Consider the following 53,531-nt stretch of genomic DNA (forward strand, 5'->3'; position numbering starts at 1 on the left):
GCGCCGCTGGTCGAGCGGGTCACGGACCGGGCCGAGCTCAATGACGTGCTGGGCATGATGGTGGCCGAAGTGGGCGCCCTGCATTCGCAGATCCGTCCCGGCGAATTGCGCCGCACGGAACAGGAAGGCACGCCGGCGGGCCTGGGCGCCGTGCTGACGCGTACCAGCGACGGCTATCAGGTCGAGCATGTCTACCGCAGCGAAGCGGAGCTGCCTTCGGCGCGCGCGCCCCTGTCGCGGCCCGACGTGGATGTGAAGGCGGGCGACGTGATCACGTCCGTCAATGGCAAGGATGTGCTGGCCGCGCGCGACATCAGCGACCTGCTGCTGAACCAGGCCGACAAGCAGGTGCTGTTGCAGGTCAAACGGAATAATGGCAAGGGGGGCGCGCCGCGCGCCGTCATCGTCACGCCCGTCAACATGGCGAAACAGACGGCGCTGCGCTATGGCGACTGGGAGCTGAGCCGCGCCGAGCAGGTCGCTGCTGCCTCGCAGGGGCGCATCGGCTACCTGCATCTGCGCGCCATGGGGGCGAACGATATCGCCTCGTTCGCGCGCGATTTTTATGCCAATATCAACCGCGAAGGCCTGATCATCGATGTGCGGCGCAACAACGGCGGCAACATCGACAGCTGGATCATCGAAAAACTGCTGCGCAAGGCCTGGGCTTACTGGGCGCCGCCGGGCGTGCAGCCGTCGTCGAACATGCAGAATACCTTCCGCGGCCACCTGGTGGTGCTGGTTGATGAACTGACCTACTCGGATGGCGAGACCTTCGCCGCCGGCATCAAGGCCCTGGGCCTGGCGCCGCTGGTGGGCAAGCGCACGGCCGGCGCGGGCGTCTGGCTCAGCGACAATACGCGCCTGCTGGATAACGGCATGGCGCGCGTGGCGGAAAATGGCCAGTTCGGCATCGATGGCCAGTGGCTGATCGAAGGCGTGGGCGTGGTGCCGGATGTGGAGGTGGAGAACCCGCCGCACGCCACCTTTCATGGTGCCGACCGCCAGCTGGAAGTGGCGCTCGACATGCTTGCGAAAAAGCTCAAGGAACAGCCGCGTCCCGCCTTCCAGGCGCAGCCGATACCCGCGCTGAAGTAAGGGGTTACAGGCCGGTGACGGCCTTGAACTGCTGCGCGCGGCGGCGCGACACTTCGATCAGGCTGCCGTCCAGCAGGCGCAGCTCGAGACCATCGGCCGCATTCTGCGCGAGTTGTGCGACCTGCGCCAGGTTGACGATCTGGCGCCGGTTGGCGCGCAAGAACAGGGTGGAATCGAGCTTCTCTTCCAGCTGGTTCAGGGAGCGCAGCATCAGCGGCTGCTGCGTGCCGAAATGCACGCGCGTGTAGTTACCTTCCGATTCCAGCAGGCGGATATCGTCAAACGCCACAAACCAGCAGCGTTCCCCATCCTTGATGAATACCTTGCGCGGCGCGGGCGACGGTGCCGCCCGCACCCTCGCGCCGACCTTCGCCAGCGCCGTCGCCAGGCGCGCCGCCTGCACGGGTTTTTGCAGGTAGTCGAGGGCGCTCACGTCAAACGCCTGCAGCGCGTACTGGTCGAAGGCCGTGCAAAAGATGACGTCGGGAGCATCATCCAACGCGGCCAGCAGGTCGAAACCGGAGCCGCCCGGCATTTGCACGTCGAGCAGCAGCAGGTCGGGCCGCAGCTTGTCGATCTGCGCGACGGCGTCGGCCGCGCTGGCCGCCTCGCCGACGATCTCCACAGCACTTTGCTGAACATGCGGCGCGAGCAGGCGACGCAGTTCGGCGCGCGCCAGGCGCTCGTCATCGACCAGCAGTACCTTGAGCGGTTGACCGTTCATGCTTGCTCCGGCAGAAGAATGGTGGCGTATACCCAGCCCGCCTGTTCGCGCAGTTCCAGGCTGGAGCGCTCGCCGCAGGCCAGCTGCAAGCGTTGTCGCGCATTGCGCAAGCCGATGCAGGTGGAGTTGCCTGGCTCGCGCAAGGCGCCCGTGTTGGCCACATCGATCTGCAGCATGGTGGTGCCGTCGGCAGGACTGGAATGCCGCGCTGCAATGCGGATGTCGCCGCCATCGGCGCTTGTTTCGACGCCATACTTGACGGCGTTTTCCACCAGTGTTTGCAGGGCCATGGGCGGCACGCGCACGTGATCGATGCCGGGGGCGATGTCGAAGCTGACGCGCAGGCGTTCCTCGAAGCGACTCTGTTCGATCGCCAGGTAGGCGCGCACGGCGTCCAGTTCGGCCGCCAGCGGCACGGTCGCGTGCTGGCTGGACTGCAGCGCGTGGCGCATCAGGTTGGCCAACTGGTCGATCATGCGCGCGGCTGCCTCGCGGTCTTCGAACATCAGCGCGCGCACGCTATTGAGGCTGTTGAAGAAAAAATGCGGATTGATTTGCGCCTGCAGGGCGCGCAACTGGGCATCCTTGGCCAGTACTTCCAGGCGCAGCGCCTCGGCCTCGAAGCGGCTGGCGCGGCGCAGCGACAGCGCGGTGAAGTAAAACACCGTCCAGGTCAGGAATACCCCGAACCAGAACAGCAACGCGCCGGGCAGCCAGGCGATGCCGCGGATGGTGTCCGGCGGATACATGACGTGGAAGGCGGCCGTCACGCTGGCCGTCTGGATGGCGGCCAGCACGATCAGCGACGGCACGATGCGTTTCCAGCGCAAGCCGTTCGCCGCCCAGCCGTGCCGGCGCAGCACGCCATGCCACAGGTGCGACAGCAGCAACCCGCCCAGGGAACCCCAGCTGGCAATCGTCACGACGATGCGCAGCTGCGTGGAGCCGCCATACACGCTATTGAACAAGGTGAGTGCGCCCCAGCCGGCCAGCTGGAAGGTCCAGTACCAGTTGATCCTGGCCAGCAGTGGCGGCCGGTGCAAGGGCGCGTTCACGGCCTAGTCCAGGAACTGTTCGATGCGCGCATACATCCAGTCCGGCTGGTCGTACATGATGAAGTGGCGCGCAGTGTCGGCGAGCGTGACTTTTACGCCAGGCAGTTGAGCATACTGTTGCTGGAAGGTCGCTTCGATGGCGGCGCGCGGCGCATAGTCCTTGTAGGCGATCCAGGTGCCCAGCACCAGCGTGGGCGAGGAAATACGCGCCACGTCCTGGCGCAGGTCGCTGGCCAGCAGGGTGCCCATGGCCTTGATCACCGTTTCGCGGTCCGAACGCTGGCCCCAGCCGAAGATGCGTTCCACGTCGACCGGCGCGCTGGCCATGCCTGTGACGGTGCGGCGCTGGCTGGCGCTGGAACTGGCCGCATCCTGCGCGCGCATGGCCGCTTGCATCTGTGTTGACATGGCTTGCAATTGCTGCGGCGTGATGGACGGCAGTTGCGTCGCTCCCAGCGCCGGCAGCGAGTCGACGATCACCAGCTTGCCTGTTTGTGCCGGATGGTCGATAGCCATTTTCAGGGCCAGGAAGCCGCCCAGGCTATGCCCGATGATGGCTGGCTGGCCCAGTTTTTGGGTGCCGATGTAGTCGGCCAGCTCTTGCTCGGCCTGCGCCAGCAAGTCGCCCGCGATGGGTGCCACGCCGGCAAAGCCGGCCAGTGTCAGCACGTGGCATTGGCGTGCGGCTTGCGGGCCGCACAGGCGCGCCACCGTGCCTTGCCAGACTTCGCCCGAGGACGCCAGGCCGGGAATCAGGATGAGGGGGCGGCCTTGTCCGGTGACGTCGACCGTGAAGGCCTTGGGTGCGGCGGCCTGGCTGGCACCCGCCAGCAGCACGGTGGTGAGCAAGATGCATGTTTGCAGTGTTCGTTTCATGGGGTACTCCTCCTTGACGGCCATGCTAGCGGCGCAGGCAAGCGGCCGCCAGTGCCGCGGGATGAGCGGCAGCAGGGAGGGATGAGTGGTTCAGAGCCACACATCCTGATCCTGGCGGTGATCCGGAAAATAGGTCAGGTACTGAACCATGCGCGGCGCCGGGCCGCGGTTGGGCGTGGCGCAATGGGGCAGGGCCTGGTGCCAGATGATGAAATCACCGGCCATGCCTTCGACGGGCACGGGCCGCAAGTCTTCGATGGCCCATTCGCGCGGCTGGCGCCCCGGCGGCACTTGCCGCAGCCAGTTGGCCATGTGCCGCTGGAAGCCGGGCACGCAGTGAAAGGCGCCGTGCTGCGCGGGACAGTCGCTCAGGTACAGCATGCCTTGCAGCTTGAAGGGAATCGGCTGTTGCAGGCTGACGTCCCAGTGCAGGGCGCTGCCAAGGAAGCGGTGCTGCGGCGTTTCCGGCGGATTGAAGCTCACCTTGTCGATGCTGGCGTAGATGCCGGCGCCGGCGCCGTATAGCTGCTGATAGGCGTGGCGTATGTGCGCGCTGTGGCGGTTTTCCTCGAGGGCAGGATGGTCGGAAAACTGCAGCATCAGGCCCCGTTTGCCCGGGTGCGGCTGGTACCACGATGCCGCATCATCCGGGCTGGCGCCCAGATAGTCCCAGATGGCCGCCTGGACGGCGGCGCAGTGCGCGCGCGGCACGACGCCGCGCAGCACCAGATAGCCGTGCTCCTCGAAATGGCGCAGCTCGGCGGCGGACAGCACGTCCTGATGGGGACTGGCGGCGTGTGCCGGGCGTGGGCGCGTGCGCGCGGCGATCCAGTCTGTGTAGGCCTGCAGGGTCGGTCGTTGCTGATACAGGAAGTGCAGCGTGTCTTCCATCGAAATGCCGCGCGCGTACAGGGCCTTGATATCCAGGTGGTCGCGCGCCAGTGCGCCGCTGCCGGTGGCGCCGCCGTGTCCCGTGCAGCGCTGCCATAAATCGTGCAGGTGAGGCCAGTCGTCCATGGTGTTTTGGGTAGGGTTGAAAAAATCAGCCGGCGCGCAGGCGGCGCCACAGGGTGGTGCGGCTGATGCCCAGGTAGCTTGCGGCCGCATCGCGGCGCCCGCCGAAGCGCGCCAGCACGGCGCTGGCGCTTTCTTCCTCGCGCTGCTGTGCAACGGCGGCAGCCGGCGCCGGCAAAGCCGTGGCCGGGCTGGCGCCTTGCGCCAACTCCGGCGCCACACCCAGCACGAAGGCGGGCGTGAGCGCCTGCAGCGGTTCGGCGGCCAGGAACAGCGCCAGGCGCTCGGCCAGGTTGCGCAGTTCGCGCACGTTGCCGGGCCAGTCGTAGCGGCGCAGCAGCGGCGCGCAGGCGACGATTTCCGCGTGCAGGTTGGGGTGCGGGCGGGCGCCCAGCGCGGCCAGCGCGTTCTTCAGCGACCATTCGGCCAGGCCTGGAATATCGCTGGCACGTTCGCGCAAGGCGGGCAAATGCAGGCGCAGCACGGCCAGGCGGTAGAACAGGTCGGCGCGGAAGCGTCCTTCGCGAATGCGCTGCTCCAGGTCGCAGTGGGTGGCGCTGATGATACGCACATTGATGGCGATGGGCCGCGTGCCGCCCACGCGCACCACTTCGCGCTCTTCCAGCACACGCAGCAAGCGCGTTTGCAGGGGGAGCGGCATTTCGCCGATTTCATCGAGGAAGAGCGTGCCATGGTTGGCCGCCTCGAACAGGCCCGCATGGCCGCCCCGGCGTGCGCCCGTAAAGGCCCCATCCTCGTGGCCGAACAGCTCCGATTCGAGCAAGGACTCGGCGATGGCGCCGCAATTGATGGCGATGAAGGGCCGGTTCGCGCCCAGGCTGCGCGGGCTTTCGCGGTGGATGGCCTGCGCCACCAGTTCCTTGCCGCTGCCCGTTTCGCCCTGGATCAGCACCGTCGCCGGCGAGCGGGCGTACAGTACCACCGACTGGCGCAGCGTTTCCATCGCTTCCGATTCGCCGCGCAAATCGTGCAGGCCATGCCGCGCGCGCAAAGTGTCGGCCACCACAGGGCGCCTCCCGCGGTTCGATTCGATCTGGGTCAGGCGCGCCAGTTCCAGCGCGTCGTCGAAGGCGCGGCGGATGGCCGTGGCCGAATACACGAAGACGGCGGCCAGTCCCGCCTCCTCGGCCAGGTCGGTGACGAGGCCCGCGCCGACGACGGCCTTGACGCCGGCTGCCTTCAGTTCGTTGATCTGCGCGCGCGCATCTTCCTCGGTGGCATAGGTGCGCTGGGCAATCTGGAAGCCGAAGGTGGCGGCAAATTCGGCCAGTTCCGGCATCGGATCCTGGTAGGTGACCACGCCGATGTCCGGCGAGATGCGCCGCGCGCGCGCCAGCGCCTGCATCACGTCGTAGCCGCTGGCCTTGGCGATGATGACGGGTACCGACAGCCGGCCTTTCAGGTAGGCACCGTTCGAACCGGCCGCGATGACGGCGTCGCAGCGCTCGGTGGCCATGCGTTCGCGGATGTGGCGCACGGCGTCGTCGAAGCCCAGGTTGATCGGTTCAATCGTCGCCAGGTCGTCGTATTCGAGCGTGATGTCGCGGAACAGGTCGAACAAACGCGAGACGGATACGGTCCAGATGACGGGTTTGTCTCGGTGGTCGAGCGGAGGTTGGGGAGGGCGGCGCATGCTTTATTCTAAACGATTTGTTTCATTTTCTTGCCTTGCAACGGCTTTGCAACGGGCGTGTTGCAAGTGGTCTGTGGCGTTTCAGATATTGCCAATAAGGAATATGAAAAAACCGCCGGAAACTGGTTTATGATCTAACAGCACCATGATGCTTGGAAGATTGTTTTACCCAGGCGTATGTTCACTTTGCCTTTAACCATCCATGGCGTCCATGAACCGAGTGCCGACCAGTCCCGATTTCATCGCCGATGCCTTGCAACTCATCGCCTTGCCCGCCTGCGCCTGCGATGCCTGCGGCATGGTGGTCGCGGTGAATGGCGCCTTGAATGCCTTGCTGGGCAAGGATGTGTCGGGCCGGCTGCTGGCCGACTGTTTTACGGACGCCTACCGCGCGTCGAGCACCAGCATGCTGCGTGGCGCGCTGGGTGCGGCCGGGCGCGAGCGGCACTGGGACAGCAGCCTGGAGGGAATGGGTGCCGCCATCGCCGTGCAGGTATGGGCCAAGCCGTTGCCGGTGGGCGATGGCTTGCCGGGCGCGACTCTGGTGTTTGCCGACATCAGCGTGCAGCAGCGTGACCAGCAAGCCTTGCGCAAGACCTTGCTGGAGCAACAGGCCATCCTGGAAAGCGCGGCCGTCGGCATCGTGTTTTCCAGGGGCGGCTTCATCGAGGAGTGCAATATCCGCGCCGCCGAGATGCTCGGCTATGCGCGCCACCAGTTGACTGGCATGCCGGGCGCGGTGCTGTACCGCTCCGCCGAGCATTGCCGCATCCTGGGGCTGGAAGCGGCGCCGCTGCTCTCCAAGGGCAAGCCCTACCGCACGGAACTGGAATTGCGGCGCCAGGATGGCTCGCTGTTCTGGAGCCGTCTGCACGGGCGCGCCGTCGATCCCTTGAATACGCATGACGGTACCGTATGGATTATCGAGGACATCAGCGACCATCGGCGTGATGAAGACCAGTTGCGCCGCGCCATGCTGGAAATGCAGGCCGTGATGGATAACGCGCCGCTGGCCATCGGTTTTCAGCGCGAGAAAGGCGTGCTGCGCTACAACCGGCGCTTTGCCGAATGCTTCGGCTTTGATGGCGACAGCGGCGTGGGCCTGGCCGTCGCCGACCTTTACCCGTCGCGCGCGGCTTACGAGAACGTGGTGCGGCAAGCGTCGCCCCTGCTGCGGCGCGGCCAGCCGTTCCAGGGCGAGATGGAAATGCGCCGCCGCGACGGCTCCACATTCTGGGCGCTGGCGTATGGCTATGTACTGAACCCCGAGAGCCAGACCGACCGCGGCTTGCGCGACACGATCTGGCTGTTCGACGACCGCAGTGCGCAGAAGGCTGCAGAGGAGGCCACGCGCCAGCTGATGCTGGAGCAGCAGGCCATCCTCGACAATGCCTCCGTCGGCATCCTGTTTTCGCGTTCGCGCCTGGTCCTGCGCTGCAATCCCCGCTTCGCCGAAATGTTCGGCTACGCGCAGGAGGAGATGACGGGCTTGCCCGCTGCCGCGCTGTTTCCCTCGCCTGCCGCCTACGAGGAGTTTGGCGCGCAAGCCACGCCGCTGCTGGGGCAGGGCTTGCCGTACGAACGGGATGAAGCGCTGTTCCGCCGCCGCGATGGCAAGCTGTTCTGGTGCCGCATCCGCGCCAAGGCCGTCGACCAGGCGCACAGCGAGAAGGGCACGATCTGGATACTCGAAGACGTCACGGACAGCCGCCAGGCGCAGATGGAGGTCGCGGCCATCATGACGAATGCCTCGGTGAGCATCCTGTATACCAAGAACCGCCTGATCACGCGCTACAACCTGGGCTTTGCCGCGATGTTCGGCTACAGCGGCGACGAGGCGCTGGGTTTGCCCGGACGCGCGCTGTACGTGTCGCAGCAGTCCTACGACTTGCTGGGCGCGGCGGCCTTTCCCTTCCTGTCGGTGGCCAAGCCGTTCCAGACGGAAGTGGAAATGATACGCCGCGACGGCAGCACCTTGTGGGCGCAGCTGATCGCCTACGTCGTCAATCCGGACGATCCCGCCGCCGGCACCATCTGGATCATCGAGGACCGCACGGAAGCCAAGCGCGCCGAAGAATCCTTGCGCAATGCGCTGCTGGAAAACCAGGCCATCCTCGACAGCGCCGTGCTGGGCATCTCGGTGGTGGAGGGCGGCTACAATTTGCGCGCCAACAGCAAGATGGAAGAGCTTTTCGGCTATGGTCCCGGCGAGATCAACGGCCTGTCGGTGCAGGCCCTGTATCCGGACGTGGCCGCGTGGAAGACGGCACGCGGCGAGACGGCGCGCGACTTTGCGGCTGGCAGGGTGCACATGTCGGAGTACCAGCTGGTGCGCAAGGATGGAAGCCGTTTCTGGGCGCGGCTGTCCGGCCGGCCGTTTGACCTGGCGCATGCGCACGGTCGCTCGGTGTGGCTGGTCGACGATGTGACGGCGCGCCGCGAGGCGGCCGAGGCGGTGCGCCACGCGCGCGACGAACTGGAGCTGCGCGTGCACGAACGCACGGCCGAACTGGCCGGCGCCAATCTGCTGCTGCAGGGCGAGATCGTCGAGCGGCGCCAGGCCGAGGCGCGCGTGCATCACATGGCCTACCATGACAACCTGACGGGTTTGCCGAACCGCGCGCTATTGTCGGACCGCCTGGAGCGGGCCATGCTGGCCTCGCAGCGCTCCGGGCGCAAGCTGGCCGTGATGTTCATCGACCTGGACCGCTTCAAGACCATCAACGATTCGCTGGGCCACATGACGGGCGATTTGCTGCTCAAGGAAGTGGCTGCCCGGCTGTGCCGCGCGGTGCGCGCCAGCGATACGGTGGCGCGTTTGGGCGGCGACGAATTCGTCGTGCTGGCGCCTGGCATCCGCGACAACGACGAGGCGGCGCGCGTGGCCGAGAAGATCATCGAGGCGCTGACGCCCGCTTTTCCGCTCGACGGCCATGTGCTGCATGTGACGCCGTCGATTGGCATCTGCTTGTATCCGGACGATGGCGGCGATGTCGACGCCCTGATGCGCCATGCCGATGCTGCCATGTACCACGCCAAGGGCAATGGCCGCAATAATTACCAGTTCTTCACGCAGACGATGAACCAGGCGGCGGCCCTGCACTTCGACCTGGAAAGCAGCTTGCGCACGGCGCTGGCACTGCAGCAGTTCGAACTGTTTTACCAGCCCATTATCGATATCGCCACGCGCCGCCTGCATGGCATGGAAGTACTGCTGCGCTGGCGCCGTCCCGGTCATGGCCTGGTGCTGCCTGACCGTTTCATTCCCATCATGGAGGAAAACGGCTTGATCGTGCCGGTGGGCGAATGGGTCATGCGCCAGGCATGCGAGCAAAGCATGGCCTGGCAGCGCCAAGGCTTGCAGCCCGTACCCCTGGCGGTAAACCTGTCGCCGCGCCAGTTCATGCACAAGGGCCTGGTGGCGGCCATCGGCGCCGTGGTGCGGGAAACGGGCATCGATCCGGCGCTGCTGGAATTCGAGATCACCGAGACGGCGCTGATGCAGCACGGCGAGCATACCCTGGAGATTTTACGGCAGATCAATGGCATGGGCCTGCGCCTGTCGATCGACGATTTCGGCACCGGCTATTCCAGCCTGGCCTACCTGAAGCGCTTCCCCGTGAAAAAGGTCAAGATCGACCGTGCCTTCATCAAGGACCTGGAACACAGCGCGGAAGACCGCGCCATCGTGGCGGCCATCATCGCGCTGGCCGACAGCCTGCAATTGTCGACCGTGGCCGAGGGCGTGGAGACGGAAGAGCAGTTCGCCCTGCTGCAGGTAAAAGGCTGCCGCTATGCGCAGGGCTATCTGTTTTCTGCGCCGGTACCGGCAGTCAATGCGCAGGTACTATTGGAACGCGGGACATAAGCTGCTGCGCGTCGGTATAGGTAGCCTGCGATGCTCACCGTGCTCGAGCACGGCTGCACCTCTCGGCAACATCTCCCTTCCGCTCGCGACGCTTCTGTCAGGCTTTCTTGATTGATTAGTCGATGGTGGCGATGACGGGCGCATGGTCGGACGGCTGTTCCCATTTGCGTTGGTCCACCTTCGATGATGCCCGCCTCGCTTAATCGATGGTGGCCACAACCGGTGCATGGTCGGACGGCTGCTCCCACTTGCGGGGCACGCGGTCGATCACGCAGGCGGTACAGCGGCCCGCCAGGGCTGGCGAGAGCAGGATATGGTCGATACGCAAGCCCTTGTTCAGGCGAAAACCCAGTTGGCGGTAATCCCACCAGCTGAACGTTTTTTCCGCCTGCTCGAACAGGCGGAAGGCGTCCGTCAGGCCGATGTCGAACAGGCGCTGCAGGGCGGCGCGTTCCTTGTCCGAGACCAGCACCTGGCCGGCCCAGGCGACGGGGTCGTGCACGTCGCGGTCATCGGGTGCGATATTGTAGTCGCCCACGACGGCCAGCTGCGGGTGCTGCAGCGCTTCTTCGGCCAGCCAGTCGTGCAGGGCGGACAGCCAGCCCAGCTTGTACTCGTATTTGTCCGAATCGACGCTCTGGCCGTTCGGCACATAGGCGCAGACGACGCGCACGCCACCGATAGTCGCGGCCAGGATGCGCTGCTGCGCATCTTCATAGAGGGGATTGTTCTTCACCACGTCGGTGATAGGCAACTTCGACAGGATGGCCACGCCGTTGTAGGTTTTCTGGCCGCTGAAGACCACCTGGTAACCGGCCGCCTCGATCTCGGCGACGGGGAACTTGTCATCCGTGAGCTTGGTCTCTTGCAAGCAGAGTATGTCGACCGGGTTGTCTGTCAGCCACTGCAGCACTTGCGGCAGGCGCACTTTGAGCGAGTTGACGTTCCAGGTGGCAATTTTCATTATTTGATTTGCAGTCATGTTTTATGCGGGTTCTAAGGCTTCGTGTCTTGTAAAAATCGATCTAGCTACAAATCTAGCTACAAATCGTTGATGAGCCACTTTGGGGCGCTTCTTGCCGCATCATACACGGCCTTTATTCGTCCGGCTTTCTTCCTCTCATGGCCAAAGCCAGGCTTTCCGACGTGATTCGGCTGGCGCCGATGCTGATCTTGACCAGGACCAGCTGGCCGCGCGACACCATGCGGTACAGTGTGGCGCGGGATACCTCTAGGCGCTCCATGGCGCTGCTGATTTTGTACAGGCGTTGTTCGACAGGTTGTGGCGTAGTGTTCATGATGCGTTCTCCATTTGCAGGGTCTTTATAAGGTCGAGCTGGCGCGGGTCGCTGCGGTCCAGCACGTAGATGTAGGTCATACCGCCCGGCGAGCGGTCGTCGCAGTCCGGCTGGTCGTTGGCCACGGCCAGCGCTGCAGCGCTCGAGCACACGCCCACGGAGCGTTCGAACAGGCAGCCCTCGCAGCTGGGAGCGTTCGCTTCCTGCGCTTTGAAGCGCACGGCCGCCGGGTTGATCGGTTCGTCGCGCTCGCCACGCCACTTGTCGCTTGTGATGCATTTAGTCATGCTGCCACCTCAATTTCTGCAAAAAGTGTCGACTCCGCCTGGATGCGTTTGCGCGCGATCTCGGCGTAGGCCGGGTTCAGCTCGATACCGATGCAGTCGCGCTGCAGGCGGTCGGCGACAAGACCGGTGGTGCCAGCACCGAAAAACGGGTCCAGTACCACGCCGCCTGGCGGACAGCCTGCGCGAATGCAGTTTTCCGGCAGCTCAGGCGGGAACGTGGCAAAGTGCGCTTCGGCGAACGAATGCGTCGCCATAGTCCAGACGCTGCGTTTATTGCGGAAGCCGTCGGGGATAGAATCTTCCCGATCCGGCCTGTGAGTGCCGACGGTTTGGCCAGGAATCGCCGCGGCCCGCTTGGAGTCCTTCCGCTTGAATGTATCGCGGGCAGAGACACGGCCTCGCCCTCTGTCTGCAGCGTCAGTGCCATGGCCGGATCCGACGCCACGACTGACAGCTTTCATTGGACCGTTGGTTTTTCCTGGGACGCGGGTGCTGCCTGCTTGATTTTCGATGTCCTGCGCAAGTCTGGACACGGTACTGGCCGTTACCGGCTCCCTGATCGCCTTGGCGTCGTAGAAATACTTCTCGCTTTTCGTCAGCAGAAAGATGTACTCATGGCTTTTTGTGCAACGATCACGCACTGACTCGGGCATGGGATTGGGCTTGCTCCAGACAATGTCCTGGCGCACCCACCAGCCGGCGTCCTGCAGCGCAATCGCGAGCCGGTGTGGCATCATGCAGAGGTCTTTCGGTTTGAACCCCTCCAGTTTTTTGCGGTTAGGCTGCGTATTGACCATGCCGCGGCGTATAAATCGCTCGCCTTGGTCGCCGCCACCTGGCGCGCGGCCAACGGTGCCCGAGCCGGTGGCATAGCTGTCGCCCATATTGATCCAGCATGTGCCGTCAGGGCGCAGCACACGGCGCACCTCTTCGAACACGCCGACCATGACCTCGATGAACTCGGCAGGCGATGCTTCTAGGCCGATCTGGCCATCGACGCCGTAGTCGCGTAGCCCCCAGTATGGCGGGCTGGTAACGCAACAATGGACGGAGTCGGCGGCCAAGGTGCGCAGCTGTTCGCGCACGTCGCCGATAAGAATTTTCACCGTCATGACGCCACCTTGGCACATTTGACACAGCGCCCGTACTGGGCCAGCTGGCGCGCGGTGCTGGCCTTGCCGCAGGCGCAGCGCTTGCGGATCAACGAATACACTGGTCCCTTGTTGTTTGCCTGGTGCTGGCGTTCGACGCGGGCGAGGTCGTACATCATGCTGCCCTCGCCATCTGAGAAAGTGGCTGGTAGTTAGCCCGAATTACAGCTTCTCCCAGCTTCGGTGGCACCGCGTTGCCACACATCGCCACCTGCGTCGCCTTCGAGAAAACACGGCCATCATGGCCACGATCGATGATGTAATTACGTGGAAAGCTGCTGATGTTGTACAGCTCGCGTGGTGACAGCATGCGAAGGCAGATATCCACGATCACGTACGGATCGCCTTTGATCCAAACGGTGACCAGGGCCAGGCGATCCTTGGTCGTGATCGTGGACAGCGGCTCGCGCAGGTCGCCCCACTGGCCGCCGCTGCCGTAATACCGGATAAAGAAAGCAGCGCAGCGCAGCGCGCCTTCTTCCGCCTCGGGTGCCAGGTGATACTCGACCAGGCCATGGTGCTGCCCACCGGCGCTGATGGTATGCAGCGGTGCCTTGAGGTCGGCCGCTGCGCAGTTCCCTCGCAGATGCAGCAGGTGTGCCATCACCGGGCGCTGTTGGCCTCCTGTATGGGTGATGGTCGACAGTGGATCGCGCATGTCACGCGCTGGCGTCGAATTGAAGCCACCGTTTGCCTGATCGATGAACGCTGCAACCAGACGCGGTTCGGCCACCGCCATGGAGCCTCCGCGCGGCCATGCGGTTATGGTGCGTAGCGGCTCGCGAATCGATGTGACGCCCTCGCTGGACCAGTTGGCCAGCTCTATGATGAATGGATCAGCGTTATCAAGGACGTATCGCTTGAGGCCCACAGCCAAGCGCGTGTTTGTCGCCTCGGCAAGCGGCCGGGCGCGATCGAATATCGATTTCGACGGAATGCTGAAATCGATGTGCTCGTAGGCTGCGCGCCACTTCTTCTTTCCGGCCAGGGGCAACTTGTGATGGGAGGGTTGCGGCCATACGATCGGCTCACCATCACAGCGCGCCACCCAGAACAGGCGAACGCGTGACGTAGATGCCCCGTGGTCAGCGGCGCATAGCAACTTGTCATCAGTCACGTATCCCATGCTTTGAATGATCCGGTTGAACTTTTTCCAGGTGCGGCCGGCATGTTTCGGATTCGGGATGAGGTATTGTTGCTGCACCGGAATACGCTCACCAGGTGCGGCAACCGTGCCGTCGAGCCGCATGGCACGGCCGGTGACCTTGCATCGCTTGGCGATCAGGGGCCCCCAGCTGCGGATCTGCTTGACGTTTTCCAGCGTCATGACACGTGGTCGCTTCTGACCTGCCCAGCGTGCGCCGATCCACGGCAGGCCGCGCAGTCGCGCGCTACGCGGCTGACCGCCCTTGGCCTGGCTGTGGTCGGTGCAATCAGGGCTCATGTGCAGCAGACCGACCGGCATGTCGCCAGTGACGTCTCGCGGGTCCACATCAAATACGTCAGCGCAAAAGTGCTTGGTTTGTGGGTGATTCGCCTCGTGCATGCTGCAAGCATCGCTGTTGTGGTTGACGGCGATATCAACCGGCCGGCCAATGGCGGCCTCGATCGCCTGCGACATGCCGCCGCCGCAGGAAAATTCATCCACGACCAGCTCATCATGGATTGGCAAGAGAAATTGACGAGCGTTCACGCGCACACCTCCTGCTCGCCAGCGATCTGGATCACCTTGTTGGGCGCGCAGTCCCAGCCGCGCACTTCGTCAGCGGTGAACTTTCCGGCCTGCGACAGGTCGCTCGTATAGCCGCGGCAGCCTGCACGGTGATACACATTGCTCTCAGTGTGCCAAATAGCGAACAGCGGCGGATTGCCCGGGAACAGAATGTCACGAAGCACAGCGGCGCGCTCAAAGTTCATCGCTTTGATCGCCTTGGCCAGTTCGCCTTCGAGGCGAAGTCGGCGATCCCTGGCGTTACGCTTTACACGCGGGTCGCCAGGGCATCTTGCCCAGATCGCTGTATGCCACACTGATGTCATGGCGTAGCGCCCGGTGACGATCTGCCAGTTGCCATTGAGGTCGTAGAATGCCGTCCCGCAAATGACGCGGCCGGACCGGTCGATTGCATACACTTTGCTGCCGTTTTCCAAGGCGACGCCGTCAGCAGCAAAGCCCTGATCCTTGTTGCTGATGTTCGCGCGGTCGAGCGCTGCGACGTAATGGCCCGTGGTGCGGCGGCAGTGAGCTGCGTACTCGAGCGCGGTGGCGCGCATGAAGCCGAGCACCGGCTTGGGTTGCTCAAATTCATATCCGGTCATGACATTCAGCAGATAATCGCGAATGCGGCGGCGCGAGCGCTCCATCTCGATGCGCACCAGGTACGGCATGCAAGCCTCCTTGTTCCACTCGTACCGTCCTTCGTTATCGGGCCGCGTCGGGCAGTTTACGGACTGGAACATCTTGAAGCTGATGCAGCGCCCGCTGATGTCCAGGTCCGCCTTCAAGTTACCCTTCGTGCAGAAGCGTTTCGATTCAACAGACCAGCGCGCGACGTCGCCACCGTAGTGTTTCACCGCGTGTTCGTCGATCTCGGGCATGGTGCAGGTCCAGCCCAGGCGATTCAACGTTTGTACTATGCGAGCGAAGACCTCGCGCTTGAACTGGCGATTCCAGGCTTTCTCCGCCTGGTAGTTGCCAGCGGCGCGAATGCCTTCTTCCCAAATGCTCAGGGAGGCATCGCCAAAAATGATATTTCCTGCACGATTGATACGGCCTATGGTCATCATGCGGCGCTCCTGGCGGCGTTCAGCCATTCGGGCAGCACCGTGCCCACCGTGTCGACGCGCATCGGCATCAGCACGGCAATGAAATCGGGAAGGTCAGCGATACGCGCCACCGTGCATGCGTTCCGATCGCCTTCGACGTTGTAAAACTCGATGGCGCGCATGTACACGTTGCGACGCAGCGCGCGCTCGGCGACGTTGGTGGACTGCGTCACCAAGCCGATCAACGTGCCGTTGACGGCTGCTACCATGCCGCGTTGCAACCTTTCGGCGCGCGGAATGACGCGCTCGTAGGACGGGTAGGGTATCGAACCGTCTATTACGGGCGAACCGGGCTGAATGTAGACTTCGACACCATGCTGGTCGATCACAGCCAAGCGGTTATTACGCATCACTACCAGGCGCTCGGCGCCACCGACGGCGCAGGCCGCCAGCGTACCGCGATCAAATTTGAAGGTGGCCGCAACTTCGCACACCGCGTTTTTGTCGTGATAGATGCCCATGGCATGCCCGTTGGTGGCGCAAATGATGGCGCCGCCTCCCGGTGCTGGCGACACGTTGATGCCGCGCAGGTAGTAGCGTGCCTCGCCCATCTTGGCGATGAATGGTGCGACGATCGCGCAGCACCAGGCGCTCAGTTCCAACTTGGCGTGCACGGCCACGTCGCTGGCCGCCGCGTCGCTGCCGATTGGCAGCTGGTCGGGTGTTTTTTCGCGGGCGTTCACAGCACACCACCTTTCGCATCCAGCAGCTGCTCAAGCTCGCGCTCCAGCCGGTTGCGGGTGGTGATCAGGCAGCTGGCCTGGACGCGGCGCCCCGTCTCGATGCTGGTTAGGCGGTCGATCTCGGCTTGCGCCGACCTAGCGCCGGCACCCCAGCCCAGGACCAGTACAGAAACCAAGATGATGGCGGCGCTGACTGCTGGCTCGATTTCGCCCAGGCTCACGGCTAGGCTGCCTGTGATGATGCCGATGATGGCCATGGCGATGACCAAGTAGGTATTGAATTTCATGTAATGCCCTTAAGAAAAAAGCAAAGAAAATTGATAAATAGTTAAATTGGCAATCTGCGGACGGCGCGGGCGCGGCCCTCGTACGAGCGGTAGCCGTCGTACTGGCCGCCATTGCCGAAACCCTGACCCCACGCGCGAGAGGGGCCGGCCTGCTCACTGGACCAGTAGTAGCGTGCTTGGAACTGGTCAGGCAGGTTTGCCATGAGTAGTCGCTGCTCAGCACGTGTTGGCAGGGTTGCGCCCTTGGCTTCGGCCCACGCGCATGCGGCTTCCCAGGTGACGTCGTCGGTGTCGCCGTCCAGCAGAACTAGGTGCTGGTCTGGCGCGCCGTCGGCGCCTCGGATGATGCCGGCATACATGCCGCCAGCGAAGGTGCTGCCGATGGCGCCGGGGCCCGCCAGCAGTTCCAGGGCGGAAAGCGCATCGCTGTAGTTCAAGCGGGACATGCGCGCGTCGGCTTGGGCCTGATCCATGCCCCAGGTGTGCATGAACATGGCGCGGATCTCGGCGACGAGTTCGCTGTCTTCGGGCCACAGTTCAGCTTCGACCAGGCGGTCGGCGATCAGGTCGATGGCTGATGCTGGCTTTGCGCCAGGCTGATCGCTGGCATTGGCCTGGATGATTGCGTTGCATACAGCGCAGGTGAGGAAGGGGATTTTGACTGTGGCGCTGAGTTCTGGTGTGCTGCTGGCGGCGTGTGACATTTTCTCTCCATCGGTTGAGGTGGTGCGTCGATGGATGGATAGTAGCACTGCTATTTTTTCAATGCAATAGCAATGCTATTTAAAATTAATATTTTTATGAGAAATAAAAAAGCCCGCACGATGGCGGGCTTTTTCTTGTTCAGATTTTAGGCTTATGTGGGGAATGGCTCGCCGCAACGGCGACACTCATGCGCGTCGCCCGCGCCCATGTGATGACAGTTTCGGCAGATTGACACAGATTTGCTTGTAGCGCCGGAATCAACCGGCTCTGTCTGGGATTGCTCTTGCTCGACTGGGAGTGCCTCATTATTTTGGGGTTTCGAAAGCGACGAAAAACCCACTAAAATTGCTCCGACAACTGAAAGTATTCCGGAAAAAATCAGAAAGCTCTGGCGTTTTGCGATCAGGTCTATATTGGACACCCGCATGTCAGGTGAGGTTACGCCATATCCGTAATCCCTCGCGGAAACACCAACAGTCGTGTCCATAAAAAGACTGAAAGTTGCTAGAATTAGCCCTGCTACAAGTATCAAAATTCCTGCTAATTTCATATCCGCTCCGTTTCCCTTTTGACGACCCTACCGACTACCAGGCAATCACTGTTACTACAGCGCTTCCGTCGATACTTCTGCTGGTCTGGATTGTCAGATGTAAGCCACCATTCGCCAGACTCACGCATGAAGCGCTTAATCACAGCCTCACCTTCATAATTTACTGCGTAGACCTTGCCATCAGTGATCTTTGTGTCAGCCGTATTGACAATCACTAGATCGTCGGCATACAGGTTCGGTTCCATACTCTCACCTTTTACCGACATTGCTATCAGTTTGCCAGGGTTGAAGCCGTTCCTGTCCACCCAGTTTTTACTTACGCTCAATTTGCTACCGTCGTAGATCTCAGGAACTGTTTGAAAGCCAGTTACGCCTGCTGATAGTCGCAGCTGGACCTTCGGGATCTGGTAAAAATCCGGATTATTTGGATCAGCCAAAATTACGTCTTGGTACTCGCCAGCTAATTCCCGCGCGTCAAGTTGAGGCGCTAATGTCGCCGATTGCGAAACATAGTCGATCTGAGAAGCAAGGGTAGGGCTGAATGCGTGCACTTGCACACCAAGCCCGCGCGCAAAGGCTGTGGCCGCCTTTATGTTTAAAGGTCGGTGGCCTGACAGATACTGCCAAACCATGCTTTGAGACCCAAGTCCGTGCTGGGCGCCAAATTCTGCTTGCGACACTTTCGGCTCACGCGTGGCGAACAACTCCTTCAGCCGCGCGGCGTCTTCAAGTTGCCAATGCTCAAGTGTCTTTGTTTCTTTTTTCATGTTCAAAGTATAGCAATGCTATTTAATAGAGCAACGAGCATTGCTATTGACTTGTGCAATAGCAATGCTATTATTGCGGCATGAACCTCTCAACCTACTTGGCAGACTCGAAGATCCGAAAGGCTGACTTCGCCCGGCTTCTCAAAATTTCCCCAGCAGTGCTTCACCAGTGGCTGAAGGGGATACGACCTATTTCAATTCGGTATTGCGCCGCAATCGAAGCTTTGACTAACAAGCAGGTAACTAGGCAAGAGCTACGACCTAACGATTGGATCTTGATTTGGCCTGATCTCGTCACTGCTTCTGGTGGAGGCATTGGCCCTCGAAGTGTCCAGCATTCAACCGAAGCCAGAGTAACTCACACCGAGGAATAAATCATGCGTATTGAGTCGCACAAAACCCTGATCGGCATTCTGCGCGAGCACGTGGCCGACTGGCGCCGCACCGCTGGGCTGTCAAGCGCAAGCGCCATCGACATCATTGTCGCGGCGCATGCGCACATCGGCGGCCCGGCCGTGACCGGTATCCGCTTCGATGCGCATACGGACGAGTTCCAGCGCATGAAAAATAACAGCGACCGCGTGCTGCGTTGGCTCGACGACGAAACCAAGGACACCAATTTCCTACCGGCGAACTTCGTTTTTTCCATCCTCGCCGGCATGCCCGATGACGCGCGCGTGCACTGCCTGAACGACATGCTGCGCCGCTTCGGCCTGTGCGTGCGTGCCATCGAGTCGCAAGACGAGGGCGGCCTGGGCCTGGGCGATATCTGCGACCTTGCCAGCGCCGACGCTGACGCTATGGCGTCGCTTGCGGCCGTTGTGGCCGCACCCACGCAAGCCAATTACGAAATCGCGCTGCGCAAAGCAGCACGGGCCGCCGAGAAGAAGGCGCGCATCGTGCGCATCCTCACCGGCGCGCGCAAGGCGATGTCGCGCACCAAGGACGTGATCCACCGCGTACTGCATCCCACGCGCGGACCTCGTGAAAAAGCGTAGCCCTACAAGTTTCAAGCGGGGCAGCAGCTGCGCAGCTGCGACCAGGCGATTCCAGCCCGCCGGTCACGCCCCGTCCCCATTCACGGCTGGATGGAAGGTTGGAGATCACATGCTGAAACATGGCACATCAACGGAGGCGCCAGTTACACCTGGCTGCAAGGCCGATGCGTGACTACGGAAAGGTCGGCCCCAAGTTCTGGATCGGCGCCACCGGCAAAAAGCTGCGCGCGGCGGGTCCAGAGGCGCAGATCGTCGCCCTGTACCTGATGACGTCGCCGCACGCCAACATGTTGGGGCTGTACTACGTGCCTCAAATGTTCATCGCGCATGAAACCGGGCTGGGCTTGGAAGGGGCTGCGAAGGGGCTTGTAAGTGCTGTCGAAGCGGGGTTTTGTGAATATGACGAGGCTTCGGAGATGGTTTGGGTAGTCGAAATGGCCAAATACCAGATTGCAGATGCTTTGACCGGCAGGGATTTGCGCGTCAAGGGTGTGCAAAACGAGTATGACGCGCTGCCCGCAAACCCTTTCCTGGCGCGCTTCTTCGAGCATTACGCCATCTCTTTTTGCATGACGAGAAAGCGCGGTGCCGGCGACAGTATTGCACCGGTTTTACAAGCCCCTTCAAAGCCCCTTGCAAGCCAAGAGCAGGAACAAGAGCAGGAACAAGAGCAGGAACAAGAGCAGGAGCAGGAGCACGCGACCGTTCCGGTCGCCGCCGCTCCCGCGTCGAAAACCACGCGCAAGCCAGCCAAGACGCCGCTGCCATCCGATTTCACGATTTCGGCCGCCGTCCAGGCTTGGGCCCAAGCCAAAGGCCACACGAACCTGCAGGCGCACTTCGATTCGTTCATCGGCAAGGCGCGTGCCAATGGCTACACCTACGCGGACTGGGATCAGGCGCTGCAGAACGCGATTCGGGAGGACTGGGCCAAGCTGGGTGCGCAGCAGCATGCGCCTCATGGTGCTGCGGGCGGCCGCCCGGCGAAGTTTGACCCGACCGCATTCGTCAATCGTGGCCGAACACAGCCCGGGAGCCGGACATGAGCGAAGTTGCAACTGCTGGCAGCCAAAGCTGCTTCCTGGGCCAGTCCAGCACGGCGCCGGATTCGCGCTGGTTCGAGGTGCATCCGACCCTCAAGGTGTCGATGATCGAGCATCTGTACAACCGCCTCGACGGCGCATACCCGCACTGGTGGGCATCCAATTTCGCCAGCGAGGTAGCGCTGCGGAACTGGGCCGAATCATGGGTCGAGGCCTTCGAGGAAGAAGGCATCAGCCCCAAGGACGTCGCTGTCGGCCTGAAAGCGTGTCGTCTGCATCACCAGAAACCACCGTCGTGTGCAGAGTTTATCCAAGCTTGCAAGCCGTCCTCCAACGCGCCACAGGCTTACCACGAGGCTGTGGAGGGTATACAAGCCCGCCGAAAGGGGGAGGTAGGGGTGTGGTCGCACCCAGCAGTTTATTGGGCCGCCACGCTCCTCTCACGCGATTTGATGACGCAGTCGTACGGCCAGGTCAAGGATCGCTGGGCGGCCACGCTGAGCGCGCAGCTGGCGCGCGGCGAATGGGCCGAGATCCCGGCGCCGGTGCCAGCGCTGCCAGCGCCGGGCAAGGGCACGCTCTCCCGCGAGGATGCGGCCCGCATGCTGGCCGAACTGGAAGCCAGCGGCGTGACCAAGTCGCCACGGGCAACGCATTTCGACCACAAGACGTGGGCGCGAAAGATCATGGCGCGCCTGGCCAAGGGCGATAAATCGCTGCACGCCATGCAGATCACCAACGCCAAGACCGCCCTTGGCATTATTTGAAAGACACGAATGAGTTTTCACCTGTTCCGGGCCGGCAAGGCCAAGAATTACCACTACCGCTTCCAGATCGCTGGCGCGCGCGTCCAGCGCAGCACCCGCGAGAGCAGCAAGGCGAAGGCCAACCTTGTAGCGCAGCGCGCGTACGACGAGGCGCTGATCCTGACCAACGGCGGCAAAGTCGTGCCGACGCTGGCGGCCATGGCGCAGGAATGGCTGGAGGTGAACGGCCCGATCAGCAGTGCCGCGCACCAGCGCAGTGTCGAGACCACCGCCCGGCTGCACTTCTACGACCTGGGCGACCTGCCGCTGAACCAGATCACCACCAGCCACGTCGAGCTGGCGCGCAACCAGCACCTGGTCGACCACAAGCCGGCCAGCGCGAACCACTGGCTGCGCGTGCTCAAGCTGATCGCCAACTGGGCCGTGAAGCGCGAGATTATCCGCTCAATCCCCTGGCAGGTGCGCATGCTTAAGGTGCAGAAGCGCCCGCGCTCGATCCTGCCTATCGTCGCCGTGGCCGAATGGTTTGCCGCGGTCGACCAGGTCACGCGCGCGGATCCATCGGTGGCCACGGCCATTCGCCTGATGTTTGGGCTGGGCCTGCGCGAGTCCGAGGCGGCCGGTGCGCGCTGGGAATGGCTGGACTGGCAGCGCGCCACCTACACGCCCGGCGTCACCAAGGGCCGCGAGGCCGAGCCGGTGCCGGTGCCGGCCTGGCTGATCGAGCAACTGACGCCGCACCGCCAGGTGGAAGGCCTGATCGCCGGCAAGCGCGGCGGTGCCCAGCAGCACCCGCCCGGCTTCGCGCGCAAGGCCATGAAGTCCGCCAACCTGAGCTGCAAGATCAAGGGGATCACCCCGCACAGGCTGCGCGGCACGTTCGCCACCATGCTGTCGGAGCAGGGCGTGCCGATCCAGACGATCCAGGCCGTGATGCGCCACAAGTCGCCGATGACCACCATGGCCTACCTGGAGAAAAACCGGGACACGGCGGCGCAGGCGCAGAACGATATTGCCGAGAAAATCGGTTTTGGGCGTGGCGAGAAAGTGGCGGGAAGTGCCCCGCAAACCCGCATGGATACTAGCCTTCATGATTATCATCAGTCATCAGTTGATGGCATTTCGGGCCCTGAATCGGGGTCACATATCCAGCAAACAGGAGATCAAAATGGCATCAAAAAATAATGGTCAGGCGCGCATGAAAATGTCTGACGTGGTCGAAGGAATCGAGCGCCAAGCGTTCGCGCACGCCGTTGGTGCGAGTTCGCGATGGCTCGGACTCGACGTGGTGCATATCCAGGCCGTGCCAGTCTTGCGCGACGAAACCGGCAACTGGTGGCATCCGGACATGCCGCCTTTTGACGAAGGCGATGGCGAAAAATTCAAAGCATGGCTGAAGGCGCAGGGCCTGGAGCTGAGCCGGGCGGAACTCGGCGACGAGCCGGAAGATCATCCGGCCTACAAGGCGATCTTCGAAGAAGCGAATTGCGACTTCAGCGCATGGGACCCAGAGCCGCCAGCAGGCGCCGGCTGGTTCATGCTGGCGATCAGCGACACCGAGGATGGTCCGGCATGCTGCTGGGTTCGTCGCGCGCCACCGGCGGCGCCAGCGCTATGAGCCGCCGCAGCCCAGCACCGGCGCCGGAAACCCCGGCCGAGGCGGCCTACAAGCGCGACCGCGCCTTGCTGCGCGCGCTGTACACCTGCCAGCCCGTGCTGTTCGACGGCAAGCAGCACTTCCTGCACAGCATGTCTCCCCAGGTGCTGGGCGGCGGGATCTCGACAATTATTTACCTGATGGGCGACGCGACACCGCGCCAGCCCAGCGAAATCACCTTTTTGGAGCAAGCAGAATGATCGACCTCATAGACCTGGTGCGCAGCATTGCCGCCGAAGCGGCGCGCGCGGAAGAAAACACGAACCACCCTTTGCCGTGCACGCCCGGCTCGCCGCTGCTGGCCAGCGTGCGCCAGGCCTGCGTCGAGCGCGGATTCACCGCCAGCGGCGAAGGCGAGCCGGCCGCCGCGCCCCAAGTGGTAGCGGATGAGCGAACCTTGTTCGAAGCATCCGAGCCAGAAATGAACCTGGCGCGTGATGCGGAAGGCGAGTACGAAAACCCATGCGTGGCCAGCGGCTGGAAAAGCTGGCAGGACCGCGCCGCCCTCGCAGCCGCCCCGGTGCAGGCGCAAGAGCCTTTCGCCTACATGATCGTCGATGAAAGCGGCGAAGCGTACTTCGGTGAATTTTGTGTAGCGTCAGGAAAGACCGATTTGGAAGCGGAATTGGAAGGGCTGAATTACGGCCAAGATGGCAAGCCTTACAAGATTGTTCCCGTATTCCGCGCCCCGGTGCAGCCCGTGGCCGTGCCGGCTGGCTGGTGCCAGTTCATCGACGGCGTGAAGACGCAGAACGTCGCCAGGGATACGGAGGAGTTGGGCACTATCAAAAGCATTTTCAAGGTGATGGCCCCCGCCGGCGCACAAGCGGAATACCGCCCCTTCTATTTCGCCGCCCCAGCAGCGCAGGGCGATGCCAAGGACGCGGAACGGCTGGAATTCATCGAGAACGGCACCTTTGATCTGCGCTGCTACAACGATCATGACGATGACGTTTATTGGAACGTGATCGAGCACCACATGGCTGCGCCCATCGAGCGCGAAATCGGCTGGGGCAATACTGCACGCCAAGCCATCGACGCCGCTATCGCTGCCAAGGCGGTGAAATCATGAAAATCTACATCGCGGGCCCGATGACCGGCCTCCCTGAGCTCAACTATCCGGCTTTCGATTCGCTGGCCGCGCAGCTGCGGGCGGACGGTCATGCCGTAATCAACCCGGCAGAGAACCCTGTGCCGCCATGTGGTAGTTGGCTGGGCTACATGCGTATGAGTGTCGCGCAGGTCGCCACTGTCGATTGCGTGGTGATGCTGCCTGGATGGGAGGCATCGCGCGGCGCCACGCTGGAGCACCATATTGCCACGCAATTGAAGCTGTACGTCGTGCACCACGCGGTATAGGAAACGGCAAAACCGTTGGCGGGAAAGTGGCGAAGACCACCCTGCAACGTCGCATATTTCCTCACTTTCATGATTATTGTGAATCATCGGTTAGAAGCACCACCAACAACGAAAGGACGAAAAATGTTCAACTTCACATTCCCCTGGACCAAGCGCCGCGAAGCGCGCAAGGCAGCAGAACAGAAGGCGCGCACGGAGGCCGATTTCGTGAGAGCCATCGTTGCCGTCAGCATGCGCGGTCACGAACGGGCGCAGCGAGCGCGAGCCGATGTCAGCACGGCACCGCGGCGCACCAGCCAGGCCAGCACCACCTACAGTGCTCCAGCGGATACCGGAGCGCCATCGAGCAGCTGGGCGCCGGCCATCGCACCGTCGCACTTGGCTGCCGGCGGCGGCACGTTCGACGGCGGCGGCGCATCGGGCGACTGGGGTGGATCAAGCTGCTCGTCCAGCGGCAGCGATTCGTCGTCAAGCTCGTCGGACAGCGGCAGCAGCTGCTCGTCGGATTAATTTGCAACACAGCACAGGGATTGAAATGCAACGAGAAAAAATTACGCTGGGATGGGCCGGCAAGAGCGCACCAGTGGTCGATATCACTTTCGTCGAGGTCGAGGTCGAGGCTGTGGCGCCGGCTGCACAGACAGCGCCGGCGACCACCGTCGTGGCGGTCACCGCATGGACCGATCCGGATCCACTCGACCTGTGCCTTGAATTGTGGGCCGCCTGGATGGCGCACGATGCTGACCGGGACATGGGCGTCAAGACGATGCGAGGACTGAGTGGGGAGGGCGATGGTCGCGGCGTGGATATGTACGAGGCGCAGCAGGCGACCGACACGCGCATCGCCCAGGCCACCGATGCGATGATCGATAGTATGGCGCGCATCCACACCTGGGCGATCTACACGCTGTGTAGCCAGGCCACGCCATGGCGGTTCCCGAACGCAGTATTTGTAGACGTTGCAATGGAGGCGCGCGCCGAGCTGACCCAGCGCCTTAAAAATAATGTGTGCACTGCTGTTCTGTTCTGATATGATTCGTTCATAGGCGGTTTTCGCACGCCTAAACAAAAGCCCGCCTCTTTGCCGACGCGGGCTTTTTGCATTCCAGATCTCCGCCTTTCCCTGGGCTTTAGCCGCTGACCGCTTCGTGCGCCAGCGGCCTTTTTATTTGAGGTTCACATGTTCGGTCTACTGAAATCCTTGGGCGGCCTAGCTGCCGATGTGGTGCAGGTTGTCGCTGCACCTGTTGAGATGGTCGTCGACGTCGCTGTCGCCGCGGTCAAGCCTGTCGCAGAGGTGGCAAAGGAACTGGTCGCCGACGTCAAGAGCCTGAAGGACTGAGCATGTTCGATTTCGACTTCCGCCGGATGTTCATCACCATCGCCCTGCTGGGGGCGGTAATCGGTGGCACTACTATTGCACTCGTGCTGCTGGCCTGGCCATGGCTGTGGGCGTTGGTCAAGCCGGCGCTGCACGCCTGGACCGTGTGATATGAGCCCACGCCACTACCGAGACATGATTATCCGCGCCAGCCAAGCCGGCGACATGCGCCGTATCGACCAGCTGGCCACGCAGTTGGCCAAAGCTGAAGAGGCGCGCCGGCTGCTGCAGGCGCTTACCCACTGTCCAGCCTGCGCCGCCAGCGCGGCCGCGGGGCTGATGCCTGACGCCACCACCGCATGAAAGGCTCGACCATGCACCAGAACCACTTCCACACTGGCATCGAGTTTGCGCGTGCAGCAGTCAAGCACTTCAACCTGCCGGCCAACACCTTGGCGGCCATGACGATGATTACTGGATCCGATGAAGTGTTTGGCTTGGCGATCAATATCGCACTGACCGCAGACGATCTGGCAGGCATCGCCGACCACATGGACGGGCGTACGCCGCCAGCAGTCGCGGCAGTCGCGGCCCACGCGGCCCACGCGGTGGAAGAGTTGAGCATCAATGCTTGGGCCAACGAGCGCGACACGCTTCTGCAAGGCATGTCGTTCGATGCCTGGCTGTGTCACCACGCAGGCGTTGCACATGCCGCCGAGGCCATCGGCTTTGACGCCTGGATGCGCGAAAGAGCCGAGTGCGCGCATCAAGCAATGATGCGGCACGCCCGCCGCGGCGGTCAACCTTACGGCTATTGATGGGACGGCTAACCTCGCTTAAGCCGCGCTTGCAGCAGCAGGCCATGAGCCGCGCGCCTGTGATGCAGCCAGGCTCATGGCGCACCGATCAAACGAGCAGCACCAAGCGCGGCTACGGCTACGCCTGGCAGAAGGCCCGCGCTGGCTATTTGCGCAGCCATCCGCTGTGCGTATACTGCCTGCGTGATCCGGCCTATGCGCCCATCCGTGACATGGCGCCCAGCACGGCCATTTTACGCTGTGCTGAGTTGGGCTTGGCTGCGCCGATGGCCTCCGTAGTCGACCACATCGAGCCGCATCGTGGCGACCAGGTGCTGTTCTGGAACAAGGCCAATTGGCAGTCGCTGTGCGGTACCCACCACAGCGCAGATAAGCAGCGTGAAGAGGCGGCCCATCGGCGTGGCGAATAGATGGCACCAAAGCAACATCGGGTAATGTTTCAAAAAAGAAATGTTATTATTGTTGCAAAATAACAACATGCATCAAAAGAAATATTTCAAAAAAGCAACATCAGGGGGAGGGGGGCGAAAAGTTCCCGGCCCCTCGCCGACCTAGACCGCGTCCTCTCCCACGCGCAGAATTTTTCCCTCACTGAGGATTTTGTTAATGGCTTTAACAGGCAAAAAGCGTGCGTTCGCCGATGCCGTTTTGGCCGGCCGCAGCAATAAGGATGCGGCGATCGTGGCCGGGTATAGTCCGGCGACAGCATCGGCCGCCGGCTCGCGTCTTGTTAAAGACCCGGCCGTGGCCGAGTACCTGAAGGCGGCTCGCGCCAACATTGTCCCTGGTGCGCCGGCGGCCCTGCCGCCAGCTGCTCCGCCGGCGCGCCCAACGTTCGATCTGAACCGCGCGCTGCAGCATACGGACCCGAAAACGTTCTTGATGGCGGCGATGAACGATATCGAGCTGGGCGAGAAGCTGCGCATTGATGCCGCCAAGGCGCTGATGCCCTTCGTGCACAAGAAGCCCGGCGAGATCGGCAAGAAAGAGGAAAAACTGGATGCAGCGCAGAAGGCCGCCGGTGGCCGCTTCGGCGCGCCGCCACCGCCGCCCCGCCTGGTGTCTGGTGGCGGTAAATGACGCCGTATCCGGAGTGGACCACCGCATGCCACGACTGGGAGGCGCGCATTGTTGCCGGCCTGCCGCTGACACCATGCCCGCCGCTCTATCCCGACCAGGCCGAGGCGGCGCTGGCGATTTTCAAAGAGCTGCGCATGGTCGACGCGCCCGGCAGCCCGCGCATGGGCGACGTGGTGCGCGAGTGGGTGCTCGATTTTGTAGCAGCCATCTTTGGCGCCTACAACGCCGACACCGGGCGCCGGCTGATCAAGGAATTCATGCTCCTGATCAGCAAGAAAAACGGCAAGTCGACCATTGCGGCCGGGATCATGCTGACGGCGTTGCTGATGAACTGGCGCCTGGAGGGTGAGTACATCGTCCTGGCGCCAACGAAGGAGATTGCGGACAACAGCTACAAACCGATGGCGGCCATGATCAAGGCGGACGACGAACTGGCCGCGATGCTGAAGGTGCAGGATCACATTCGCACCATCACCCACCTGACCACCAACGCCACGCTCAAAGTGGTGGCGGCCGACGGCGAGACGGTGTCGGGCAAGAAAGCCATCGGCGTGTTTATCGACGAGCTGTGGCTGTTCGGGAAAAACCCGCGCGCCGACGCCATGCTGCTGGAGGCAACGGGAGGCCTGGCCTCGCGGCCCGAAGGTTTTGTAATTTTCGCGACGACACAGTCGGACGACCCGCCGGCCGGTGCATTCCTGTCGCGGCTGCTGTATGCCCGTGGCGTGCGCGACGGAACAATCCATGATCCCGCGTGTTACCCGATTTTGTATGAGTTCCCCGAGCACATGATCAAGGCAGGGGCGCACCGGGATGTGCGCAACGCCTATGTAACGAACCCGAACATGGGCACATCGGTTGACGAGGAATTCATCGAGCGCGGCTTCCGCCAGGCGCAGGAAAAGGGCGAAGTGGAGTTCCGCGGCTTCCTGGCCAAGCACTTAAATGTGCAGATCGGCCTGGCGCTGATGTCGAACCGATGGCCGGGCGCCGATTTCTGGGAGCAGCAGGGCCTGCGCCCAGCGCTGACCCTACACGACCTGCTGGCGCGCAGCGAGGTTGCCACCGTCGGCATTGATGGCGGCGGCCTGGACGACTTGCTGGGCCTGGCGGTGATCGGCCGCGAGCGCGAGACGCGCCGCTGGCTGCTGTGGACTAGGGCATGGGCGCACCCTTCGGTGATGGAGCGGCGAAAAATCGAAGCCGCCCGCTTCGAAGACTTTGCCAAGCAGGGCGACTTGGTACTGGTCGAGCGTATCGGCGAGGACGTCGAGCAGGTGGCAGCTGCCGTGCTGCAAGTGGAGCAATCTGGGCTGCTCGACAAGGTGGGCGCGGACTCGGCCGGCATTGGGGCCATTCTCGATGCGATGGTCGAAGCCGGCGTACCGCAGGAAAAGATCGTCGCCATTTCGCAAGGCTGGCGCCTCGGTGGCGCGATCAAGACCACCGAGCGCAAGCTGGCCGAGGGCGTGATCGAGCACGGCGGCCAGCCGATGATGGCCTGGTGCGTGGGAAATGCCAAGGTCGAGCCGAGAGGCAATGCCATTTTGATTACCAAGCAGGCGTCAGGGTCCGCCAAGATCGACCCGCTGATGGCGACATTCGACGCCGTCTCCCTGATGGAACTTAATCCGCCGGCGCAAGGTGGTTCGGTGTATGAATCGCGTGGCATAAGGACTGTATAACCCATGAGCTTTTTAGATTTCTTCCGGCCAGCAGCAGAGCCGGAGGCACAGTCACGTCCGGTCGATCATGAAGTAGAACCGGCGCCGGTCGCCTCAGCGCAGTCGGCACCGAACGTCCAGGCCTCAACCGGGCACCTGTTTGCCGGTCTGGACGATCCCGACCTGCTGGCATTCATGCGCACCGGTGGCGGCACAGCGTCGGGTGCCTACGTCAATGCGTCGAAGGCGCTGCAGAACATGGCCCTGTTGCGCTGCGTGACGCTGATCTCGGAATCGATCGGCATGCTGCCGCTCAACCTGGTCGAGCGCGGCGACGAAAAGCGCTATGCCACCGAACACCCGCTGTATGACATTTTGAAGGCCAAGCCGAACAGCTGGCAGACCGCCTACGAATTCAAGGCGCTGATGCAGCTGCGCGTGATGATGCACTGCAACGCCTACGCCCGTGTGATCTGGTCGCGCAACCAGGTGCTGCGCCTGATCCCGATGTGCCCGAAGCGCGTGACGGCCGAGCTGGACGACAGCTGGAACATGGTCTACAAGTTCACCCGCAAGGATGGCCACCAGATCACGCTGCCGGCGGAAGAGGTATTTCACCTGCGAGACCTGTCCGAAGATGGCGTTGTGGGCCTGTCGCGCGTTCGCCTGGCGCATGAGGCCATCGGCATCGCGCAGCAGGCCGAGAAGGCCGCCGCGCGGCTGTTCAAGAACGGCGTGATGGCCGGCGGCGCGCTGTCGGCTGCTGGCGCACTTACCGACAAGGCCTTTGGCCGCCTGCAAGAATCGATCAACGACAAGACCGGCTCCGAGAATGCCGGCAAATGGATGATCCTCGAAGAGGGCTTGAAGGCCGAACAGTTTGCCAACACGGCTGCCGATTCCCAGCACCTTGAAAACCGCAATCACCAGATCGAAGAAATCGCGCGCGCCATGGGCGTGCCGCGCCCGCTGCTGATGATGGACGACACATCCTGGGGTAGTGGGATCGAGCAGTTGGCGATCTTGTTCGTCCAGTTCTCGCTGCAGCACTGGTTCACCATCTGGGAGCAGGGCATCGAGCGCACCCTGCTGTCGAAGGATGACAACAAGAAGCTACGCGCCAAATTCAACGAGCGTGCGCTGCTGCGCGGCACTCTGAAGGACCAGGCTGAATTTTTCACCAAGGCACTGGGCAGCGGCGGCCACGCGCCGTGGATGACACAAAACGAAGTGCGCGAGCTCCAAGACCTGGCACGCTCCAATGACAAGGGCGCCGACGAGCTGCGCGCGCCCGCCAACCAAGCGAAGACACCCAATGACCTTGTTAAAACTGCCTGAAATCAACGCCGCCCAGGGCCTGGGCAATATCCAGTTCGACATGCGCCCTGACGCGCTCGAGCGCTGGGAGCCAGGCATCCGCGCCGCGGCCGATGACGGCGCCGCCACCATTTCCATCTACGACCGCATCGGCGAGTCGTATGACGGCGAGGGCGTCACCACCAAGCGCATTTCCGCCGCCCTGCGCAATATCGGCGCGCGCGACGTGGTGGTGAACGTCAATTCGCCCGGCGGCGACTTCTTCCAGGGCGTGGCGATCTACAACCTGTTGCGCGAGCACAAGGCCAAGGTCACCGTCAAGGTGATGGGCATCGCCGCCTCGGCCGCGTCGGTGATCGCCATGGCCGGTGACGAGATCCTGATGGGCGACGGCGCCTTCCTGATGATCCATAACGCCTGGGCCATGGCGATCGGCAACCGCCACGACATGATCAAGGCCTCCGAACAGCTGGCGCCGTTCGATGCGGCCATGGCTTCGGTCTACGCCGCCCGGTCCGGGCTGAGCGCGGGGGAAGCGGCCGCCATGATGGACAAGGAAAGCTGGCTGGGCGCGGCGCAGGCCGTCGAACAAGGCTTCGCCAGCGGCATCCTGGCGCGCGAGCAGATGGGCCACGATCCCGAGGCCAGCGCCGACACGAAATATCTTGCGATGGTGGAAGCCGCCATGGCCCGGGCGGGACACTCCCGTTCGGTGCGCCGCGAAGCCATCAAGTCCCTGTTTTCTGGCACGCCGGGCGCTGCTGGAAAAGTCGCCACGCCGAGCGCTGGCACCAAAGAAGTAGCAGCGTCACTGCAAACCCTGATTAATAATCTGAAAGGCAAGTAATGAAAAAAGTAATGATGACCAGCATCGCCACGGCGATGATCGCCAGCGCCATGGCGGCGCACGCTGCCCAGGCCAGCCAACCCGTTCCGCGCGGTATTGTCTCTGTGCACGCCGATGGCGATGTGAATGCGCTGATCGAAGGCGTCAACAAGGCATTCCATGATTTCAAGGCCGAGCACACCAAGCAGCTGGACGAAATCAAGAAGGGCAACGCCGACGCGCTGCAGGCGCTGAAGGTGGACAACATCAACGCCGACATCGCCAAGTTGCAGGCGGCTGTCGACAAGGCCAACGAGCAGATCGCGGCGTCCGCAATGAATGGCGGCGGCGTGGCCCTGAAGGACAAGGAATATACCAATTCCTTCCAGTCCCACATGCAACGTGGCACCGTCGAAGCGAGCATGAACAAAGGCGCTGCGCCAGAAGGCGGTTTTCTGGCGCCAACCGAATGGGATCGTACGATCACCGATCGTTTGCTGGTGGTATCACCAATGCGCGGTATCTGCTTCGTGCAACCGACGTCGAAAGACAGCTTCACCAAGCTTTTCAACAACCGCGGTGCGACCTCTGGCTGGGTGGGTGAGGCCGCTGCGCGCCCAGAAACCAATACGCCAACGTTCGGCAGCTTGACCTACAAACCTGGTGAGATTTACGCCAACCCGTCGGCAACACAGCAAATGCTCGACGATGCCGAGGTCAATCTGGAGGCCTGGCTGGCTGGCGAAGTCGATGGTGAATTTGCACTTCAGGAAGGCGCTGCATTCCTGTCTGGCAATGGTGCTGACAAGCCAACCGGCATCCTGACCTACATTACCGGCGGCGCCAATGCGGCGGCACACCCTTGGGGCGACATTAAAACCGTCGCCAGCGGCTCGGCGGCCGCCTTGACCTCGGATGGCATCATCGACCTGATCCATGCCCTGCCCGAAGAGTACACGGGCGATGCGCGCTTCATCATGAGCCGTACGACCCAAGGCTCTATTCGCAAAATGAAGGATGGCCAAGGCAACTACCTGTGGCAGCCGTCCATGCAGGCAGGCCAGCCTGCAACCCTGTTGGGTTACTCCATCACTACGATGCCCGGCATGCCGGCGGTGGCAGCCAACAGTACGCCGATTTTGTTTGGCGACTTCCGTCGTGGCTACATGATCGTCGACCGTATGGGCATTCGCGTGCTGCGTGACCCGTACTCGAAAAAGCCTTACGTCCAGTTCTACACCACCAAGCGCGTCGGCGGTGGCCTGCTGAACCCCGACACCATCAAAGCCCTCAAGGTCTCGGCATAACTGGAACGCCCCGGTCCACCCCGGCCCGGGGCTGCTATTGAAAGGAAAAATCATGATTTTCAGCAAAGAGTTTCTCGGCGTGCGCGACGGCGAAATCTACCCGACCACGTTCCAGCCGGGCGACGAATGTCCGCCTGAACTGGTCGACGCAGCCCAGAGCCTGGAAGTGCTCGAAGCGCCAGAAGCGGACGAGTCGAAGAAAAAGGGCAAGTAATCCATGTTCCTGACAGCTGAACTGGCCAAGGGCTACCAGCGCATCGTCGGCAACGACGAGGACGACGTGATCACCCTGATCCTGTCGGGCGCCGAAAGCGCTGCGCTGACCTACCTGAACCGCCAGGTGTACGCAGACTCGGCATCGATGGCGGCCGCTATCGATGCCGGTACCGCCGGCTTGTTCCCGATGGTCATCACGGACGATATCAAGGTCGGCATCCTGAAGCTGTTCGGCGACATGTACGAGAACCGCGAGGACAGCGTGCTGGCAGTGTCCGTGGCTGAGCTGCCGCTGGGCTCGCGCGAGTTGTTGCGGCCACACCGTATCGGGAATGGCGTCTGATGCGCGCCGGCCAGCTGGATCGCCGTATCACCATCGAGCGCCCTGGCGTCATCGATGGCGAATACGGACCGCAGCCTGGCGGCTGGGTGCAGGTCGCCGGGCGCGTACCCGCCCAAGTGCAGGACGCCTTGCCCAGCAAGTCGGAAACGGTGGAGGACGGCCTGGCCGTCGCCACGCGCCCGGCGCGCCTGCGCATGCGCTACCTACGCGGTATCACTTCCGCCATGCGCATCACGCTCCATGGCGACACAGACGTGATTTTTCAGATCGTCGGCGGACCGGCCGAGATTGGCCGCCGGGAATGGCTGGAAATGACAATCGAGCAGTATTCAACCCAGGGGCAATGATGGCAGACGACCGTAATATCTCCGGCGGCAAGGCACTGGACGATTTCCTTAAATCCTTGCCGGTCAAGGTCGAGCGCAACATCCTGCGCTCGGCCCTGCGCCAGGGTGCCAACGTATTCAAGGCCGAAGTGCGGGAAAACATCCCGGTCGGCAGCGGCGAACTGCGCCGCAGCGTGCGCGTGGTGACCAAGGCCAAGGGCGGCAAGGTGACGGCATCAGTGCGCGTCGGCAACAAGCGCGCCTGGTATGGCCCGATGGTCGAGTTCGGCACCAAGCCGCACAAGATCGTGCCGAAGAAGAAGGGTGCGCTGGTCATCGGCCAGACCCGCGCCATGGTGGTGGACCACCCGGGCGCCAAGCCGCACCCGTACATGCGGCCGGCATTCGACACCAAGCCAGATGCCGCCATCTCCGCCGTGGGCGCGCAGATCCGCAAGCGCCTGACTGCCGAGGGCATCAATGTGCCGGCGGCCGAAACCGATTAGGACGACCATGAAAATCAAGATGCTTAAAACCATTCCAGGCTCGATCGACGGAGTGACCGTGATCGAGCTGCAGGTCGGTACCGAATACACCATGACCGATGCTGCGCGCGGCGTGCGCCGGGCTGCCGCCTACATCCGCCGCAGCGAGGCCGTCGAAGTCATCGAATCCACCATCGGGGACGACCAGGTGGCAGCAGCGCCGGTAACCAAGGCGCGCGCCAAGAAATGAGCGCCATCAAAGTGATCCGCGCGCTGCTGGTCGCGCACGCGCCGATACTGGGCCTGGTGCCGGCGGCGCGCATCGTGGCCGGTACTGTGCCGCAGGGCATGCCGCTGCCTGCCATCGGCCTGACCGAGATCAGCCGGGTCGAGCTGCCCACCGTGTCGCTGGGCCAGCGCGCCGTCCAGGTTACCGCGCGCGTCCAGGTCACGGTGCACGCCAGCACCTATCCCGACCAGAAGGCCGTGCTGCAGGCGGCCAAGCTGGGTCCAGGCGCGCATACCGGCACTGTCGCCGGCGTCACCGTGCGCAGCGTGATGCGCGATGTGGTCGGCCCGGATATGGGCGATGCTGATACCGGCATTTATCAACAGTCGCGCGATTTCAAGGTGGTGTACGTCGAAGACAATTAGACGTCACCTCAGTTTTTCAGCCCGCCCGTATCGCAATTTTGCGTGCGGGCTTTTTTATGAAAGGTATCAAAATGACATTCCAGAGTGATTTCGAGACAGTCGCAGGCACAAAGCTGTACGTTTGTGCGGTTCGTCCTGCAACCGATACGGTAGCGGCATATGCAGCCCTCACGTGGGTGGAGGTTGGTGAGCTCACCAATGTGGGGGGCGTCAAGGGGCGCGAATACAGTACCTCGACAGCTTCGGTGGTCGGTAACGCGCAGGATCGCGAGAAGAAAAGCAGCTGGAAGCTGCCCAATGCTGAATTTGAATGTCTTTGGGTCGAAGAAGACGCCGGCCAGATCATCATCGAAGCGGCATCGAAGGACAATAGCATTCCTGCTTTCAAACTCGAAAAGCAGGGCGGCGGACTTCGTTACCTGACAGCCCAAGTCCTGAAGTTTGTCGAAAATCTGGGCACCAGTAACGACACAGTCAAGGGCGCCTTTACCCTGCTGCGCCAGAGCGACACCCTCACCGCTTAAGCGGTAACCAAAACGGCCTCAGGCCACCCCAGCACCGACCTGGTCCGCTTCGCCCTTCGAGGGGCGGGCGGGCTTGGCACGGGCTTTTTATCTCCCTCGAAAGGTACACCATGGATATCCGCAAATTCGCAGTAGAAGAAACCGCCGTCCTGCATCTGAAAGATGCCAACGACGAGCTGATGTACGCCGACGGCGCCGATGGCAATCCAGACACGAACAAGCCGATGCGCATCAAACTCTACGGCCCCGGCTCGAAGAAGTACGCCAAGATCCAGGCGGCAAATAATAATAAGCTGTTCACCCGCCTGAAGAAAAAAGGCAAGGAAGACCAGTCGGCAGACGACAAGGCGCAGGAAAGCGCCGACACGTTGACTGCGCTGACGCATTCGTTCGAGAACATCGGCTATGACGAGTTGGGCGGCGAAGCGCTGTACAAAGCTGTGTATCTGGACACCAGCATTGGCTTTATCGCCACTCAGGTCAACGCCTATTTGAATGACTGGGCAAATTTTACGAAGGCCTCGGCGACGAACTAAGCCTGTTCGTGCGGCACAGCGCCTGGCTCGGCGCCGTGCCAGAGGCGAAGGAGGGGGCGCGCGCTGACAGCGCCGAGTTGTCCCGCCGGGAACGGATCGAGCGTGACGGCGGAGAAATCGAAATGCCACCGTTCGATGACGGTGAATACCTGATTGCCTACCTCTACGAGATGGGGCTGACCGTGGCGGCTGGCATGGGCACTGGTCCTGTGACCTTTGCCGAGATGGCTGCCTGGCAGGCCGCGCGCGGCTTCGAACTGGAACCGTGGGAAGCGCGGCTGTTGCGGCGCCTATCGGTTGATTATGTGGCCGAAACGCACCGGGCCACGAAGCGAGACAGCCAGCCACCTTGGGGTGGAACCGTTGCTGTGCTCGTCAGCCAGAATAAAGCAGCTGCCCGCGCCCTTGAACTGTTTCTTGCATAGACCGTCCATGTGGCGGTCTTTTTTTTGTCTGCCGCCCACGAGGCGGTTTTTTTATTGGATACGTGATGATCGTCGGTGATCTTGAAATTCGCCTGCGGGCAGATATTGCCCGGCTGCAGGCCGATATGACGCAGGCACGCCGCGTTGTCACGGAAACCCAAGACAGGATCAATGCGGCCGCCAATGCCATGAAGACGGCGCTGGCCGGCATCGGTATTGGTGCCGGCTTGGCCGAAATCATCAAGATGGCCGACGAATACGCCAAGTTCACGGCGCAGCTGCGCCTGGCATCGACATCGGTGGCCGATTATGCCGCTTCCTACGAGGCGGTAAAGCGCATCGCCAAAACCTCGCAGCAGGACTTGGCCAGCACGGGGGTGCTGTACGCCCGAATTGCCAATGGCACGCGCGAACTCGGGACGACGCAAAAGCAAGTGGCCGCCATCACCGAGACCGTCAACCTGGCGCTGCGCGTCAGCGGCGCCACTGCGACCGAGTCGGCATCGGCACAGCTGCAGCTGTCGCAGGCATTCGCATCGGGCACGCTGCGCGGTGAGGAATTCAACGCCGTGAACGAGGCGGCACCGCGCTTGATGAAGGCACTGGCCGATGGCATGGGCTTGCCGGTGGGCGCCCTCAAGGCCATGGCGGGTGAGGGGCAGATCACTTCCAACATCATGGCCACGGTGCTGCCGAAAGCGCTGGAATCGCTGCGCGAGGAAAGCAAGAATATCCAGACGATCTCTGGTGCCTTTACTGTTCTCAAGAATGAAATGCTGGAGTTTTTCGGCATGCAGGCGCAGGCGAACGGCACTGTGGCACTTATCACCGGCGCCATTCGACTTCTTTCTGAGAATTTGGGCAGCTTGGTCATTATCCTCAAGACTTTGACTGCGTACCAGATCGGTACCTGGTTGGCAACATGGGTGACTAAAACGTATCAGCAGGTTTCAGCGAGCATTGCGCTGCGTGCCGCAACAGTGGCACAAGCTGAAGCGGAAATGGCAAGAACTACGTCTCTTGTGGCTCAGTCGCAGGCGGCAATTGCCGGTCTTGCAGTTACTCATGAGGCCACGCTTGTCAGGCTGCGATCGGCCAATGCTGACAGGGTTGCTGCTCAAGCTGCAATTGCTGCAGCAAGTGCAGCCGGAGCGCAGAGTTTTGCACTTCGCACTTTGCGCATTGCCACCGCTGAACTTGCCGTCGCAGAAACGCTCCGCGCGGCTTACCTGACAGAGTCTGCGGCACTTGACCGCGCCAAGGTTGCGGCCCTTGGTCAACTTACAGCAGCGACAGCTGCTCAAGTTGCCGCTCAGGCAGCTTTAAATGGCGTTACTGCATCAGGGATCACTGCTGCAGGCGTCGCATCTAAGGCGATTGGGTTTTTGGGCGGTCCGATCGGGGCCATCATTCTATTACTTGGTACTGCTGCTCTGGCGTGGGAAGTGTTCGGGAAAAAGTCCAAAGAAGCCAACGAACAAGCGGCCGAGTCTTTTGAGGAGGCCCACGCCCGCATCATCAAGGCCCTTGATACCCAGATCGACAAGCAGCAAAACCTGCTGCAGCTTAAAAATCTGGGCCTGACCAATCAGCAGGCGGAAAAAGAACTGCCCATTATCAAGCAGCTGGAGGCGGCAACAAAAAGGATGGGCGACCTCAATGCGCGTGCTGGTGATTTTGCAGGAATCAGCAACGACGACGCAATTTTCAAGCGCATTGAGTTGAATAGGCAAATTAATGAGTTGCTTGAAAAGCAAGCAAAGGCCACGAAGGGCGCAGCGGATGTTGCGATGGTCACGGGAAACGAGGCCTACAACGAGTGGAAAAAGACCTATGCCACTCGCGAGGAGCAGCGCGCCGCCGAGATCGCCGACCTCAAAACGCGCAACCTGAACGCCGAGCAGTATGCCGACATTCTGGGCCGCATCAATTTGAAGTACGCCGACAAGGGCGCTACGGCTGGCCTGAAAAAAGAAGAGCAGGCCTACGCCACCCTGATTGCCAGCATCCGCGAGAAGATCGAGGCTGGCCGCCTGGAGAACGCCACCGACGTCGATGCGACCGAGAGCCAGAAGCTGCGCATCAAGTTGGAACAGGAAATCAAGGTTGGCAAGTTGAAACTGGCTGACGCGCACCTGGCTGTGGCGCGTGCCGCGCTGGACGAGTTGGCAGCTGAGGAAAAGATCGCCAAGGCCCGTGCTACAGAAAAAGACGTGTCCGCGCGCATTCAAGAAAGCACGCTGGCCCGCCAGGACTCCGCCGCGGCGTTGGCTGTGGAGTATCAAATGATGGGCAAGTCCAGTGATGCGCGCGAACTGGCTATGGTGGCTGTCCGCGAACAAACAGCGCTGGAGAAATTTCTACTGCAGGAGAAGTTGGCCGGCAAGGTCGTCACCGACGAGCAGATTAAGCGTCTGACGGAAGAGGCTGCCGCGCGCACGCGCGTCGAGCAGGCCACCCTGGCGCAGACCAAGGCGCTTGGCTATGCCGCTCAGCTGGCGGACGAGAACCGCCGCTTTTCTGCCGAATCTCTTTTCGACGAAAAGGCCCGCGCTAGTGCGCTCCTGAAAATCGACGCCGCCATGTGGCAAGAGCGCATTGCCCTGGCTGGCGTCGGCACGGACGCCCAGAAACGCCTGCAGGAAGAATACTCAACCTGGTACAGCAACCAATTGGCCAAGCCAGAGATCGAAGCCAACCGCAAAATGTGGGAATCGATCGACACGACGGCGCACGACACTTTCGTGTCGATATTCGATTCGGGCAAGTCTGCCTTCGACCGCTTGCGGGACACGCTGAAAAACGGCTTGCTTGACCTGCTGTACCAGATGACCATCAAGAAATGGATCCTGAATATCGGTGCGTCGGTATCCGGGGCAGGAGCCGCTGGCCTCGCATCAGCCGAAGGCCTGGGCCTGAGTGGCGGTGCGGCTGGCGGGGGCTTGGGCGGTATTGCCAGCCTGGCCCAGAGCGCCAAAACGGCCTACACCATCGCCACGCAGGGCTTTTCCGGCGTGGCCGCAGGTATCGGTGGCAGCATCGCCACCCTGGGCAATCTCTTCGGCTCATCTGCCGTGTCGGCTTTCGGCACAGGCATGGGACTGACCGGCGTGCAGGCTGCCACGGCATCTGCAGCATACGGCTCGGCCGGCATGGCTGGCACGGGTTCAGCCCTGACGGCTGGCGCCGCCGCTGCGCCTATCGTTGCTGCGGCTGCAGGTATCGCCGCAGGCCTGATGGGCGGCAAGCTCATTTCCGGTCAATACGGCAGTAAGGCCACGGTGAACGTCGGCACGGGCATAGGCACTGTGGCAGGCGCGATCTTCGGCGGCCCGTTTGGCGCGGCTATCGGCGGTGCTATCGGCGGCGTTATCGGTGGCATTGCGAACCGCGCGTTCGGCATGGGCGACAAGAAATATGGGGAAACGGGCATCACCGGTACGCTGTCCGGCACGGGATTTGCCGGGAACGAGTATTCAAAATGGACGCAAAACGGCGGGTGGCTCCGTAGCGACAAAGCGGGTACAGATCAGAACGCAGTGACTGCCACCACGTCGAAAGCCTTCGTCGACACATATGCCGCGATCCGCCAGGTGTCGGCCACCTTGGCGGGCGTGATCGGCGTCGACACATCGGCCCTGGCGGACCGCGCGCAGACGCTGAACATCAACCTCACGGGGCTGACCACGGAAGCCGACCGCTTGGCCGCCGTAACGAAGTTCTTCGAAGGCGTCGGCGACACCATCGCCGTGGAGCTGGTGCCTAATCTGGCGCAGTTCCAGGTACAGGGCGAGGCCTTGAGCGCGACCCTGCAACGTGTGTCCCAGAACTACGCTGGCGTTGACGCCGCGCTGCAGCTTATTGGCCGCACCTCGCAAGAAGCATTCGGCATGGTCGGCGCGTCCAGCATCGCTGCGCGCGAGAGCCTGGTGAAGATGGCCGGTGGTCTGGACGCACTTTCCAGCGGGACGCAGTTCTTCGCCGAAAACTTCCTCACCATTGAGCAGCAGATGGCGCCCGTCATCGAGAGCGTCAACAAATCTTTGACCGCGCTCGGAATGACCAACGTCAGCACGACGAAGCAGTACGCCGACGCGGTGCTGAAACTTACGCAGTCCGGCGCCCTGGCCACTGAGTCCGGGCAGCAACTGTATCTGCAATTGCTGGCCTTGGCGCCCGCTTTCAAATCCGTCACCGATTACAACGAAAAGCTCAATAAGTCCCTGGAGGAAGTGGCGGCGGCATCAGCAGCAGCGGCGAAGGCGGCGGCGGACGGGGCTATCGCGGCGGCGAAGGCGGCCGAGGAAGCTGCTTCTGCTATCGCCTCCGGCTTGTTGTCGGCGGTCGATGCGGCATTTGCCACACTGCAAACCGTGGTGAACCGGGAGAAGACGGCGCTGGCTAAGGCGAATGAAATCGCGGCAAAGGCGATGCAGGTTCGCATCGATGCCGAAACGGCGGCGATGGCGAAGCACAAGTCGCTGGCCGATGCGCTCAAGTCGAGCCTCGACCAAATGAACGTGTCGGGCACGATGGAGGATGTGGGCCGTGCCAGCGCGCAGGCGCAGATCGCAGCGGCGCTGGCCATTGCCAAGGCGGGCGGTCCGCTGCCGGCGGCTGACTCGCTGAAAGATGCGCTGTCGAGCGTGACGAAAGACGCCAGCGACAAGTTCGCCACCTACGACGACTACCTGGTCGATTTCTACAGGACGCAGAACGACATCGCGGCATTGGGTAAATTGACTGATTCCTCGCTGTCGATCGAGCAGCGAACGCTTGACCTGCTGCAGCAGCAGAAAGATGCCAGCCAAGTGGCCTACGAGGCGGAAGTGGCGCGCCTGGACGGCATCCTCGAAACGGCGCGCTCGCAGATCGATGTGCTTAAAGGCATCGATACCACCTCGCTGTCGATCCTTCAGGCGATAACAGGCCTGGCCAGTGCGATGGCGGCAGCGCAGGCCAATTCCAGCGTAGGAGCGCTGTCGGGCATCAACAATGCCTACCAGGCTGCGCTGGGCCGTGCGCCCGAGAAGGCCGGCATGGACTACTGGGGTGGCCTGGCCAACAGCGGCGTGTCGATAGGCGATATCGTTTCCGGGATCAAGAACTCGCCCGAGGCGCAGGCGCAGGCACTCTACAAATCGGTGATGGGGCGCGCGGGCGACGCGGCCGGCATCGATTACTGGACCAATGTACTTGCCGGTGGCTCGTCCATCGACCAGGTGCGCGCGGCGATGATGGGCAGCGCCGAGTACCAGAAATTGCACTCGTTCGACGTTGGCACGAACCGTCTCCCATTCGACACGCTGGCCCTGGTACACGAGGGCGAGCGCATCATTCCTGCGGCTGACAACCGCGAGTTGATGGCGCGCCTCAGCAGCCCGACGTCGAACAATGACGCGCTGGCCGCCGAGCTGCGCGAACAGCGCATTGAGAACGAGAAACTGCGCGTGATGCTGGAAACTCACCTGTACGCCATCGCCAAAAACACGCTCAACACCGCTGACTCGCTCGAAGGCGCCGCGAATGGCGACATGCCGCTGACCACCAAGAAAGTTGAGGAGACTGCATGATTATTCTGGACCCGATTGCCGTGTCCGACCCTGGTGTATTCGTCAGCTCGAACGTGCCGGAGAACGACTATCCAGAACGAAGCCTCACGAAAGTGTATGCGGCTGGCGAGCGTGTGATTGATCCTGCCACGCACACGGTTTCCGAATCGAAGGTTGGCGTGAGCAGCGCCGTCACCCTGTCCATCGCGTCGCCCGGCATCGTCACATGGGTGGCGCATGGGCAGGCAGCCGGCACGCCGGTGTCGTTTGCTACGACCGGCGCGTTGCCGACGGGCCTGGTGGCTGGCGCCACCTATTACGTGCTGAGTCCGGCCGCCAACACCTTCAGCCTCAGCGCGACGGTGGGCGGCGCTGCCATCGCCACGACCGGTAGCCAGTCCGGCGTGCACACCGCCAGCGCGGGCCTGAACGTCAACAAACCACTGAGCGACACGACGTACTGGCTGCCGAAAGGTGCGACGAATCGCTGGAAAATGGTCGACGCCTACAACAACACGCAGACCGAAAACCCCGAGTCCATCGTGCAGACGTTCAAGCCGCAGGCCATCGCGCAGGGCATCTACCTGGGCAATCTGGACGCGGCAGAGGTGGTCATCACGTCCACCGATCCGGCGGCCGGCGTGGTCTACCAGCAGGCATTCAGCTTGATCGTGTCGAGTTCCGGCAGCAGCATGTATCGCTGGCTGTTTAACCGGCGGCGCCGCAGGACGAGTTTTCTGGCGCTCGATCTGCCCCTGTATTACAACGCGGCAGTAACGATTGCCATCAACAACCCCGGCGGCATTGCCAAATGCGGCATGTGCTGCATTGGGCCTATCGAAGAAATCGGCGGCACGGAGTATGGCCTGGGCCGGGATTTCAAGGATTGGTCGACGACGAAATTCAATTTCGACGGTACCAGCGAGACCACGGAGCGGGGCTTTTCCAAGCGCATGTCGCTCGATCTGATCATCGATAACGACCAGATCGAGTATGCGCATGAGCGCATGGAGGGGCTGCGGCAGAAAACCATTGTCTACATCGGCGCCACTGTATATGGCGGATTTACGGTCGTTTGCGGCAAGTTTTCGTCGCTCAAGAGCGTTATCGCGGGTTTCATACATTCAAAAATGGCGATGCAAATTGAAGGAACAGTGTAAATGATCACAAAACTGATGGATGGCCTGCCGAATCAGTCGATGGCGCAGGGGCCATTTGACGCGGCGGTAGCCAAATACATGACCGAGCTGCCTGCATGGGGGGGGGAGGCGAATGCGCTGGCGGCGGACGTGAATGCAAAACAGGTGCAGGCGAATACGTCAGCTGCAAGCGCTGCAGCATCGGTCGACGCAGCCACGGCGCAGGTCGCGGCTGCGCAGGCGGCACGCGATGCTGCTGTTGTGGCGCGTATCGCCGCCCAGGCCGCCGCCTCCGACGCCCAGCAGGCCGCAACCGGGACAGTGCTGATCGGCACAAGTACGACGTCCTTGGTCATTGGCACGGGCAACAAAACGCTGACCACCCAGTCCGGCAAGCAGTACGCCGCCAACATTTTCATCACCGCGGTCAGTGCTTCCGACCCCACTCGCTTTATGTCCGGCACGGTGGTTTCTTACTCGGGCACGACGCTGGTCATCGCGGTGACTGCGGTTGGCGGGAGTGGCGCTACAGTAGCGAACTGGAACATTTCGGTTACTGGCGCCCCGGGCGCTGCGGCCATCGCAACACTTGCCGGAAATGCCACCGGTGCCATTAACCTTCTCAACGGCACCGCGCCAGCAGCCAGCGCCACACCGGATATCTGGGCGGCCGGCGGAAACCGGGTGCCTATCAGCTCCGGCACCCCGATTACGGGTTTCCCTACTGCACCCCAAGCCGGTGCCCAGCGGACGTTGGTGGCCGCAGTGGCGTTTTCGATGACGAGCGGTGCGAACCTGGTCATCGCAGGCGGCAGTACGGCCGTAGCCATAGGCGACGAGGTCGATGTCACAGCCGAGACTCCCACGCTGTTCAAGGTGTGGGTGCGGCGGGTGACCAGTGCGTCCGGAGCCTCCACGGGCGACACGCTTACTACAGCGCGCGTTCTGCCTACCCCCGACTGGCTGAAATGTGACGGGGCCGATTACCTGGCAAGCAGCTACCCTGAGCTTGCCGGACTTCTCGGCCCCGCGCGGTCTTTCGCTAAGTTGGCCGATCCGGCTACGCTCCCAGCGGGAGCAGGCGGAGGTGTCGCATATTCCGCTGATGGCGTGTATCTCGCCATCGCGCATAACGTAACTCCCTTCATCTCTGTGTACAAGCTGACTGCTGGGGTCTATGTCAAACTAGCGGCCCTGCCGGCGGCCCCTGGCTTGCCGAGGGGGCTGGCGATCAGCCCCGACGGCGTTTACCTTGCCGCATGCACTGTGCAGTCTCCTTATCTGACCCTGTGGAAGCGTACGGGAGACACCTTTGCCTCATACGCCTTTACAGGAAATCTGTCCTCTGCGGTCGTTGCTACCACTACGTCCGTAGCATTTTCACCCAATGGGCAGTTTTTCGCCGTGGGGAATACCCCCGTAGGTGTAAACACAAATCTATATATTCATACGTACTCGGGAGGGGTGTTTAGCCAGGTGGCATCGATGGGCTCAGCATCGCTTCTTTTCAATGGTTGTCAGGCGATGGCGTTTAGCCCCGATGGCACACATTTGGTAGCGTCGGGAGTCTCGGCGCCCTTCATGGCAGCCTGGAGCATCTCTGGGAACACTTTCACCAATACCCCTACATTCAGCGCTCAAACCACTTATTCTGGACTTAACGCTACCTACAGCAGCGACAGCAAATACCTGGCTGTCGGGCTTTTCTCCATCAATGGGCCGGGGCTTGCAGTTTACAAGCGGTCAGGTAATGCCTACACAAAGTTACCTAATCCAGCCGGAGCCCCTGAAGGTTACGGCAGTGGGACATCGTTTAGCCCCGACACGGGGCAACTAGCCGTGGCTACGTCGGCGGCGCCCTATCTGCTTGTATTCCGCCGCAGCGGTGACCAGTTCATTCTCCGCTCCGATATGCCGAGCACTACCGTGGTGCAGACACTTTCTCAGGCGTCAGCAGCCGCATTTAGCCCGGTGGGTAGTGATCTCGCGTGTTCGTCGACTAACACGCCCTTTTTACAGGTGTTTCGAGAAACCGTCGATGCTACGCGAGTTCGGGTGCCAAACCTACCGGCAGCCGACACGCTGGTCGCCAGTTACATTAAGACCTAAAGGAAAACATGCTTACTTTATATCTTTTTGATGCTACTGGCATCTCCATCGGTAGTGCCGATGTTGACCCAATGGGGCCGGTGCCGCGCAACTCAACCCTGGCCGCACCGCCCGCGATCATCGGCACCCAGGTGGCTCGCTGGACTGGTGCCAACTGGGAGGTGCTGGCCGAGCCTCCACCTGCTCCGATAGCGCCGGTTATTGTGCCGCATAAGGTCACGCGTCGGCAGGGTCGCCTGGCGCTGCTGCTGGCCGGCAAACTCGACCAGGTGCCGGTGGTAATCGCGGCCATCAAGGACGAGACAGAGCGGCGCCTGGCGCAGATCGAATGGGATGATGCCCAGGACTACGAGCGATGGCACCCGCTGGTGGTGCTAATAGGACCCGCCCTGAACCTGGACCTCGACGCGCTGTTCATTCACGCGGACACACTGTGAAACGCCTCAGCCTACTGGCTGTCTGGCTGGCCTGCATTGGCGCGGCCGCGATCACGCTGCTGCGCATGCTCTGGTCGATTCTGTCGAATCCGGCCAAAGCGCTGCGCATCGCCGTCGCGCTGGACCGGGCGGGCAATGCCGCCGCCAATGGTGTCGAAACCGAAACGCTCAGCAGCCGTGCCAACCGGGCGCGCAGCGAGGGCCGCCGCTGGGGCTGTGTCCTGTGCCGCTGGCTCGATTGGCTGGACCCGCATCACTGCCGCGATTCGGCTGGCACTTAGCTGTTGTCGACAGTCCTCCCCATACAACCCGCTTCGGCGGGTTTTTGCATTTCCACCGCCTGAAAGGCATCCATGACTGAACCCGCAACAATTACCGCCGCCGGCGGCGCGCTCGCCCTTGGCACCGTGACCTTGACCGGCTCGATTCTTGGGCTGGAATACGACGTGCTGCTTGTCGGCCTGGCTGGCGGCCTGGTCGCGCTGTCGATGGTCGACCAGACCAGCCGCCTGAAAATGGTCATTTCCGTCATGACCAGCGCCCTGGTGGCCGGCTATGTCGGTCCCATCGCGCATGCTGGCGCGCTAGAGTATTTCCCCTGGACGGCGAAGTCGGCCGACGCCGTGCGCTGGTTCTGCGCCTTCTCTGCTGGAGTCTCGGCGCAAACCATAGTGCCGCTGGCCTTGGGCTGGCTCAAGAAACGTGGAGGCGCACAATGAGCATGCTCACCCTGAACTGGCTGGCCGGCATCGTCCTGCTGGCCCACTCCCTGTGCGTGCTCAATCGCATGCACCGCCGCAGCAACCATCTGTACCGTTTGTTCTACGTGCTGTTGGGCGTGGGCGCCGTTGCCGTGCTGACCGGCCCGCTGTACGGCTACACGCAGCCGCCAACTGGCGAGGTGCTACTGAATGCAGGTATGGCGGGCGTGGTCATGATCGGTTGGTTTGCTAAAAATCGGAGGGCTGTGCCATGAGCGCCCTGACGCTGGCCCAGCTGGTGGCCATCATGCCGTATGCGCGCCCACGCGCGGCAACATTCCTTGCTCCCCTAAATGCCGCCATGCTGGAGTTCGGCATCACTACGCCGGCGCGCCAGGCATCGTTCCTGTCGCAGGTTGGCCACGAATCGGGAAGTCTGGCTTACGTGCGCGAACTGGCCAGCGGCGCGGCGTACGAGGGGCGGCGTGATCTGGGCAATACCTTGCCCGGCGACGGCGTGCGCTATAAGGGGCGCGGCCTGATCCAGATCACAGGCCGCGCCAACTATGCAGCCTGCGGTAAGGCGTTGGGCCTGGACCTGCTGGCCAAGCCCGATCTGCTCGAGCAGATCGTCAATGCCTGCCGCAGCGCGGGCTGGTTCTGGCAGTCGAACGGCTTGAACGCACTGGCAGATGCTGGTGACCAGGTACGCGTTACGCGACGCGTGAATGGCGGAACGAATGGTCTGGCCGAGCGCTTGGCGCTATTTGCCGCAGCCCAGCGGGTGCTGGCGTGAGCGCGCTGGTCAAGGTGCCCGGCTGGGCATATCTGGTCTTGGTGCTGGTAGTGGTCGGCGCCATCGGCGGGGCGTACCTGCACTCGCAAGGCGTCACGCAGGGCAGGGCGGCCGTACAGGCGCTGTGGAATGCCGACAAGAAGACCCGTGCCGCTGCAGAAACGAAAGCGGTGGCGCAGCGCGTCGCCGAGAACCTGGTACAAGCCCGACAACAGGCAGCCACCGCGCTGGCCATCACGAAAGCCTACAATGAAGAAATCAACGATGTGCGCGCTCGCCTTGCTGCTGAGCGCATGCGCAAGCCAGCCTTCTGTGCAAGTACAGGACCTGCCGCCCCGGCCGGTAGCGATGGCGCCGAAGGAGGCGCTGCAGCCGATCCCTCCGGCGGGCTACTTCCTGACGCGGTGGCGCGAGATATTCAAGCCTTGATCCTGCAGACGGAGGAGGTGGCTGCGACAGGGCGGGCATGCCAGGCGTTCATACGGTCTAATGGCATGGGCCTATAGTGCTGGTGCGTGGTAGAGCTGGTGCTTGACTGGTGCAAGTAGGTTGCATTATTGTTGATGTTACTCATACTTCCTTGCACTGATGCCCGCTTTGTAGATATGCATGTTGCATAAATTTGATGTATACTCCTTCACGCAACCGTATGGGATCCATCATGATCATGATGCACAGCGGTTCGAAATTTCAACTTCTATTTGAGGAGGTTTTTATGCATACAATTCGCGAAGGTTGGGATGGCTAAGTGAGCGATCCCGTTCAGTCTGCCAAGGTAACACTATGGCTAGGCGAGAGTTTAGGCTTCTGGATACAAACAGGAGCCTTTCTTTTATCTGCCCTCGCTGCAGCTTTTATTATTTATCATAATGGAAAGCTTTCAAGATTACGTGCAACTATCGATCTTATCATGCACCAGAAGAGCGATCAGGAGCTTCTGAAATGTGTTTCGGAGGTCTATCGGCTTACTGATTCGAATCAAAGTTTCAGCGCGCTCAAAGCGGGATCTGAGGACTTAAAATGTGTATTGCGTGTCTTGAACAACCATGAGTTCATTGCTTGTGGTATTCGTTCAGAGGCATTCTCTGAGTCTGTTTACAAGCAAATGCAGTGTTCTAATTTGCTCAAGGTTTACCGATCATCTAAGCCGATGATAGATGACCTGAGAAGAAAGCATAGCATTCCAACATTATTCCAAGATTTTGAGTGGCTGGCAGAGCGCTGGAAAGCCTCGCCCGTCAAAAAAATCGGGAAAAAATGAACGAGCCGCATGGAGCGTAAATCTGGCGATATGTGGCCGTAGTGGTAGATAAGGGCACGCGCGCGATCGGGGCGCGGGAATTTTATGCTTCGGCCTGGCTGGGCATCGCCACGACGTTATTTGGTCGGCCATGCTCGCAGGCCACTAAGAATAGCGCCCATTGTTCCAGGGCGCGGCGGCGTTCCGGGATTTCTTCCCGCACATCATAGATGCCTTCCATTCCCTTGAGTGCGTGGTTAAGTGCGATTTCCGAAATCTCTCTTGAGATACCCATGTTCCGCATATGCCCCTTGGCGGTGCTACGCGTGTCATGAGGGGTAAAGCGTTGAATTTCTATATCCCCGCGTTCAAACGCTCGTGTGATCGCCGCCCAAAGGGTGGTCCGGCCGACGTGCTGCCCAGCGCGGCTAGGGCGCCTCGATGGCAGCACCCATTCCGAGTCATCAGATAGGTCACGCAGGTTGCTGAACCAGTTTAATACCGTTGGCGTGAGAGGAACAAGGAAGCCAGTACGCGTCTTGACAGACTCGTCAGGCACAAACCAGGTTGCACGGTCGAAATCGATATCCGTCCATTTTGCCTTTACGAGCTCGACAGATCGAACACAAGTTGCCAACATGATGCGGAATGCCAAGGCGTTTTCTGTTCCGATGTCCGCGATTGTGGATAATAGTTTTCGCAAATCTTGCTCGGATAGCATCACTCGTTTCCTTGGTGCTGGCCGCTTGCCCATCAGCGCGGCCAGTTTGATCGCGGCACATGGATTGCTATGTATTAACTGTTTGCCAATGGCATGATCAAATATTTGTGTTGTCGAGGTTAAGATCCTCTTCTGTACTTCCCACGTTTTCCCGGATTTTTCCAGCATGTGCACTACATGAGCAGGCGTAACGTCGATGACGTTTAGGGTCCCGAGTTTCGGCCCTATATCGTTGGTAAAGTCACTTTTTCGGTAATATATAGTACCTTTAGCAAATTCAGACGGCACAAGGCGCTTGATCGTGTAATCCTTGATCAGGGCGTTAACAGTCCAGGACATCTTGGAAGTCATGCGCGCCGCCTTCTTTTGCGCGGCCGGGTCTTGGCCTCCATCAATAGCGCCACGCTTCTCGCGAGCGATCTTCCTGGCAGCGGCCAGCGAGATGTCGGGGTAGTTTCCGATAGTCAGCTCCCGAGCCTTAGCGTCGCGCATGTACCGCAAAACCCAGCTCGCGGTGCCGGCGCGCGATAGAGTAAAAGTGAGCCCGCCACCGTCAGATTTTGCTATAGGCTCGCCCTTTGCAATCCATCGCTTGATCTGCAAGTCTTCCAGCTGGTTGGTCCCGCGCTTCGCCATTTCTCTTCCGCCTATTGTGTGCTGTCCATATCGGGTTTGTAGCTAGCTACAAATCTAGCTACAAATTTCACAGGCGCCATTGTGCGTTAACCTGAGACACAAAGAAACAGTTTTTTCGGCCGCAAAGGGCTAAAATAGCCAAGATTGGCATGCAAGGATACAACTTGATACCCGAATGAAACTGGCAGGTGGCAATTTTCATTATTTGATTTGCAGTCATGTTTTATGCGGGTTCTAAGGCTTCGTGTCTTGTAAAAATCGATCTAGCTACAAATCTAGCTACAAATCGTTGATGAGCCACTTTGGGGCGCTTCTTGCCGCATCATACACGGCCTTTATTCGTCCGGCTTTCTTCCTCTCATGGCCAAAGCCAGGCTTTCCGACGTGATTCGGCTGGCGCCGATGCTGATCTTGACCAGGACCAGCTGGCCGCGCGACACCATGCGGTACAGTGTGGCGCGGGATACCTCTAGGCGCTCCATGGCGCTGCTGATTTTGTACAGGCGTTGTTCGACAGGTTGTGGCGTAGTGTTCATGATGCGTTCTCCATTTGCAGGGTCTTTATAAGGTCGAGCTGGCGCGGGTCGCTGCGGTCCAGCACGTAGATGTAGGTCATACCGCCCGGCGAGCGGTCGTCGCAGTCCGGCTGGTCGTTGGCCACGGCCAGCGCTGCAGCGCTCGAGCACACGCCCACGGAGCGTTCGAACAGGCAGCCCTCGCAGCTGGGAGCGTTCGCTTCCTGCGCTTTGAAGCGCACGGCCGCCGGGTTGATCGGTTCGTCGCGCTCGCCACGCCACTTGTCGCTTGTGATGCATTTAGTCATGCTGCCACCTCAATTTCTGCAAAAAGTGTCGACTCCGCCTGGATGCGTTTGCGCGCGATCTCGGCGTAGGCCGGGTTCAGCTCGATACCGATGCAGTCGCGCTGCAGGCGGTCGGCGACAAGACCGGTGGTGCCAGCACCGAAAAACGGGTCCAGTACCACGCCGCCTGGCGGACAGCCTGCGCGAATGCAGTTTTCCGGCAGCTCAGGCGGGAACGTGGCAAAGTGCGCTTCGGCGAACGAATGCGTCGCCATAGTCCAGACGCTGCGTTTATTGCGGAAGCCGTCGGGGATAGAATCTTCCCGATCCGGCCTGTGAGTGCCGACGGTTTGGCCAGGAATCGCCGCGGCCCGCTTGGAGTCCTTCCGCTTGAATGTATCGCGGGCAGAGACACGGCCTCGCCCTCTGTCTGCAGCGTCAGTGCCATGGCCGGATCCGACGCCACGACTGACAGCTTTCATTGGACCGTTGGTTTTTCCTGGGACGCGGGTGCTGCCTGCTTGATTTTCGATGTCCTGCGCAAGTCTGGACACGGTACTGGCCGTTACCGGCTCCCTGATCGCCTTGGCGTCGTAGAAATACTTCTCGCTTTTCGTCAGCAGAAAGATGTACTCATGGCTTTTTGTGCAACGATCACGCACTGACTCGGGCATGGGATTGGGCTTGCTCCAGACAATGTCCTGGCGCACCCACCAGCCGGCGTCCTGCAGCGCAATCGCGAGCCGGTGTGGCATCATGCAGAGGTCTTTCGGTTTGAACCCCTCCAGTTTTTTGCGGTTAGGCTGCGTATTGACCATGCCGCGGCGTATAAATCGCTCGCCTTGGTCGCCGCCACCTGGCGCGCGGCCAACGGTGCCCGAGCCGGTGGCATAGCTGTCGCCCATATTGATCCAGCATGTGCCGTCAGGGCGCAGCACACGGCGCACCTCTTCGAACACGCCGACCATGACCTCGATGAACTCGGCAGGCGATGCTTCTAGGCCGATCTGGCCATCGACGCCGTAGTCGCGTAGCCCCCAGTATGGCGGGCTGGTAACGCAACAATGGACGGAGTCGGCGGCCAAGGTGCGCAGCTGTTCGCGCACGTCGCCGATAAGAATTTTCACCGTCATGACGCCACCTTGGCACATTTGACACAGCGCCCGTACTGGGCCAGCTGGCGCGCGGTGCTGGCCTTGCCGCAGGCGCAGCGCTTGCGGATCAACGAATACACTGGTCCCTTGTTGTTTGCCTGGTGCTGGCGTTCGACGCGGGCGAGGTCGTACATCATGCTGCCCTCGCCATCTGAGAAAGTGGCTGGTAGTTAGCCCGAATTACAGCTTCTCCCAGCTTCGGTGGCACCGCGTTGCCACACATCGCCACCTGCGTCGCCTTCGAGAAAACACGGCCATCATGGCCACGATCGATGATGTAATTACGTGGAAAGCTGCTGATGTTGTACAGCTCGCGTGGTGACAGCATGCGAAGGCAGATATCCACGATCACGTACGGATCGCCTTTGATCCAAACGGTGACCAGGGCCAGGCGATCCTTGGTCGTGATCGTGGACAGCGGCTCGCGCAGGTCGCCCCACTGGCCGCCGCTGCCGTAATACCGGATAAAGAAAGCAGCGCAGCGCAGCGCGCCTTCTTCCGCCTCGGGTGCCAGGTGATACTCGACCAGGCCATGGTGCTGCCCACCGGCGCTGATGGTATGCAGCGGTGCCTTGAGGTCGGCCGCTGCGCAGTTCCCTCGCAGATGCAGCAGGTGTGCCATCACCGGGCGCTGTTGGCCTCCTGTATGGGTGATGGTCGACAGTGGATCGCGCATGTCACGCGCTGGCGTCGAATTGAAGCCACCGTTTGCCTGATCGATGAACGCTGCAACCAGACGCGGTTCGGCCACCGCCATGGAGCCTCCGCGCGGCCATGCGGTTATGGTGCGTAGCGGCTCGCGAATCGATGTGACGCCCTCGCTGGACCAGTTGGCCAGCTCTATGATGAATGGATCAGCGTTATCAAGGACGTATCGCTTGAGGCCCACAGCCAAGCGCGTGTTTGTCGCCTCGGCAAGCGGCCGGGCGCGATCGAATATCGATTTCGACGGAATGCTGAAATCGATGTGCTCGTAGGCTGCGCGCCACTTCTTCTTTCCGGCCAGGGGCAACTTGTGATGGGAGGGTTGCGGCCATACGATCGGCTCACCATCACAGCGCGCCACCCAGAACAGGCGAACGCGTGACGTAGATGCCCCGTGGTCAGCGGCGCATAGCAACTTGTCATCAGTCACGTATCCCATGCTTTGAATGATCCGGTTGAACTTTTTCCAGGTGCGGCCGGCATGTTTCGGATTCGGGATGAGGTATTGTTGCTGCACCGGAATACGCTCACCAGGTGCGGCAACCGTGCCGTCGAGCCGCATGGCACGGCCCGGTGACCTTGCATCGCTTGGCGATCAGGGGCCCCCAGCTGCGGATCTGCTTGACGTTTTCCAGCGTCATGACACGTGGTCGCTTCTGACCTGCCCAGCGTGCGCCGATCCACGGCAGGCCGCGCAGTCGCGCGCTACGCGGCTGACCGCCCTTGGCCTGGCTGTGGTCGGTGCAATCAGGGCTCATGTGCAGCAGACCGACCGGCATGTCGCCAGTGACGTCTCGCGGGTCCACATCAAATACGTCAGCGCAAAAGTGCTTGGTTTGTGGGTGATTCGCCTCGTGCATGCTGCAAGCATCGCTGTTGTGGTTGACGGCGATATCAACCGGCCGGCCAATGGCGGCCTCGATCGCCTGCGACATGCCGCCGCCGCAGGAAAATTCATCCACGACCAGCTCATCATGGATTGGCAAGAGAAATTGACGAGCGTTCACGCGCACACCTCCTGCTCGCCAGCGAT

At 61.6% G+C, this 53,531-nt stretch carries 67 protein-coding genes (2 of these 67 cut by a window edge); 42 read left to right on the forward strand and 25 right to left on the reverse strand.

Translation table 11 applies throughout. The features are described from left to right. A protein-coding gene (locus tag CLU92_RS26965) for a S41 family peptidase (protein WP_101484377.1) crosses the window boundary here: on the forward strand, positions 1-1,098 show its final stretch. The gene continues 2,265 nt to the left of window position 1, outside the view; only the last 1,098 of its 3,363 coding nucleotides appear in the window; its start codon lies beyond the left edge, outside the window; its stop codon occupies positions 1,096-1,098. A 4-nt stretch (positions 1,099-1,102) separates the two neighbouring features. On the opposite strand, the gene CLU92_RS26970 is transcribed toward CLU92_RS26965, so the two are convergent. The 5 genes from CLU92_RS26970 to prpR form a co-directional block, all read right to left on the reverse strand. Further along, positions 1,103-1,822, reverse strand: coding sequence for a LytTR family DNA-binding domain-containing protein (locus CLU92_RS26970; RefSeq protein ID WP_101484378.1), 720 nt, complete (start codon positions 1,820-1,822; stop codon positions 1,103-1,105). Next, positions 1,819-2,877 carry a sensor histidine kinase gene (locus tag CLU92_RS26975; RefSeq protein ID WP_257562264.1) on the reverse strand — a complete coding sequence of 353 codons (1,059 nt, stop codon included), beginning with the start codon at positions 2,875-2,877 and terminating at the stop codon, positions 1,819-1,821. The genes CLU92_RS26970 and CLU92_RS26975 overlap by 4 nt, the downstream gene beginning before the upstream one ends. A gap of 3 nt (positions 2,878-2,880) precedes the next feature. Further along, the gene (locus tag CLU92_RS26980; RefSeq protein ID WP_101484379.1) at positions 2,881-3,753 is read right to left on the reverse strand and encodes an alpha/beta fold hydrolase; all 873 of its coding nucleotides are present in this window, start codon (positions 3,751-3,753) and stop codon (positions 2,881-2,883) included. A 90-nt stretch (positions 3,754-3,843) separates the two neighbouring features. Beyond that, positions 3,844-4,770 (reverse strand): phytanoyl-CoA dioxygenase family protein, encoded by a 927-nt coding sequence (locus tag CLU92_RS26985; RefSeq protein ID WP_180338603.1) that lies wholly within the window; start codon positions 4,768-4,770, stop codon positions 3,844-3,846. A 25-nt stretch (positions 4,771-4,795) separates the two neighbouring features. Continuing rightward, positions 4,796-6,421, reverse strand: a complete 1,626-nt coding sequence (gene prpR / locus CLU92_RS26990) for a propionate catabolism operon regulatory protein PrpR (protein ID WP_101484381.1) — start codon at positions 6,419-6,421, stop codon at positions 4,796-4,798. Positions 6,422-6,632: 211 nt separating this feature from the next. Here prpR and CLU92_RS26995 point away from each other — a divergent pair, with 211 nt between their 5' ends. Continuing rightward, a complete protein-coding gene (locus CLU92_RS26995; protein WP_101484914.1) occupies positions 6,633-10,289 on the forward strand; it encodes an EAL domain-containing protein in 3,657 nt (1,218 codons plus the stop codon). A 199-nt stretch (positions 10,290-10,488) separates the two neighbouring features. Here CLU92_RS26995 and xth read toward each other — a convergent pair whose 3' ends face one another. From xth to CLU92_RS27045, 12 genes are all read right to left on the reverse strand, one after another. Then, the gene (gene xth, locus CLU92_RS27000) at positions 10,489-11,253 is read right to left on the reverse strand and encodes an exodeoxyribonuclease III (RefSeq protein WP_101484382.1); all 765 of its coding nucleotides are present in this window, start codon (positions 11,251-11,253) and stop codon (positions 10,489-10,491) included. Between the two features lie 133 nt (positions 11,254-11,386). Next, positions 11,387-11,587: a helix-turn-helix domain-containing protein gene (locus tag CLU92_RS27005; protein WP_101484383.1), complete on the reverse strand. Its 201-nt coding sequence runs from the start codon at positions 11,585-11,587 to the stop codon at positions 11,387-11,389. After that, positions 11,584-11,874: a hypothetical protein gene (locus CLU92_RS27010; protein WP_101484384.1), complete on the reverse strand. Its 291-nt coding sequence runs from the start codon at positions 11,872-11,874 to the stop codon at positions 11,584-11,586. Before CLU92_RS27010 ends, CLU92_RS27005 begins: the two co-directional genes overlap by 4 nt. After that, positions 11,871-12,986, reverse strand: coding sequence for a site-specific DNA-methyltransferase (locus tag CLU92_RS27015; RefSeq protein WP_101484385.1), 1,116 nt, complete (start codon positions 12,984-12,986; stop codon positions 11,871-11,873). The genes CLU92_RS27010 and CLU92_RS27015 overlap by 4 nt, the downstream gene beginning before the upstream one ends. Further along, positions 12,983-13,144 (reverse strand): hypothetical protein, encoded by a 162-nt coding sequence (locus CLU92_RS27945; protein ID WP_180338604.1) that lies wholly within the window; start codon positions 13,142-13,144, stop codon positions 12,983-12,985. The genes CLU92_RS27015 and CLU92_RS27945 overlap by 4 nt, the downstream gene beginning before the upstream one ends. Next, complete coding sequence (locus tag CLU92_RS27020; RefSeq protein ID WP_101484915.1) at positions 13,141-14,718, reverse strand: DNA cytosine methyltransferase; 1,578 nt, start codon at positions 14,716-14,718, stop codon at positions 13,141-13,143. The genes CLU92_RS27945 and CLU92_RS27020 overlap by 4 nt, the downstream gene beginning before the upstream one ends. Then, entirely contained in the window at positions 14,715-15,809 is a 1,095-nt protein-coding gene (locus CLU92_RS27025) for a UvrB/UvrC motif-containing protein (RefSeq protein ID WP_180338605.1), read from the reverse strand. Before CLU92_RS27025 ends, CLU92_RS27020 begins: the two co-directional genes overlap by 4 nt. Then, complete coding sequence (locus CLU92_RS27030) at positions 15,806-16,531, reverse strand: hypothetical protein (RefSeq protein ID WP_101484387.1); 726 nt, start codon at positions 16,529-16,531, stop codon at positions 15,806-15,808. Before CLU92_RS27030 ends, CLU92_RS27025 begins: the two co-directional genes overlap by 4 nt. Continuing rightward, positions 16,528-16,818, reverse strand: coding sequence for a hypothetical protein (locus CLU92_RS27035; RefSeq protein WP_101484388.1), 291 nt, complete (start codon positions 16,816-16,818; stop codon positions 16,528-16,530). The genes CLU92_RS27030 and CLU92_RS27035 overlap by 4 nt, the downstream gene beginning before the upstream one ends. Positions 16,819-16,859: 41 nt before the next feature. Next, positions 16,860-17,522, reverse strand: a complete 663-nt coding sequence (locus tag CLU92_RS28395) for a DUF1566 domain-containing protein (protein ID WP_257562273.1) — start codon at positions 17,520-17,522, stop codon at positions 16,860-16,862. A gap of 152 nt (positions 17,523-17,674) precedes the next feature. Beyond that, positions 17,675-18,073, reverse strand: a complete 399-nt coding sequence (locus CLU92_RS27615; RefSeq protein WP_143452663.1) for a hypothetical protein — start codon at positions 18,071-18,073, stop codon at positions 17,675-17,677. Next, positions 18,070-18,840 carry a LexA family transcriptional regulator gene (locus CLU92_RS27045; RefSeq protein WP_257562285.1) on the reverse strand — a complete coding sequence of 257 codons (771 nt, stop codon included), beginning with the start codon at positions 18,838-18,840 and terminating at the stop codon, positions 18,070-18,072. The genes CLU92_RS27615 and CLU92_RS27045 overlap by 4 nt, the downstream gene beginning before the upstream one ends. Positions 18,841-18,920: 80 nt before the next feature. Between CLU92_RS27045 and CLU92_RS27050 the strand changes: the two genes are divergently transcribed. The 40 genes from CLU92_RS27050 to CLU92_RS27225 all read left to right on the forward strand — a co-directional run bounded on the left by CLU92_RS27050 (position 18,921) and on the right by CLU92_RS27225 (position 48,501). Further along, positions 18,921-19,214, forward strand: coding sequence for a YdaS family helix-turn-helix protein (locus CLU92_RS27050; RefSeq protein WP_101484389.1), 294 nt, complete (start codon positions 18,921-18,923; stop codon positions 19,212-19,214). A gap of 3 nt (positions 19,215-19,217) precedes the next feature. Continuing rightward, entirely contained in the window at positions 19,218-19,838 is a 621-nt protein-coding gene (locus tag CLU92_RS27055; RefSeq protein WP_101484390.1) for a hypothetical protein, read from the forward strand. A 164-nt stretch (positions 19,839-20,002) separates the two neighbouring features. Continuing rightward, positions 20,003-20,884, forward strand: a complete 882-nt coding sequence (locus tag CLU92_RS27060) for a hypothetical protein (RefSeq protein ID WP_101484391.1) — start codon at positions 20,003-20,005, stop codon at positions 20,882-20,884. Continuing rightward, positions 20,881-21,648, forward strand: a complete 768-nt coding sequence (locus tag CLU92_RS27065; RefSeq protein WP_101484392.1) for a replication protein P — start codon at positions 20,881-20,883, stop codon at positions 21,646-21,648. The genes CLU92_RS27060 and CLU92_RS27065 overlap by 4 nt, the downstream gene beginning before the upstream one ends. 9 nt (positions 21,649-21,657) lie before the next feature. Continuing rightward, positions 21,658-22,833, forward strand: a complete 1,176-nt coding sequence (locus tag CLU92_RS27070; RefSeq protein ID WP_101484393.1) for a site-specific integrase — start codon at positions 21,658-21,660, stop codon at positions 22,831-22,833. Next, the gene (locus tag CLU92_RS27075; RefSeq protein WP_218973477.1) at positions 22,817-23,266 is read left to right on the forward strand and encodes a hypothetical protein; all 450 of its coding nucleotides are present in this window, start codon (positions 22,817-22,819) and stop codon (positions 23,264-23,266) included. Before CLU92_RS27070 ends, CLU92_RS27075 begins: the two co-directional genes overlap by 17 nt. Then, positions 23,263-23,505: a hypothetical protein gene (locus CLU92_RS27080; protein WP_143452664.1), complete on the forward strand. Its 243-nt coding sequence runs from the start codon at positions 23,263-23,265 to the stop codon at positions 23,503-23,505. The genes CLU92_RS27075 and CLU92_RS27080 overlap by 4 nt, the downstream gene beginning before the upstream one ends. Next, entirely contained in the window at positions 23,502-24,377 is an 876-nt protein-coding gene (locus tag CLU92_RS27620) for a hypothetical protein (protein WP_143452665.1), read from the forward strand. The genes CLU92_RS27080 and CLU92_RS27620 overlap by 4 nt, the downstream gene beginning before the upstream one ends. Next, positions 24,374-24,664, forward strand: a complete 291-nt coding sequence (locus tag CLU92_RS27090) for a DUF4406 domain-containing protein (protein WP_257562291.1) — start codon at positions 24,374-24,376, stop codon at positions 24,662-24,664. The genes CLU92_RS27620 and CLU92_RS27090 overlap by 4 nt, the downstream gene beginning before the upstream one ends. 123 nt (positions 24,665-24,787) lie before the next feature. Beyond that, positions 24,788-25,174 (forward strand): hypothetical protein, encoded by a 387-nt coding sequence (locus CLU92_RS27095; RefSeq protein ID WP_101484396.1) that lies wholly within the window; start codon positions 24,788-24,790, stop codon positions 25,172-25,174. 25 nt (positions 25,175-25,199) lie between these two features. Then, positions 25,200-25,694 (forward strand): hypothetical protein, encoded by a 495-nt coding sequence (locus CLU92_RS27100; RefSeq protein WP_101484397.1) that lies wholly within the window; start codon positions 25,200-25,202, stop codon positions 25,692-25,694. 150 nt (positions 25,695-25,844) lie between these two features. Next, entirely contained in the window at positions 25,845-26,006 is a 162-nt protein-coding gene (locus tag CLU92_RS27950; protein ID WP_180338606.1) for a hypothetical protein, read from the forward strand. Between the two features lie 2 nt (positions 26,007-26,008). Continuing rightward, on the forward strand, positions 26,009-26,155 hold the full coding sequence (locus CLU92_RS27955) for a hypothetical protein (RefSeq protein ID WP_180338607.1): 147 nt from the start codon (positions 26,009-26,011) through the stop codon (positions 26,153-26,155). A gap of 1 nt (position 26,156) precedes the next feature. Next, positions 26,157-26,348: a hypothetical protein gene (locus CLU92_RS27625; RefSeq protein WP_143452666.1), complete on the forward strand. Its 192-nt coding sequence runs from the start codon at positions 26,157-26,159 to the stop codon at positions 26,346-26,348. Next, positions 26,345-26,803: a hypothetical protein gene (locus tag CLU92_RS27105; RefSeq protein ID WP_143452667.1), complete on the forward strand. Its 459-nt coding sequence runs from the start codon at positions 26,345-26,347 to the stop codon at positions 26,801-26,803. Before CLU92_RS27625 ends, CLU92_RS27105 begins: the two co-directional genes overlap by 4 nt. 44 nt (positions 26,804-26,847) lie before the next feature. Next, the gene (locus tag CLU92_RS27110; protein WP_373918876.1) at positions 26,848-27,213 is read left to right on the forward strand and encodes an HNH endonuclease; all 366 of its coding nucleotides are present in this window, start codon (positions 26,848-26,850) and stop codon (positions 27,211-27,213) included. Positions 27,214-27,409: 196 nt separating this feature from the next. Next, the gene (locus CLU92_RS27115; RefSeq protein ID WP_101484400.1) at positions 27,410-27,883 is read left to right on the forward strand and encodes a terminase small subunit; all 474 of its coding nucleotides are present in this window, start codon (positions 27,410-27,412) and stop codon (positions 27,881-27,883) included. After that, complete coding sequence (locus CLU92_RS27120) at positions 27,880-29,568, forward strand: terminase large subunit (RefSeq protein ID WP_101484401.1); 1,689 nt, start codon at positions 27,880-27,882, stop codon at positions 29,566-29,568. The genes CLU92_RS27115 and CLU92_RS27120 overlap by 4 nt, the downstream gene beginning before the upstream one ends. A 3-nt stretch (positions 29,569-29,571) precedes the next feature. Next, on the forward strand, positions 29,572-30,885 hold the full coding sequence (locus CLU92_RS27125) for a phage portal protein (protein ID WP_101484402.1): 1,314 nt from the start codon (positions 29,572-29,574) through the stop codon (positions 30,883-30,885). Beyond that, on the forward strand, positions 30,863-31,711 hold the full coding sequence (locus tag CLU92_RS27130) for a head maturation protease, ClpP-related (RefSeq protein ID WP_101484403.1): 849 nt from the start codon (positions 30,863-30,865) through the stop codon (positions 31,709-31,711). Before CLU92_RS27125 ends, CLU92_RS27130 begins: the two co-directional genes overlap by 23 nt. Further along, positions 31,711-32,997 (forward strand): phage major capsid protein, encoded by a 1,287-nt coding sequence (locus CLU92_RS27135; RefSeq protein ID WP_101484404.1) that lies wholly within the window; start codon positions 31,711-31,713, stop codon positions 32,995-32,997. The genes CLU92_RS27130 and CLU92_RS27135 overlap by 1 nt, the downstream gene beginning before the upstream one ends. A gap of 52 nt (positions 32,998-33,049) precedes the next feature. After that, positions 33,050-33,211 (forward strand): hypothetical protein, encoded by a 162-nt coding sequence (locus tag CLU92_RS27960; RefSeq protein WP_180338609.1) that lies wholly within the window; start codon positions 33,050-33,052, stop codon positions 33,209-33,211. A 3-nt stretch (positions 33,212-33,214) separates the two neighbouring features. Further along, on the forward strand, positions 33,215-33,556 hold the full coding sequence (locus CLU92_RS27140; protein WP_101484405.1) for a head-tail connector protein: 342 nt from the start codon (positions 33,215-33,217) through the stop codon (positions 33,554-33,556). Further along, positions 33,556-33,903, forward strand: coding sequence for a head-tail adaptor protein (locus tag CLU92_RS27145; protein WP_101484406.1), 348 nt, complete (start codon positions 33,556-33,558; stop codon positions 33,901-33,903). Before CLU92_RS27140 ends, CLU92_RS27145 begins: the two co-directional genes overlap by 1 nt. Next, the gene (locus CLU92_RS27150; RefSeq protein ID WP_180338610.1) at positions 33,903-34,388 is read left to right on the forward strand and encodes an HK97-gp10 family putative phage morphogenesis protein; all 486 of its coding nucleotides are present in this window, start codon (positions 33,903-33,905) and stop codon (positions 34,386-34,388) included. The genes CLU92_RS27145 and CLU92_RS27150 overlap by 1 nt, the downstream gene beginning before the upstream one ends. A 7-nt stretch (positions 34,389-34,395) precedes the next feature. Beyond that, positions 34,396-34,617 carry a hypothetical protein gene (locus tag CLU92_RS27155; protein ID WP_143452668.1) on the forward strand — a complete coding sequence of 74 codons (222 nt, stop codon included), beginning with the start codon at positions 34,396-34,398 and terminating at the stop codon, positions 34,615-34,617. Next, positions 34,614-35,021 carry a DUF3168 domain-containing protein gene (locus CLU92_RS27160; protein ID WP_101484409.1) on the forward strand — a complete coding sequence of 136 codons (408 nt, stop codon included), beginning with the start codon at positions 34,614-34,616 and terminating at the stop codon, positions 35,019-35,021. The genes CLU92_RS27155 and CLU92_RS27160 overlap by 4 nt, the downstream gene beginning before the upstream one ends. Positions 35,022-35,077: 56 nt before the next feature. Then, positions 35,078-35,545: a hypothetical protein gene (locus CLU92_RS27165; protein ID WP_143452669.1), complete on the forward strand. Its 468-nt coding sequence runs from the start codon at positions 35,078-35,080 to the stop codon at positions 35,543-35,545. Positions 35,546-35,655: 110 nt separating this feature from the next. After that, on the forward strand, positions 35,656-36,081 hold the full coding sequence (locus CLU92_RS27170) for a hypothetical protein (protein ID WP_101484411.1): 426 nt from the start codon (positions 35,656-35,658) through the stop codon (positions 36,079-36,081). A gap of 35 nt (positions 36,082-36,116) precedes the next feature. Continuing rightward, positions 36,117-36,506 (forward strand): hypothetical protein, encoded by a 390-nt coding sequence (locus tag CLU92_RS27175; protein ID WP_143452670.1) that lies wholly within the window; start codon positions 36,117-36,119, stop codon positions 36,504-36,506. Positions 36,507-36,571: 65 nt separating this feature from the next. After that, the gene (locus CLU92_RS27180; RefSeq protein ID WP_101484413.1) at positions 36,572-42,079 is read left to right on the forward strand and encodes a tape measure protein; all 5,508 of its coding nucleotides are present in this window, start codon (positions 36,572-36,574) and stop codon (positions 42,077-42,079) included. Then, complete coding sequence (locus CLU92_RS27185) at positions 42,076-43,218, forward strand: hypothetical protein (protein WP_101484414.1); 1,143 nt, start codon at positions 42,076-42,078, stop codon at positions 43,216-43,218. Before CLU92_RS27180 ends, CLU92_RS27185 begins: the two co-directional genes overlap by 4 nt. Further along, positions 43,219-45,306: a WD40 repeat domain-containing protein gene (locus tag CLU92_RS27190; protein ID WP_101484415.1), complete on the forward strand. Its 2,088-nt coding sequence runs from the start codon at positions 43,219-43,221 to the stop codon at positions 45,304-45,306. Positions 45,307-45,314: 8 nt separating this feature from the next. Further along, complete coding sequence (locus CLU92_RS27195) at positions 45,315-45,743, forward strand: hypothetical protein (RefSeq protein ID WP_101480207.1); 429 nt, start codon at positions 45,315-45,317, stop codon at positions 45,741-45,743. Beyond that, positions 45,740-46,024: a hypothetical protein gene (locus tag CLU92_RS27200; RefSeq protein WP_257560701.1), complete on the forward strand. Its 285-nt coding sequence runs from the start codon at positions 45,740-45,742 to the stop codon at positions 46,022-46,024. Before CLU92_RS27195 ends, CLU92_RS27200 begins: the two co-directional genes overlap by 4 nt. A gap of 72 nt (positions 46,025-46,096) precedes the next feature. Beyond that, positions 46,097-46,462: a putative holin gene (locus tag CLU92_RS27205; RefSeq protein ID WP_101480208.1), complete on the forward strand. Its 366-nt coding sequence runs from the start codon at positions 46,097-46,099 to the stop codon at positions 46,460-46,462. Next, the gene (locus tag CLU92_RS27210; protein ID WP_101480209.1) at positions 46,459-46,719 is read left to right on the forward strand and encodes a hypothetical protein; all 261 of its coding nucleotides are present in this window, start codon (positions 46,459-46,461) and stop codon (positions 46,717-46,719) included. The genes CLU92_RS27205 and CLU92_RS27210 overlap by 4 nt, the downstream gene beginning before the upstream one ends. After that, entirely contained in the window at positions 46,716-47,240 is a 525-nt protein-coding gene (locus tag CLU92_RS27215) for a glycoside hydrolase family 19 protein (protein WP_101480210.1), read from the forward strand. The genes CLU92_RS27210 and CLU92_RS27215 overlap by 4 nt, the downstream gene beginning before the upstream one ends. After that, the gene (locus CLU92_RS27220; protein WP_101480211.1) at positions 47,237-47,746 is read left to right on the forward strand and encodes a hypothetical protein; all 510 of its coding nucleotides are present in this window, start codon (positions 47,237-47,239) and stop codon (positions 47,744-47,746) included. Before CLU92_RS27215 ends, CLU92_RS27220 begins: the two co-directional genes overlap by 4 nt. A 242-nt stretch (positions 47,747-47,988) precedes the next feature. Continuing rightward, complete coding sequence (locus CLU92_RS27225) at positions 47,989-48,501, forward strand: DUF4760 domain-containing protein (protein ID WP_101480212.1); 513 nt, start codon at positions 47,989-47,991, stop codon at positions 48,499-48,501. Between the two features lie 82 nt (positions 48,502-48,583). On the opposite strand, the gene CLU92_RS27230 is transcribed toward CLU92_RS27225, so the two are convergent. The 8 genes from CLU92_RS27230 to CLU92_RS27255 all read right to left on the reverse strand — a co-directional run. Beyond that, positions 48,584-49,837 (reverse strand): site-specific integrase, encoded by a 1,254-nt coding sequence (locus tag CLU92_RS27230; RefSeq protein WP_101480213.1) that lies wholly within the window; start codon positions 49,835-49,837, stop codon positions 48,584-48,586. A 335-nt stretch (positions 49,838-50,172) separates the two neighbouring features. Further along, positions 50,173-50,373, reverse strand: coding sequence for a helix-turn-helix domain-containing protein (locus tag CLU92_RS27235; RefSeq protein WP_101484383.1), 201 nt, complete (start codon positions 50,371-50,373; stop codon positions 50,173-50,175). Continuing rightward, positions 50,370-50,660 carry a hypothetical protein gene (locus CLU92_RS27240; protein ID WP_101484384.1) on the reverse strand — a complete coding sequence of 97 codons (291 nt, stop codon included), beginning with the start codon at positions 50,658-50,660 and terminating at the stop codon, positions 50,370-50,372. The genes CLU92_RS27235 and CLU92_RS27240 overlap by 4 nt, the downstream gene beginning before the upstream one ends. Next, the gene (locus CLU92_RS27245; protein ID WP_101484385.1) at positions 50,657-51,772 is read right to left on the reverse strand and encodes a site-specific DNA-methyltransferase; all 1,116 of its coding nucleotides are present in this window, start codon (positions 51,770-51,772) and stop codon (positions 50,657-50,659) included. Before CLU92_RS27245 ends, CLU92_RS27240 begins: the two co-directional genes overlap by 4 nt. Next, positions 51,769-51,930, reverse strand: coding sequence for a hypothetical protein (locus tag CLU92_RS27965; protein ID WP_180338604.1), 162 nt, complete (start codon positions 51,928-51,930; stop codon positions 51,769-51,771). Before CLU92_RS27965 ends, CLU92_RS27245 begins: the two co-directional genes overlap by 4 nt. Continuing rightward, on the reverse strand, positions 51,927-53,060 hold the full coding sequence (locus tag CLU92_RS27250; protein ID WP_257562307.1) for a DNA cytosine methyltransferase: 1,134 nt from the start codon (positions 53,058-53,060) through the stop codon (positions 51,927-51,929). Before CLU92_RS27250 ends, CLU92_RS27965 begins: the two co-directional genes overlap by 4 nt. Next, complete coding sequence (locus CLU92_RS28400) at positions 53,026-53,505, reverse strand: DNA cytosine methyltransferase (RefSeq protein WP_257562310.1); 480 nt, start codon at positions 53,503-53,505, stop codon at positions 53,026-53,028. Before CLU92_RS28400 ends, CLU92_RS27250 begins: the two co-directional genes overlap by 35 nt. After that, positions 53,502-53,531, reverse strand: partial view of a UvrB/UvrC motif-containing protein gene (locus CLU92_RS27255; RefSeq protein ID WP_101484416.1) — the 3' portion only. 429 nt of this gene lie beyond the right edge of the window; only the last 30 of its 459 coding nucleotides appear in the window; its start codon lies beyond the right edge, outside the window; the stop codon is at positions 53,502-53,504. The genes CLU92_RS28400 and CLU92_RS27255 overlap by 4 nt, the downstream gene beginning before the upstream one ends.

It is taken from the genome of Janthinobacterium sp. 61, assembly GCF_002846335.1.
In the GTDB taxonomy this organism is placed as follows: domain Bacteria; phylum Pseudomonadota; class Gammaproteobacteria; order Burkholderiales; family Burkholderiaceae_D; genus Janthinobacterium.

Bases quoted from the DNA above. Each gene is read 5' to 3' on its own strand.
- CLU92_RS26970 (WP_101484378.1), bottom strand. From the start codon at position 1,822: ATGAACGGTCAACCGCTCAAGGTACTGCTGGTCGATGACGAGCGCCTG.
- CLU92_RS26980 (WP_101484379.1), bottom strand. From the start codon at position 3,753: ATGAAACGAACACTGCAAACATGCATCTTGCTCACCACCGTGCTGCTG.
- CLU92_RS26985 (WP_180338603.1), bottom strand. From the start codon at position 4,770: ATGGACGACTGGCCTCACCTGCACGATTTATGGCAGCGCTGCACGGGA.
- prpR (WP_101484381.1), bottom strand. From the start codon at position 6,421: ATGCGCCGCCCTCCCCAACCTCCGCTCGACCACCGAGACAAACCCGTC.
- CLU92_RS26995 (WP_101484914.1), top strand. From the start codon at position 6,633: ATGAACCGAGTGCCGACCAGTCCCGATTTCATCGCCGATGCCTTGCAA.
- xth (WP_101484382.1), bottom strand. From the start codon at position 11,253: ATGAAAATTGCCACCTGGAACGTCAACTCGCTCAAAGTGCGCCTGCCG.
- CLU92_RS27005 (WP_101484383.1), bottom strand. From the start codon at position 11,587: ATGAACACTACGCCACAACCTGTCGAACAACGCCTGTACAAAATCAGC.
- CLU92_RS27010 (WP_101484384.1), bottom strand. From the start codon at position 11,874: ATGACTAAATGCATCACAAGCGACAAGTGGCGTGGCGAGCGCGACGAA.
- CLU92_RS27015 (WP_101484385.1), bottom strand. From the start codon at position 12,986: ATGACGGTGAAAATTCTTATCGGCGACGTGCGCGAACAGCTGCGCACC.
- CLU92_RS27945 (WP_180338604.1), bottom strand. From the start codon at position 13,144: ATGATGTACGACCTCGCCCGCGTCGAACGCCAGCACCAGGCAAACAAC.
- CLU92_RS27025 (WP_180338605.1), bottom strand. From the start codon at position 15,809: ATGATGACCATAGGCCGTATCAATCGTGCAGGAAATATCATTTTTGGC.
- CLU92_RS27035 (WP_101484388.1), bottom strand. From the start codon at position 16,818: ATGAAATTCAATACCTACTTGGTCATCGCCATGGCCATCATCGGCATC.
- CLU92_RS28395 (WP_257562273.1), bottom strand. From the start codon at position 17,522: ATGTCACACGCCGCCAGCAGCACACCAGAACTCAGCGCCACAGTCAAA.
- CLU92_RS27615 (WP_143452663.1), bottom strand. From the start codon at position 18,073: ATGAAATTAGCAGGAATTTTGATACTTGTAGCAGGGCTAATTCTAGCA.
- CLU92_RS27045 (WP_257562285.1), bottom strand. From the start codon at position 18,840: ATGAAAAAAGAAACAAAGACACTTGAGCATTGGCAACTTGAAGACGCC.
- CLU92_RS27050 (WP_101484389.1), top strand. From the start codon at position 18,921: ATGAACCTCTCAACCTACTTGGCAGACTCGAAGATCCGAAAGGCTGAC.
- CLU92_RS27055 (WP_101484390.1), top strand. From the start codon at position 19,218: ATGCGTATTGAGTCGCACAAAACCCTGATCGGCATTCTGCGCGAGCAC.
- CLU92_RS27060 (WP_101484391.1), top strand. From the start codon at position 20,003: ATGCGTGACTACGGAAAGGTCGGCCCCAAGTTCTGGATCGGCGCCACC.
- CLU92_RS27065 (WP_101484392.1), top strand. From the start codon at position 20,881: ATGAGCGAAGTTGCAACTGCTGGCAGCCAAAGCTGCTTCCTGGGCCAG.
- CLU92_RS27070 (WP_101484393.1), top strand. From the start codon at position 21,658: ATGAGTTTTCACCTGTTCCGGGCCGGCAAGGCCAAGAATTACCACTAC.
- CLU92_RS27075 (WP_218973477.1), top strand. From the start codon at position 22,817: ATGGCATCAAAAAATAATGGTCAGGCGCGCATGAAAATGTCTGACGTG.
- CLU92_RS27080 (WP_143452664.1), top strand. From the start codon at position 23,263: ATGAGCCGCCGCAGCCCAGCACCGGCGCCGGAAACCCCGGCCGAGGCG.
- CLU92_RS27620 (WP_143452665.1), top strand. From the start codon at position 23,502: ATGATCGACCTCATAGACCTGGTGCGCAGCATTGCCGCCGAAGCGGCG.
- CLU92_RS27090 (WP_257562291.1), top strand. From the start codon at position 24,374: ATGAAAATCTACATCGCGGGCCCGATGACCGGCCTCCCTGAGCTCAAC.
- CLU92_RS27095 (WP_101484396.1), top strand. From the start codon at position 24,788: ATGTTCAACTTCACATTCCCCTGGACCAAGCGCCGCGAAGCGCGCAAG.
- CLU92_RS27100 (WP_101484397.1), top strand. From the start codon at position 25,200: ATGCAACGAGAAAAAATTACGCTGGGATGGGCCGGCAAGAGCGCACCA.
- CLU92_RS27950 (WP_180338606.1), top strand. From the start codon at position 25,845: ATGTTCGGTCTACTGAAATCCTTGGGCGGCCTAGCTGCCGATGTGGTG.
- CLU92_RS27955 (WP_180338607.1), top strand. From the start codon at position 26,009: ATGTTCGATTTCGACTTCCGCCGGATGTTCATCACCATCGCCCTGCTG.
- CLU92_RS27625 (WP_143452666.1), top strand. From the start codon at position 26,157: ATGAGCCCACGCCACTACCGAGACATGATTATCCGCGCCAGCCAAGCC.
- CLU92_RS27105 (WP_143452667.1), top strand. From the start codon at position 26,345: ATGAAAGGCTCGACCATGCACCAGAACCACTTCCACACTGGCATCGAG.
- CLU92_RS27110 (WP_373918876.1), top strand. From the start codon at position 26,848: ATGAGCCGCGCGCCTGTGATGCAGCCAGGCTCATGGCGCACCGATCAA.
- CLU92_RS27115 (WP_101484400.1), top strand. From the start codon at position 27,410: ATGGCTTTAACAGGCAAAAAGCGTGCGTTCGCCGATGCCGTTTTGGCC.
- CLU92_RS27120 (WP_101484401.1), top strand. From the start codon at position 27,880: ATGACGCCGTATCCGGAGTGGACCACCGCATGCCACGACTGGGAGGCG.
- CLU92_RS27125 (WP_101484402.1), top strand. From the start codon at position 29,572: ATGAGCTTTTTAGATTTCTTCCGGCCAGCAGCAGAGCCGGAGGCACAG.
- CLU92_RS27130 (WP_101484403.1), top strand. From the start codon at position 30,863: ATGACCTTGTTAAAACTGCCTGAAATCAACGCCGCCCAGGGCCTGGGC.
- CLU92_RS27135 (WP_101484404.1), top strand. From the start codon at position 31,711: ATGAAAAAAGTAATGATGACCAGCATCGCCACGGCGATGATCGCCAGC.
- CLU92_RS27960 (WP_180338609.1), top strand. From the start codon at position 33,050: ATGATTTTCAGCAAAGAGTTTCTCGGCGTGCGCGACGGCGAAATCTAC.
- CLU92_RS27140 (WP_101484405.1), top strand. From the start codon at position 33,215: ATGTTCCTGACAGCTGAACTGGCCAAGGGCTACCAGCGCATCGTCGGC.
- CLU92_RS27145 (WP_101484406.1), top strand. From the start codon at position 33,556: ATGCGCGCCGGCCAGCTGGATCGCCGTATCACCATCGAGCGCCCTGGC.
- CLU92_RS27150 (WP_180338610.1), top strand. From the start codon at position 33,903: ATGGCAGACGACCGTAATATCTCCGGCGGCAAGGCACTGGACGATTTC.
- CLU92_RS27155 (WP_143452668.1), top strand. From the start codon at position 34,396: ATGAAAATCAAGATGCTTAAAACCATTCCAGGCTCGATCGACGGAGTG.
- CLU92_RS27160 (WP_101484409.1), top strand. From the start codon at position 34,614: ATGAGCGCCATCAAAGTGATCCGCGCGCTGCTGGTCGCGCACGCGCCG.
- CLU92_RS27165 (WP_143452669.1), top strand. From the start codon at position 35,078: ATGAAAGGTATCAAAATGACATTCCAGAGTGATTTCGAGACAGTCGCA.
- CLU92_RS27170 (WP_101484411.1), top strand. From the start codon at position 35,656: ATGGATATCCGCAAATTCGCAGTAGAAGAAACCGCCGTCCTGCATCTG.
- CLU92_RS27180 (WP_101484413.1), top strand. From the start codon at position 36,572: ATGATCGTCGGTGATCTTGAAATTCGCCTGCGGGCAGATATTGCCCGG.
- CLU92_RS27185 (WP_101484414.1), top strand. From the start codon at position 42,076: ATGATTATTCTGGACCCGATTGCCGTGTCCGACCCTGGTGTATTCGTC.
- CLU92_RS27190 (WP_101484415.1), top strand. From the start codon at position 43,219: ATGATCACAAAACTGATGGATGGCCTGCCGAATCAGTCGATGGCGCAG.
- CLU92_RS27195 (WP_101480207.1), top strand. From the start codon at position 45,315: ATGCTTACTTTATATCTTTTTGATGCTACTGGCATCTCCATCGGTAGT.
- CLU92_RS27205 (WP_101480208.1), top strand. From the start codon at position 46,097: ATGACTGAACCCGCAACAATTACCGCCGCCGGCGGCGCGCTCGCCCTT.
- CLU92_RS27210 (WP_101480209.1), top strand. From the start codon at position 46,459: ATGAGCATGCTCACCCTGAACTGGCTGGCCGGCATCGTCCTGCTGGCC.
- CLU92_RS27215 (WP_101480210.1), top strand. From the start codon at position 46,716: ATGAGCGCCCTGACGCTGGCCCAGCTGGTGGCCATCATGCCGTATGCG.
- CLU92_RS27230 (WP_101480213.1), bottom strand. From the start codon at position 49,837: ATGGCGAAGCGCGGGACCAACCAGCTGGAAGACTTGCAGATCAAGCGA.
- CLU92_RS27235 (WP_101484383.1), bottom strand. From the start codon at position 50,373: ATGAACACTACGCCACAACCTGTCGAACAACGCCTGTACAAAATCAGC.
- CLU92_RS27240 (WP_101484384.1), bottom strand. From the start codon at position 50,660: ATGACTAAATGCATCACAAGCGACAAGTGGCGTGGCGAGCGCGACGAA.
- CLU92_RS27245 (WP_101484385.1), bottom strand. From the start codon at position 51,772: ATGACGGTGAAAATTCTTATCGGCGACGTGCGCGAACAGCTGCGCACC.
- CLU92_RS27965 (WP_180338604.1), bottom strand. From the start codon at position 51,930: ATGATGTACGACCTCGCCCGCGTCGAACGCCAGCACCAGGCAAACAAC.
- CLU92_RS27250 (WP_257562307.1), bottom strand. From the start codon at position 53,060: ATGCGGCTCGACGGCACGGTTGCCGCACCTGGTGAGCGTATTCCGGTG.